The organism is Rhodococcus spongiicola (assembly GCF_004011835.1).
Taxonomy (GTDB): Bacteria; Actinomycetota; Actinomycetes; order Mycobacteriales; family Mycobacteriaceae; genus Prescottella; species Prescottella spongiicola.
Window position 1 is genome coordinate 919623 of the sequence record NZ_RKLN01000001.1, and the last position, 57671, is coordinate 977293.

At 67.0% G+C, this 57671-nt stretch carries 61 protein-coding genes (2 of these 61 cut by a window edge); 19 read left to right on the forward strand and 42 right to left on the reverse strand.

All coding sequences use genetic code 11. The features are described from left to right. The 6 genes in view from EF834_RS04255 to EF834_RS04280 are tightly spaced (at most 49 nt apart) and all read left to right on the forward strand, a layout consistent with a single transcriptional unit that may run on beyond the window. Positions 1-300 carry the end of a metal ABC transporter solute-binding protein, Zn/Mn family gene (locus EF834_RS04255; protein ID WP_127945936.1) on the forward strand. Its footprint begins 714 nt before the window's first position, so the window shows 300 of its 1014 coding nt (coding positions 715-1014); the start codon falls outside the window, past its left edge; it ends in the stop codon at positions 298-300. Between the two features lie 5 nt (positions 301-305). Continuing rightward, positions 306-1178: a metal ABC transporter ATP-binding protein gene (locus EF834_RS04260; RefSeq protein ID WP_127945937.1), complete on the forward strand. Its 873-nt coding sequence runs from the start codon at positions 306-308 to the stop codon at positions 1176-1178. Continuing rightward, positions 1175-2110, forward strand: a complete 936-nt coding sequence (locus EF834_RS04265; protein WP_127945938.1) for a metal ABC transporter permease — start codon at positions 1175-1177, stop codon at positions 2108-2110. The genes EF834_RS04260 and EF834_RS04265 overlap by 4 nt, the downstream gene beginning before the upstream one ends. 32 nt (positions 2111-2142) lie before the next feature. Further along, positions 2143-2904: a LamB/YcsF family protein gene (locus tag EF834_RS04270; RefSeq protein WP_127945939.1), complete on the forward strand. Its 762-nt coding sequence runs from the start codon at positions 2143-2145 to the stop codon at positions 2902-2904. Continuing rightward, on the forward strand, positions 2904-3509 hold the full coding sequence (locus EF834_RS04275) for a 5-oxoprolinase subunit B family protein (protein ID WP_127945940.1): 606 nt from the start codon (positions 2904-2906) through the stop codon (positions 3507-3509). Before EF834_RS04270 ends, EF834_RS04275 begins: the two co-directional genes overlap by 1 nt. A 49-nt stretch (positions 3510-3558) precedes the next feature. Then, positions 3559-4419 (forward strand): 5-oxoprolinase subunit C family protein, encoded by an 861-nt coding sequence (locus EF834_RS04280; RefSeq protein ID WP_164874062.1) that lies wholly within the window; start codon positions 3559-3561, stop codon positions 4417-4419. 16 nt (positions 4420-4435) lie between these two features. On the opposite strand, the gene rlmB is transcribed toward EF834_RS04280, so the two are convergent. Genes rlmB through carD form a run of 5 tightly spaced genes read right to left on the reverse strand, consistent with a single transcriptional unit; the run spans position 4436 to position 8508 of the window. Then, a complete protein-coding gene (rlmB, locus tag EF834_RS04285) occupies positions 4436-5401 on the reverse strand; it encodes a 23S rRNA (guanosine(2251)-2'-O)-methyltransferase RlmB (protein ID WP_127945941.1) in 966 nt (321 codons plus the stop codon). Next, the gene (gene cysS / locus EF834_RS04290; RefSeq protein ID WP_127945942.1) at positions 5401-6810 is read right to left on the reverse strand and encodes a cysteine--tRNA ligase; all 1410 of its coding nucleotides are present in this window, start codon (positions 6808-6810) and stop codon (positions 5401-5403) included. The genes rlmB and cysS overlap by 1 nt, the downstream gene beginning before the upstream one ends. An 11-nt stretch (positions 6811-6821) precedes the next feature. Continuing rightward, on the reverse strand, positions 6822-7298 hold the full coding sequence (gene ispF, locus EF834_RS04295) for a 2-C-methyl-D-erythritol 2,4-cyclodiphosphate synthase (RefSeq protein WP_127945943.1): 477 nt from the start codon (positions 7296-7298) through the stop codon (positions 6822-6824). Positions 7299-7342: 44 nt separating this feature from the next. Beyond that, a complete protein-coding gene (gene ispD, locus EF834_RS04300; protein ID WP_127945944.1) occupies positions 7343-8017 on the reverse strand; it encodes a 2-C-methyl-D-erythritol 4-phosphate cytidylyltransferase in 675 nt (224 codons plus the stop codon). A 2-nt stretch (positions 8018-8019) separates the two neighbouring features. Further along, on the reverse strand, positions 8020-8508 hold the full coding sequence (gene carD, locus EF834_RS04305; protein WP_127945945.1) for an RNA polymerase-binding transcription factor CarD: 489 nt from the start codon (positions 8506-8508) through the stop codon (positions 8020-8022). A 360-nt stretch (positions 8509-8868) separates the two neighbouring features. Here carD and EF834_RS04310 point away from each other — a divergent pair, with 360 nt between their 5' ends. Both EF834_RS04310 and radA read left to right on the forward strand, forming a co-directional pair. Beyond that, positions 8869-9483, forward strand: coding sequence for a copper chaperone PCu(A)C (locus EF834_RS04310; protein WP_127945946.1), 615 nt, complete (start codon positions 8869-8871; stop codon positions 9481-9483). 140 nt (positions 9484-9623) lie between these two features. Next, a complete protein-coding gene (radA, locus tag EF834_RS04315; protein ID WP_127945947.1) occupies positions 9624-11012 on the forward strand; it encodes a DNA repair protein RadA in 1389 nt (462 codons plus the stop codon). Positions 11013-11015: 3 nt separating this feature from the next. Here the strand turns inward: radA and EF834_RS04320 are convergent, their stop codons facing one another. Continuing rightward, entirely contained in the window at positions 11016-11576 is a 561-nt protein-coding gene (locus EF834_RS04320) for a PaaI family thioesterase (protein WP_127945948.1), read from the reverse strand. 137 nt (positions 11577-11713) lie between these two features. On the opposite strand from EF834_RS04320, the gene disA reads away from it, so the two are divergent. Then, positions 11714-12799 (forward strand): DNA integrity scanning diadenylate cyclase DisA, encoded by a 1086-nt coding sequence (disA, locus tag EF834_RS04325; protein ID WP_127945949.1) that lies wholly within the window; start codon positions 11714-11716, stop codon positions 12797-12799. A gap of 46 nt (positions 12800-12845) precedes the next feature. Here disA and EF834_RS04330 read toward each other — a convergent pair whose 3' ends face one another. Further along, positions 12846-13505, reverse strand: a complete 660-nt coding sequence (locus EF834_RS04330; protein WP_127945950.1) for a hypothetical protein — start codon at positions 13503-13505, stop codon at positions 12846-12848. A 126-nt stretch (positions 13506-13631) separates the two neighbouring features. Beyond that, the gene (locus tag EF834_RS04335; protein WP_127945951.1) at positions 13632-14258 is read right to left on the reverse strand and encodes a carbonic anhydrase; all 627 of its coding nucleotides are present in this window, start codon (positions 14256-14258) and stop codon (positions 13632-13634) included. Between the two features lie 98 nt (positions 14259-14356). On the opposite strand from EF834_RS04335, the gene EF834_RS04340 reads away from it, so the two are divergent. Further along, a complete protein-coding gene (locus EF834_RS04340; protein WP_127945952.1) occupies positions 14357-15235 on the forward strand; it encodes an HhH-GPD family protein in 879 nt (292 codons plus the stop codon). Positions 15236-15241: 6 nt separating this feature from the next. Here the strand turns inward: EF834_RS04340 and EF834_RS04345 are convergent, their stop codons facing one another. Beyond that, a complete protein-coding gene (locus tag EF834_RS04345; protein WP_127945953.1) occupies positions 15242-15979 on the reverse strand; it encodes an alpha/beta fold hydrolase in 738 nt (245 codons plus the stop codon). A gap of 65 nt (positions 15980-16044) precedes the next feature. Between EF834_RS04345 and mhuD the strand changes: the two genes are divergently transcribed. The 3 genes from mhuD (at position 16045) to EF834_RS04360 (ending at position 17618) form a co-directional block, all read left to right on the forward strand. Continuing rightward, the gene (gene mhuD / locus EF834_RS04350; RefSeq protein WP_127945954.1) at positions 16045-16356 is read left to right on the forward strand and encodes a mycobilin-forming heme oxygenase MhuD; all 312 of its coding nucleotides are present in this window, start codon (positions 16045-16047) and stop codon (positions 16354-16356) included. Positions 16357-16617: 261 nt separating this feature from the next. After that, on the forward strand, positions 16618-16812 hold the full coding sequence (locus tag EF834_RS04355) for a CbtB domain-containing protein (RefSeq protein WP_127945955.1): 195 nt from the start codon (positions 16618-16620) through the stop codon (positions 16810-16812). Continuing rightward, positions 16803-17618, forward strand: coding sequence for a CbtA family protein (locus EF834_RS04360; RefSeq protein WP_127945956.1), 816 nt, complete (start codon positions 16803-16805; stop codon positions 17616-17618). The genes EF834_RS04355 and EF834_RS04360 overlap by 10 nt, the downstream gene beginning before the upstream one ends. A 28-nt stretch (positions 17619-17646) precedes the next feature. Here EF834_RS04360 and EF834_RS04365 read toward each other — a convergent pair whose 3' ends face one another. Together EF834_RS04365 and EF834_RS04370 are read right to left on the reverse strand one after the other, a co-directional pair. After that, positions 17647-18387 (reverse strand): DsbA family oxidoreductase, encoded by a 741-nt coding sequence (locus EF834_RS04365; protein ID WP_235870980.1) that lies wholly within the window; start codon positions 18385-18387, stop codon positions 17647-17649. A 107-nt stretch (positions 18388-18494) separates the two neighbouring features. Continuing rightward, positions 18495-18929, reverse strand: a complete 435-nt coding sequence (locus EF834_RS04370; protein WP_127945958.1) for an OsmC family protein — start codon at positions 18927-18929, stop codon at positions 18495-18497. A gap of 259 nt (positions 18930-19188) precedes the next feature. Here EF834_RS04370 and EF834_RS04375 point away from each other — a divergent pair, with 259 nt between their 5' ends. After that, positions 19189-19794, forward strand: coding sequence for a TIGR03086 family metal-binding protein (locus tag EF834_RS04375; RefSeq protein WP_127945959.1), 606 nt, complete (start codon positions 19189-19191; stop codon positions 19792-19794). Between the two features lie 114 nt (positions 19795-19908). Here the strand turns inward: EF834_RS04375 and EF834_RS04380 are convergent, their stop codons facing one another. The 20 genes from EF834_RS04380 to EF834_RS04475 all read right to left on the reverse strand — a co-directional run bounded on the left by EF834_RS04380 (position 19909) and on the right by EF834_RS04475 (position 41407). Next, the gene (locus EF834_RS04380) at positions 19909-22455 is read right to left on the reverse strand and encodes an ATP-dependent Clp protease ATP-binding subunit (RefSeq protein WP_127945960.1); all 2547 of its coding nucleotides are present in this window, start codon (positions 22453-22455) and stop codon (positions 19909-19911) included. Between the two features lie 330 nt (positions 22456-22785). After that, complete coding sequence (locus tag EF834_RS04385) at positions 22786-23982, reverse strand: acyltransferase family protein (protein ID WP_268960914.1); 1197 nt, start codon at positions 23980-23982, stop codon at positions 22786-22788. Further along, on the reverse strand, positions 23979-25877 hold the full coding sequence (locus EF834_RS04390) for a hypothetical protein (protein WP_408014460.1): 1899 nt from the start codon (positions 25875-25877) through the stop codon (positions 23979-23981). Before EF834_RS04390 ends, EF834_RS04385 begins: the two co-directional genes overlap by 4 nt. A 95-nt stretch (positions 25878-25972) precedes the next feature. Further along, entirely contained in the window at positions 25973-26911 is a 939-nt protein-coding gene (locus EF834_RS04395) for an esterase/lipase family protein (RefSeq protein ID WP_127946075.1), read from the reverse strand. 71 nt (positions 26912-26982) lie between these two features. Further along, on the reverse strand, positions 26983-27327 hold the full coding sequence (locus tag EF834_RS04400) for a histone-like nucleoid-structuring protein Lsr2 (protein ID WP_127945961.1): 345 nt from the start codon (positions 27325-27327) through the stop codon (positions 26983-26985). A 131-nt stretch (positions 27328-27458) separates the two neighbouring features. Beyond that, positions 27459-28970, reverse strand: a complete 1512-nt coding sequence (lysS, locus tag EF834_RS04405) for a lysine--tRNA ligase (protein WP_127945962.1) — start codon at positions 28968-28970, stop codon at positions 27459-27461. A gap of 84 nt (positions 28971-29054) precedes the next feature. Then, positions 29055-29477 carry a rhodanese-like domain-containing protein gene (locus EF834_RS04410; RefSeq protein WP_127945963.1) on the reverse strand — a complete coding sequence of 141 codons (423 nt, stop codon included), beginning with the start codon at positions 29475-29477 and terminating at the stop codon, positions 29055-29057. Continuing rightward, a complete protein-coding gene (locus EF834_RS18450) occupies positions 29474-29722 on the reverse strand; it encodes a hypothetical protein (RefSeq protein ID WP_235870982.1) in 249 nt (82 codons plus the stop codon). The genes EF834_RS04410 and EF834_RS18450 overlap by 4 nt, the downstream gene beginning before the upstream one ends. 153 nt (positions 29723-29875) lie before the next feature. Continuing rightward, the gene (locus EF834_RS04420) at positions 29876-30688 is read right to left on the reverse strand and encodes a type III pantothenate kinase (protein ID WP_127945964.1); all 813 of its coding nucleotides are present in this window, start codon (positions 30686-30688) and stop codon (positions 29876-29878) included. A gap of 4 nt (positions 30689-30692) precedes the next feature. Then, entirely contained in the window at positions 30693-31115 is a 423-nt protein-coding gene (panD, locus tag EF834_RS04425; protein WP_127945965.1) for an aspartate 1-decarboxylase, read from the reverse strand. A 17-nt stretch (positions 31116-31132) separates the two neighbouring features. Next, positions 31133-32092, reverse strand: a complete 960-nt coding sequence (panC, locus tag EF834_RS04430; RefSeq protein WP_127945966.1) for a pantoate--beta-alanine ligase — start codon at positions 32090-32092, stop codon at positions 31133-31135. Positions 32093-32099: 7 nt separating this feature from the next. Further along, a complete protein-coding gene (locus EF834_RS04435) occupies positions 32100-33026 on the reverse strand; it encodes a Rossmann-like and DUF2520 domain-containing protein (protein ID WP_127945967.1) in 927 nt (308 codons plus the stop codon). A gap of 160 nt (positions 33027-33186) precedes the next feature. Continuing rightward, positions 33187-34317, reverse strand: a complete 1131-nt coding sequence (locus tag EF834_RS04440; RefSeq protein ID WP_127945968.1) for a DUF6779 domain-containing protein — start codon at positions 34315-34317, stop codon at positions 33187-33189. Positions 34318-34398: 81 nt separating this feature from the next. Next, positions 34399-34866: a DUF3180 domain-containing protein gene (locus EF834_RS04445; RefSeq protein WP_127945969.1), complete on the reverse strand. Its 468-nt coding sequence runs from the start codon at positions 34864-34866 to the stop codon at positions 34399-34401. Between the two features lie 5 nt (positions 34867-34871). After that, positions 34872-35378, reverse strand: a complete 507-nt coding sequence (gene folK / locus EF834_RS04450; protein ID WP_127945970.1) for a 2-amino-4-hydroxy-6-hydroxymethyldihydropteridine diphosphokinase — start codon at positions 35376-35378, stop codon at positions 34872-34874. Then, on the reverse strand, positions 35375-35767 hold the full coding sequence (gene folB, locus EF834_RS04455) for a dihydroneopterin aldolase (protein WP_127945971.1): 393 nt from the start codon (positions 35765-35767) through the stop codon (positions 35375-35377). Before folB ends, folK begins: the two co-directional genes overlap by 4 nt. A 3-nt stretch (positions 35768-35770) precedes the next feature. Beyond that, positions 35771-36595 (reverse strand): dihydropteroate synthase, encoded by an 825-nt coding sequence (gene folP, locus EF834_RS04460; RefSeq protein ID WP_127946076.1) that lies wholly within the window; start codon positions 36593-36595, stop codon positions 35771-35773. 32 nt (positions 36596-36627) lie between these two features. Continuing rightward, on the reverse strand, positions 36628-37206 hold the full coding sequence (gene folE, locus EF834_RS04465) for a GTP cyclohydrolase I FolE (protein ID WP_408014461.1): 579 nt from the start codon (positions 37204-37206) through the stop codon (positions 36628-36630). 116 nt (positions 37207-37322) lie between these two features. Beyond that, positions 37323-39758 (reverse strand): ATP-dependent zinc metalloprotease FtsH, encoded by a 2436-nt coding sequence (gene ftsH, locus EF834_RS04470; protein ID WP_127945973.1) that lies wholly within the window; start codon positions 39756-39758, stop codon positions 37323-37325. A 266-nt stretch (positions 39759-40024) separates the two neighbouring features. Beyond that, entirely contained in the window at positions 40025-41407 is a 1383-nt protein-coding gene (locus EF834_RS04475; RefSeq protein WP_127945974.1) for an amidase, read from the reverse strand. A gap of 98 nt (positions 41408-41505) precedes the next feature. Here EF834_RS04475 and EF834_RS04480 point away from each other — a divergent pair, with 98 nt between their 5' ends. Then, entirely contained in the window at positions 41506-43785 is a 2280-nt protein-coding gene (locus tag EF834_RS04480; protein WP_127945975.1) for a serine/threonine-protein kinase, read from the forward strand. Between the two features lie 5 nt (positions 43786-43790). Here the strand turns inward: EF834_RS04480 and EF834_RS04485 are convergent, their stop codons facing one another. Continuing rightward, positions 43791-44393: a TetR/AcrR family transcriptional regulator gene (locus EF834_RS04485; RefSeq protein ID WP_127945976.1), complete on the reverse strand. Its 603-nt coding sequence runs from the start codon at positions 44391-44393 to the stop codon at positions 43791-43793. 102 nt (positions 44394-44495) lie between these two features. On the opposite strand from EF834_RS04485, the gene EF834_RS04490 reads away from it, so the two are divergent. Further along, complete coding sequence (locus tag EF834_RS04490; protein ID WP_127945977.1) at positions 44496-45449, forward strand: aldo/keto reductase; 954 nt, start codon at positions 44496-44498, stop codon at positions 45447-45449. A 75-nt stretch (positions 45450-45524) separates the two neighbouring features. Here EF834_RS04490 and EF834_RS04495 read toward each other — a convergent pair whose 3' ends face one another. From EF834_RS04495 to dacB, 7 genes are all read right to left on the reverse strand, one after another. Further along, positions 45525-46847, reverse strand: coding sequence for a DUF6297 family protein (locus tag EF834_RS04495; RefSeq protein ID WP_164874063.1), 1323 nt, complete (start codon positions 46845-46847; stop codon positions 45525-45527). 44 nt (positions 46848-46891) lie between these two features. Next, positions 46892-47545 carry an ABC transporter ATP-binding protein gene (locus tag EF834_RS04500; RefSeq protein ID WP_127945979.1) on the reverse strand — a complete coding sequence of 218 codons (654 nt, stop codon included), beginning with the start codon at positions 47543-47545 and terminating at the stop codon, positions 46892-46894. Positions 47546-47601: 56 nt separating this feature from the next. After that, entirely contained in the window at positions 47602-47937 is a 336-nt protein-coding gene (locus EF834_RS04505; protein ID WP_127945980.1) for a DUF6412 domain-containing protein, read from the reverse strand. Between the two features lie 137 nt (positions 47938-48074). Further along, the gene (gene hpt / locus EF834_RS04510) at positions 48075-48629 is read right to left on the reverse strand and encodes a hypoxanthine phosphoribosyltransferase (protein WP_127945981.1); all 555 of its coding nucleotides are present in this window, start codon (positions 48627-48629) and stop codon (positions 48075-48077) included. A 12-nt stretch (positions 48630-48641) separates the two neighbouring features. Next, positions 48642-49613, reverse strand: a complete 972-nt coding sequence (gene tilS, locus EF834_RS04515; RefSeq protein ID WP_127945982.1) for a tRNA lysidine(34) synthetase TilS — start codon at positions 49611-49613, stop codon at positions 48642-48644. Next, positions 49610-50665 (reverse strand): zinc-dependent metalloprotease, encoded by a 1056-nt coding sequence (locus tag EF834_RS04520; RefSeq protein ID WP_127945983.1) that lies wholly within the window; start codon positions 50663-50665, stop codon positions 49610-49612. Before EF834_RS04520 ends, tilS begins: the two co-directional genes overlap by 4 nt. Before the next feature lie 63 nt (positions 50666-50728). Then, positions 50729-52132: a D-alanyl-D-alanine carboxypeptidase/D-alanyl-D-alanine endopeptidase gene (dacB, locus tag EF834_RS04525; RefSeq protein WP_127945984.1), complete on the reverse strand. Its 1404-nt coding sequence runs from the start codon at positions 52130-52132 to the stop codon at positions 50729-50731. Positions 52133-52352: 220 nt separating this feature from the next. Here dacB and EF834_RS04530 point away from each other — a divergent pair, with 220 nt between their 5' ends. Together EF834_RS04530 and lexA are read left to right on the forward strand one after the other, a co-directional pair. Next, complete coding sequence (locus EF834_RS04530) at positions 52353-52844, forward strand: inorganic diphosphatase (protein WP_127945985.1); 492 nt, start codon at positions 52353-52355, stop codon at positions 52842-52844. 90 nt (positions 52845-52934) lie between these two features. After that, complete coding sequence (gene lexA / locus EF834_RS04535; protein WP_127945986.1) at positions 52935-53597, forward strand: transcriptional repressor LexA; 663 nt, start codon at positions 52935-52937, stop codon at positions 53595-53597. 67 nt (positions 53598-53664) lie between these two features. Here the strand turns inward: lexA and EF834_RS04540 are convergent, their stop codons facing one another. From EF834_RS04540 to EF834_RS04550, 3 genes are read right to left on the reverse strand one after another with little or no spacing between them, the layout of a single operon-like run. Further along, positions 53665-55377 carry an MDR family MFS transporter gene (locus EF834_RS04540; protein ID WP_127945987.1) on the reverse strand — a complete coding sequence of 571 codons (1713 nt, stop codon included), beginning with the start codon at positions 55375-55377 and terminating at the stop codon, positions 53665-53667. 32 nt (positions 55378-55409) lie between these two features. Then, positions 55410-56240: a crotonase/enoyl-CoA hydratase family protein gene (locus tag EF834_RS04545; protein WP_127945988.1), complete on the reverse strand. Its 831-nt coding sequence runs from the start codon at positions 56238-56240 to the stop codon at positions 55410-55412. 55 nt (positions 56241-56295) lie between these two features. Continuing rightward, positions 56296-56862 carry a TetR/AcrR family transcriptional regulator gene (locus tag EF834_RS04550; protein ID WP_408014469.1) on the reverse strand — a complete coding sequence of 189 codons (567 nt, stop codon included), beginning with the start codon at positions 56860-56862 and terminating at the stop codon, positions 56296-56298. Positions 56863-57310: 448 nt separating this feature from the next. On the opposite strand from EF834_RS04550, the gene EF834_RS04560 reads away from it, so the two are divergent. Continuing rightward, positions 57311-57671 carry the 5' portion of a YbaK/EbsC family protein gene (locus EF834_RS04560; RefSeq protein ID WP_127945991.1) on the forward strand. Its footprint extends 113 nt past the window's final position, so only the first 361 of its 474 coding nucleotides appear in the window; it begins with the start codon at positions 57311-57313; its stop codon lies beyond the right edge, outside the window.

Here is a 57671-nt window from a genome sequence, read left to right on the forward strand (position 1 = left end):
GCCTCGTCACTGAACGACATCACTCCCCCGGACTTCAGCAACGCCATCGAGGACGGCACCGACCCGTCGCCAGCGGCGATCGCCGAGACCCGGGACCTGCTCTCCGACAAGAAGGTCCGCGTCCTGCTCTACAACACGCAGACCGAAGACAGGGTCTCCCAGAGTGTCCGCGAGACGGCTGAGGCCGCCGGTATTCCCGTCGTCGAGGTCACCGAGACCCTGCCCGAGGGGATGGACTTCGTGCAGTGGCAGACGCAGACTGCGCAGTCACTCGCCGACACCCTGAATGCGGCATCCTGACTGTCATGACCACAACGAGCACGCCGACAGCAACGGGTACCACGCCCGCTGTCGAACTGCGTGAGACGTGCCTGTCGTTCGGTGACCGTAGCCTGTGGTCGAACCTGAACCTGGCCGTGCAGCAAGGCGAGTTCCTCGCCGTCCTCGGCCCCAACGGATCGGGCAAGACGTCGCTGCTCAAGGTCCTGCTCGGTCAGCTCGCGCCGACTTCGGGCAGCGTGCGGATCGCCGGCACCCCGGCCCGGGCCGGGAACGCGAACGTCGGGTACGTGCCCCAGCAGAGGTCCCTCGACGACGGTCTTCCCCTGCGCGGACGTGACCTCGTCGGACTCGGCGTCGACGGACACCACCGGGGCATCGGACTGCGCGGGCGCGCCAAGCGTCGGGCGATCGTCGACTCCGCGATCGCCCAGGTCGGCGCGCAGGCGTACGCCGACGGTCCGATCGGGTCGATGTCCGGTGGCGAGCAGCAACGGCTGCGGATCGCGCAGGCACTCGTCGGCGACCCCAAGGTCCTGCTGTGCGACGAGCCGCTGCTCAGCCTCGACATCGCGAACCAGCACCGTGTCTCGGACTTGATCGACCGGCGGCGCCGCGAACACGGCACCGCCGTCCTGTTCGTCACCCACGAGATCAACCCGATCCTCCCTCTCGTCGACCGCGTGCTCTACCTCGTGGACGGTCAGTTCAGGATCGGCACCCCCGACGAGGTCATGACCGCCGAGGTGCTGTCCGAGCTATACCGCACCGAGGTCGAGGTGCTGCACGTGCGCGGCCGGCTCGTCGTCGTAGGCACCGGCGACGCCATCGACGCGCTCGGCAGCGGCGGCGGACCCCGCCCGGGCGAGGGCGTCCATCACACCGAGGACCACGCATGAGCATCGAGTTCGGCAGCAACAAGTTCACCGACGCGATGTCGCGTCTGTTCGATTTCTCCGAGACGGCCGATCTGCTGCAGTACGACTTCGTCCAGCAGGCTCTGATCGCCGGCGCGATCCTCGGCCTGCTCGCGGGCATGATCGGCCCGCTGATCGTGAGTCGGCAGATGTCGTTCGCGGTGCACGGGACGTCGGAGCTGTCACTGACCGGTGCGTCCGCCGCACTGCTGATCGGCATCGGGGTCGGTATCGGTGCCGTCGTCGGATCGGTCGTGGCGGCCGTCCTGTTCGGGCTGTTGGGAACCAAAGCACGGGAACGCGATTCAGTGATCGGTGTGATCATGGCGTTCGGCCTGGGTCTGTCGGTGCTGTTCCTCTGGGCATACGAGGGGCGTACCGGCACCAGCTTCTCACTGCTCGTCGGGCAGATCGTCGCGCCCGGCATCTCCGGCCTGGCGCTGCTGTTGCTGTGCGCGGTCGTGGTGCTCGGCACGCTGTCGGTGATCTACCGCCCGCTACTGTTCGCCAGCACCGACCCCGAGGTCGCTGCCGCGCGTGGCGTGCCCGTGCGGGGCCTGTCGATCGTGTTCGCCGTCCTCGTCGGCATCACCGCCGCACTGGGCGTACAGATCGTCGGTGCCCTGCTCGTGATGGCCCTGCTCATCACCCCGGCGGCCGCCGCCGCGCACGTCACTGCCAGCCCGCTGCGGGCGACAGTACTGTCGGTCGCGTTCGCCGAACTCGCCGCGGTCGGCGGCATCCTGCTTTCGCTGGCCCCTGGCGTCCCGGTATCGACTTTCGTCACCGCCATCTCGTTCGTGATCTACCTGGTGTGCCGGGCAATCGGGTCGGCCCGCCGACGCGGGATCGGGTCGGCCCGTCGCCGATCCTCGGGACGCGTCGTCGTGGCCGATGAGCGAATCGCCGCCTGAGTCCCACCCGGGGTCGGCCTAAGATCAACACCATGGCGGCGGTGATCGATCTCAACAGTGACCTCGGCGAGAGCTTCGGCGCCTGGACCCTCGGCGACGACACGGCGATGCTCGACCTCGTCACGAGCGCGAACGTCGCGTGCGGGTTCCACGCCGGTGACCCCGCCACACTGCTCCGGACCTGCCGCGACGCCGCGCAACGAGGAGTGCGGATCGGCGCGCAGGTCGGCTACCGCGACCTCGCCGGATTCGGACGACGGTTCATCGACGTCTCGTCCGCCGATCTGACCGCCGACGTGATCTACCAGATCGGCGCGCTCGATGCGTTGGCCCGCGCCTCCGGTTCTGCCGTCGCGTACGTCAAGCCTCACGGCGCGCTGTACAACGCGATCGTGCACCATCGTGATCAGGCGCGGGCCGTCGTCGATGCGGTGGGCGCGGTGAATCCATCGCTGCCGGTTCTCGGGCTTCCCGGATCGGTCTTCCTCGAGGAGGCCGAAGCGGGAGGGCTCCGGGCGGTCCCGGAGGCGTTCGCCGATCGTGCCTACACTCCCGAGGGCCGTCTGGTCCCTCGCACCGAGCCGGGCGCGGTCCTGCACGACCCTGCCGAAGTCGCGCAGCGGGTGCTGCAGTTGGTCACCAAGGGAACGGTACGAGCGATCGAAGGGTCGCTGATCGACGTTGCGGCGGAGACGATCTGTGTGCACGGCGATACGCCCGCTGCCGTAGAGATGGCAGCGGCGATCCGCAAGCTCCTCGACGACAAGAAGATCCGAGTGAGACCGTTCGTGTGATGCGCGTCCTCGACATGGGAAGCCGCGCGTTGCTGGTCGAGTTCGACGGGCTCGACGAGACGCTCGCGCACTATCGAGGACTCGTGGCCGAACGCCACTCCGCCGTCACCGATCTCGTGCCCGCAGCCCGCACCGTCCTCGTCCAGTTCCACGGAGCCCGACCCGACAGCATCGCCGCGTGGGTGCGATCGACTGCGCCGGTCGACGCCGTGGATCCGTCCCGGATCGACCACGTCGAGATCCCTGTCCACTACGACGGACCCGATCTCGAAGAAGTCGGGGCGCTCACAGGTCTCGGCGTCGACGGTGTCATCTCCGCCCACACCGGACGGACGTGGACCGTCGCTTTCGTCGGCTTCAGTCCCGGCTTCGGCTACCTCATCGGTGGCGACACCGGTCTGCACGTCCCGCGCCGCTCCTCGCCCCGCATGACGGTCCCCGTAGGCGCTGTCGGGCTCGCCGGCGAGTTCTCCGGGATCTATCCCCGCAGCTCACCCGGTGGTTGGCAACTGATCGGAACTACCACCGAACGGATGTGGGACGTCGGCCGCGACCCGCCGGCGCTGTTGCGGCCGGGCGTGGCGGTCACGTTCGTCGCTGTGTGAGGTTGGTCTTCCGGGCTTGCGCCCCAGCCCGATCGGCAACAATCGAGACATGGCATGGCTCGAAGTCCTGCGCTCCGGCGCGCGTACAACCGTCCAAGACCGTGGGCGGGTCGGCCATGCGTCACTCGGAGTCGGGGTCGCGGGCGCCGCGGACATCACCGCGCACGACTGCGCCAACCGCCTCGTCGGGAACGACCCGTCGGCCGCCACCCTCGAGGTGACACTGGGTGGACTTCAGGTGCGCGCGGTCGGTCCGGCGACGATCGCGGTTACCGGCGCGCCCACCCCCCTCATGATCAACGGCGCGCCTGGCCCGCTCTACTCGACGATCCATCTGCAGGACGGCGACGAGGTGGCGCTCGGCATCGCCGCCGCCGGACTGCGCTCCTACCTCGCGGTACGCGGCGGGATCGACGTCCCCGCCGTCCTCGGCAGCCGCTCCACCGACACCCTCTCCGGGATCGGACCCGAACCGATCCGCGACTCGGACCGACTCCTGATCGGAAACCTGCACAGCGAGTTGCCGATCGAGAACTTCTTTCCCCCTCCCGCGCCAGCCACCGACCCCGTCGAACTCCGCATCCGCATGGGTCCGCGCGACGACTGGTTCACACCCGCCTCCCGTACGGCACTCGTGCGGCAGACGTGGGAGGTCACCGCCGACACCGACCGAGTCGGCACACGCCTGGAGGGTCCGGCTCCCCTGCTCCGAGTAGGCCGCGGTGAACTGCCCAGCGAGGGCATGGTGACGGGGGCGCTGCAGGTGCCACCGAACGGCATGCCGGTGCTGTTTCTGATCGATCACCCGGTGACTGGCGGCTACCCGGTGATCGCGGTCGTCGTGGAAGACGACATACCGGCCGCAGCTCAGCTACGACCGGGGTCTCGCATCAGGTTTCGCCGGGTGTAGCGATCCCGGTGGACCCTCAGCGGCGGCGCTGACGCGCGATCTCGGACAGCACCACACCGGCAGCGACGGACGCGTTGAGCGACTCGACCTCACCGGCCATCGGGATGCTGAGGATCGTGTCGCACGTCTCGCGAACGAGCCGAGACAGGCCCTTGCCCTCGGAGCCGACGACGACCACGACCGGATCGGTGCCTTCGTAGTTGTCGAGGCTCGTGTCGCCGCCCGCGTCGAGGCCCACAACCTGGATGCCCTTGGATTGCCAATCCTTAAGTGTACGAGTCAAGTTCGTGGCTCGCGCGACGGGCATCCGGGCCGCGGCACCGGCGCTGGTGCGCCAGGCGACCGCCGAGACGCTCGCGCTGCGACGCTGCGGGATGACGACGCCGTGACCACCGAAGGCGGCCACCGAACGCACCACGGCACCGAGGTTGCGTGGGTCGGTGATGTTGTCGAGCGCGACCAGCAGCGCCGGTTCCTGAGCGGCGCGGACCCTGGTGAGCAGATCGTCTGGGTGTGCGTACCGGTACGGCGGCACCTGGAGCGCGATGCCCTGGTGCATTCCGTTGGAGCTCATCCGGTCCAGATCGGTTCGGGGTACCTCGAGGATCGAGACCCCGGCATCAGCGGCGCGCTGCACCGCTTCCTTGAGCCGGTCGTCCGTCTCGGCACCGACCGCCACGTACAACGCGGTCGCCGGCACACCCGCGCGCAGACACTCGACGACGGGATTGCGTCCGAGCACCGTTTCCGGGGTGTCCTCGGCACGGCGGATCGCGGCGACGCGCTGGGACTGGCGTTGTTCCGCGGCCCTCGCGGACGCTCGAGCTCGTTTGGCTGCGGGGTGCTTGGTCCGGGCCTCGGCGGGAGGCGTGGCGCCGCGCCCCTCGAGGCCCTTGCGGCGCTTGCCACCGGAGCCGACAACCTGGCCCTTCTTGGTTCCGCCCTTCCGGACCGCACCACGCCTGCTCGAATTACCCGCCATCACGTACCCGATTCATTGGAAGAAGATCGTTCGAGCGACCACTCGGGCCCGCTCGGGGTGTCGGTCACGGCGATGCCCGCCGCCGCCAACCGGTCCCGGACCTCGTCGGCCACCGCCCAGTTCTTCTCGGCCCGGGCCTGCTGACGCCGGTCGAGTTCGGCCTGCACGAGCACGTCGAGCGCGCCCATGGCCACCGAGCTGTCCGCCGCCACGGTCCACTGCGGATCGAGCGGATCCACACCGAGAATCCCGAGCATCGCCCGCACCTGCGCTGCCAGTGTCAGCGCGCCCTCCGAATCGCCCGACTCGAGTGCGATGTTGCCTTCGCGCACCCGTCCGTGGATCTCCGCGAGTGCAGCGGGCACGTTCAGGTCGTCGTCGAGCACGGCCGCGAACTCTTCGGTCCACTTTCCGACATGGACCTCACCTGCGCGTTCGACCGTGCGCATCACGAAAGACTCGCAGCGGCGGTACGCGATCGCGGCCTCCTGCAGTGCCTCCTCGGAGTACTCGAGCATCGACCGGTAGTGGGCACTGCCGAGGTAGTACCGAAGTTCCTGCGGTCGAACAAGTTTCAGCACATTGGGCACCGACAACACGTTGCCGAGCGACTTCGACATCTTCTCGCCGGACTTGGTGACCCAGCCGTTGTGCAGCCAGTACCGCGCGAAACCGTCGCCGGCGCACTTCGCCTGCGCGATCTCGTTCTCATGGTGCGGGAACACCAGATCCATTCCACCGCAATGGATATCGAACTCGTGCCCAAGGTAGAACACGGCCATAGCGGAGCACTCGAGGTGCCATCCCGGCCGTCCCGGTCCCCACGGCGTCGGCCACGACGGCTCCCCCGGCTTCGCGGCCTTCCACAGCGTGAAGTCCCGCGGATCGCGTTTGCCTGCGGCCTCGCTCTCGCCCTGGTGCACGTCGTCGAGCTTGTGCCCCGACAGCTTGCCGTAGTCGGGAAAGCTCGCGACGTCGAAGTACACATCACCCGCCGCCGCGTACGCATGACCGTTGTCGATCAGGCGCTGCATCATGTCGACCATCTGCGTGATGTGGCCGGTCGCGCGTGGTTCCGCCGACGGCGGCAGCACCCCGAGTTGTTGGTAGGCCCAGTCGAACGAACGCTCGTAGGTCGCGGCCCACTCCCACCAGGGGCGACCGGCCTCGGCGGCCTTGTTCAGGATCTTGTCGTCGATGTCGGTGACATTGCGCACGAACGCGACGTCGTAGTCGTGCGCGAGCAGCCAGCGCCGCAGGACGTCGAACGCGACACCGCTGCGGACGTGTCCGATGTGGGGCTCACCCTGAACGGTGGCGCCACACAGGTACACCGAAGCATGCCCGGGGGTCAGCGGAACGAAGTCACGCAAAGCCCGTGTCACGGTGTCGTATAGGCGCAGGGTCACGACGAGCGATTCTACCGGGCGCTATCGGTGGGGATGACCAGCGCGGTCGCCACCGCGGCAACGCCCTCACCGCGACCGGTGAGCCCGAGTCCATCGGTGGTCGTCGCAGATACCGACACCGGTGCGCCCACGACGTCACCCAGAACCCGCTGAGCTTCCTCGCGACGCGGGCCAATCTTGGGACGGTTACCGATGATCTGCACCGCCGCGTTGCCGACGACGTAGCCGGCGTCCTCGAGCAGCCGTCGGACCTCGGCGAGCATCCGCGCGCCGCTGACGCCGTCCCATTCGGGTCGGCCGGTGCCGAACACCGAGCCGAGGTCACCGAGCCCCGCCGCCGACAGCAGGGCGTCGCACAGCGCGTGCGCCGCGACATCGCCGTCGGAGTGTCCCGCGCAGCCGTCCGCGTCCTCGAACAGCAGACCCGCCATCCAGCACGGACGGCCGGGTTCTATGGGATGGACGTCGGTGCCGATTCCCACTCGCACGCGTGAAGCTCCCTTGCTTGGAGGACTGCCCGAAGTTTCGCGGTTCAGGTCTGCCCGAGCAGAGTCCGGGCCAGGGCGAGATCCCACGGCGTCGTGATCTTGAATGCCTCGGGTTCCCCGACGATGGTGCGTACCCGCTCGCCCAACCGCTCGACAAGTCCCGCGTCGTCGGTCGCGTCACCGTCGATGTCCCGGTAGGCGCGACGGAGCAGGTTCGCGTCGAAGCCCTGCGGTGTCTGGACCGCACGCAGCTCCGAACGCGGCGGTGTGCCCGTGACGGCGCCGAGCACGTCGACGGTCTTGATGGTGTCGATGACCGGCACCACCGGTATCACCGCAGTGCGGCCCGCGTGCAGTTCCGCGACGACCCTCGCGATCAGCGACGGTGGCGTGAGCGCCCGAGCCGCGTCGTGCACCAGCACAAGCTCGGCGTCGGTCGCCGCAGCGAGACCGGCACGAACCGAATCGGTCCGCTCCTTCCCGCCGACAACGATCACAACGCTGTCGGGCAGATCCGCCCGCGCACGATCGACCAGTTCCTCAGGCACGATCACCACAACCGTGTCCACGACCCCGGACTCGAACAGACCGTCGACAGCCCAGCACAGCATGCTTCTTCCGGCCAGTTCGACGAAGGCTTTCGGAATCGATTCACCCAGCCGAACTCCGCGTCCAGCGGCCGGGACCAGCGCGACGACCGGTCCTCGATTCTTACTCACCGTCAGGAGGCTGCGGCCAGAACCTCGTCGAGAATGGTCTCTGCCTTGGCGTCGTCGGTTCCTTCCGCCAACGCGAGCTCACCCACGAGGATCTGCCGGGCCTTAGCCAGCATCCGCTTCTCGCCCGCGGACAACCCACGGTCCTGCTCACGCCGCCACAGATCACGCACGACCTCGGCGACCTTGTTCACATCACCCGACGCGAGCTTCTCCAGGTTCGCCTTGTAGCGGCGAGACCAGTTCGTCGGCTCCTCGGTGTGCGGCGCACGAAGCACCTGGAACACCCTGTCGAGACCCTCTTGGCCGACCACGTCACGCACGCCGACGTACTCGGCGTTGTCCGCGGGAACGCGGACGGTGAGATCGCCTTGAGCGACTTTGAGAACGAGGTATTCCTTCTGTTCACCCTTGATGGTGCGGGTTTCGATCGCCTCGATCAGCGCCGCTCCGTGATGGGGGTATACGACGGTGTCTCCGACCTTAAAAATCATCTGTCCCGTGCCCCTTTCGATCTTCCGAGTTTAACACGTGACCAACGGATCGGCCCATCAACGGTGCAGGTCAGGGGCTTCCTTGCCTGATCTTAGGGCTTGACAGGCGGCGCCAATCGTGCATTTCCGACCGCCCGAAGTGCCGGATCGGGAACACAATGGCGCCTTCGGGCAGGGACGCAGGCTGTGTTGTGCGCCCTGCGCGAGGTCGTTGTGCGCCCTGCGCGAGGTCGTTGTGCGCCCTGCGCGAGGTCGTTGTGCGCCCTGCACGAGGGCGCTACGAGCACCCACCGAAGGACCGATCGAGGCTGACTACTACTCTGCCTAGTGGATGTGAACCTGACCCATGGAGGACAACCCGTGACTGCTCTCAAGGCGTCGCCTACTCGTCGAGTCGCCACCGCCGTCGCTCTCGCTGCCGGCGCGACGCTCGTGCTGTCCGCGTGCGGCGCAGGTCAGATCTCGCAGACGGCTACTCAGGTCGCTGCCGTGAACGGCAACAAGGCCGACGTCAACGACATCGCGATGCGCAACGTGCACGTCGTCTACCCGAACTCCGAGGAGTACAGCCTCGAGCCCGGCGGCGATGTCCAGCTCGCGTTCACCGCAATCAACCTCAGCGAGCACCAGACGGACGAGCTGACGAGCATCGCGACCGACTTTGCCGGCTCCGTCACCATCGACGACCTTGACGGCACCCTCGAGATCAGGCCCCAGCAGGCCCTCGGTGCGGGCAACCCGGACGTCACGGTTCCCGAAGAGGCCCCCGAGACCCTCAGCCTGATCGACGTCACCCTCGAAGACATCACCGAGGACGTCCGCCCGGGCCTGACATTCCCGGTTGTCTTCACGTTCGAGAACGCCGGCGACGTCGTCGTGCAGGTTCCGGTCGACGCCGGCCCCACCACCGAGCGTCACGAGTCGGAGTTGTCCCCCGACGTGGCAACCGAAGGCGGCGCCGAAAGCGGTCACTGATCCACCGGATTCTCCGCAGCGCTTTCCAGATGAGCCCAGGTGACTCGTTCACCTGGGCTCATCTTCTTCTTCGGGTCGTCTTCGGAACCGAACGGGCGCGGATACCGGTTGGTGTCGGCTACTCCCACTAGGCTGCCGGCGTGGCAAGAGCGAAGTCGAGCTTCCGGTGTTCGTCGTGTCAGCACACGGTGGCGAAGTGGGTGGGCCGCTGCCCCGAGTGCGGCACCTGGGGCTCGATGGACGAGGCGCCCGCGCTCACTGCGGTGGCGGCTCGTCCCGGCGTCTCGCTGGCCCGCAGCGGCGCCGCAGCGCTCCTGCCGACCACACCAGCGGCGCCGATCACCGACATCGACGGGACGGCCACCCGCGCCAAGCCCACCGGTGTCGACGAACTCGATCGTGTGCTCGGCGGCGGCGTCGTGCCCGGGTCGGTGGTCCTGCTTGCCGGCGAGCCCGGCGTCGGGAAGTCGACGTTGCTGCTCGAGGTCGTCCGCCGGTGGGCCTCACGTGGGCCCGACGACCGAGCGCTGTATGTGACTGGCGAGGAGTCGGCCGGTCAGGTACGACTGCGAGCGGACCGGACCGGCGCGGTCCATGAGCGGGTGTACCTCGCGGCCGAATCAGACCTCGCGACGGTACTGGGCCACATCGAGCAGGTCCGCCCCACGCTGCTGATCGTCGACTCGGTGCAGACGATGCTCGCCGCCGACGTCGAGGGTGTCGTCGGCGGCGTGACCCAGGTGCGGGCCATCACCAGCGCACTGACGTCGCTCGCGAAGGCCAGCGGCGTTCCCGTGTTGCTGATCGGTCACGTCACCAAGGACGGAGCGGTGGCCGGTCCACGCTCGCTCGAACACCTCGTGGACGTCGTCCTGCACTTCGAGGGCGACCGGCACTCGACGCTTCGGATGATCCGCGGCATCAAGAACCGATTCGGCGCGGCCGACGAGGTGGGCTGCTTCGAACTACGCGAGGACGGCATCGCCGGAGTCAGCGACCCGTCCGGACTGTTTCTGCATCATCAAGCCGACGAGGTGTCCGGCACCGCGGTCACCGTGACGATGGACGGGAAGCGCCCGCTGCTCGGCGAGGTACAGGCGCTGGTCGCCCCCACGCACAACCCTTCGCCCCGTCGCGCAGTGAGTGGACTCGACTCGGCCCGGGTGTCGATGGTGCTGGCGGTCCTCGAACGTCGTCACGGCATCAAGCTGTCCGACCGGGAGGTCTATGCCGCGACCGTCGGCGGGATGCGGATGACCGATCCGTCATGCGACCTCGCGCTGGCCGTCGCCGTCGCGTCGGCGGGTAAGGACCGGCCGATCCCAGCGGGGACGATCGTGCTCGGCGAGGTGGGACTGGCCGGCGAGGTCCGCCGAGTCACCGGCGTCGGCCGCAGGCTCGGCGAGGCAGCGCGGATGGGGTTCACCCGAGCGGTGGTACCGGTCGATCCCGGAGACCTCCCGAAGGGCATACGCCCCGTCGAGGTCTCGAACGTGGGTGACGCCCTGCGAGCGTTGCATCTTCGCTGAATGTCAGACCGCGGAGGTGCCGAACGGCGACGTCGGGACCCCGTCGACGAAAGCGGCCGTCGGTTCGAAGTGCTCGGACGTGACCGTCAGGAACAGGCCCCGCGACGTCGCGACCGGGGTGTCGGGGTCTGCGCCCGGACCCTCGACGATGTACGCCTCCGAGGAGGTGTACACCTTGCGTCGGACCGTGCCTTCCAGACGGGCCCGGAACTCGAGCACCGTGCCGAGTGGGATGGGACGCGCGAAGTCGATCTCGAGGTGCGCGGTCACGACCGGGACGCCGAGAATCATGCACGCCGTGCCCTGCACCTCGTCGAACGCAGACGAGAGAATGCCGCCGTGGATCACGCCCGGACCGCCCTGGTATCGCTTGGCGACCTCCAGTCGACCTGTCACGGAGCAGTTCTCGCCGGCGGTGAAGCTCATCGCCATGCCCCCGGGCTGGTCGTCACCACAACCGAAACACTTCGACCAGTGCTGGGGTAGCGGGTCGCCGGGAGCCGGGAAAAAGTCCGGCACCTTCGGCATGACGAGGTCATCGGGCAAGGTCCAAGTACTGCTCACAACTAGGTAATGTAGAGCCGTCCAGACCGCGGCCCGAATACGGCTCGGCCAGATGTGACGTCGAACTCAGTCGGATCACGCGGATCGAATTCGAAGTGCAGACTGCCACGCACCAACCGCACCAGGGGGATCCCGCGATGAACGATGCCACGCCAGAGGCTGTGCTCCGCGGCACCATCGCCCGCCTAGCCCCCGGAACCAGCCTCCGTGACGCGCTCGAACGCATTCTCCGCGGCCGCACCGGTGCACTGATCGTCCTCGGGCACGACGAACAGGTAGAGGCCCTGTGCGACGGCGGATTCGAGCTCGACGTCGAATTCGCGCCCACCCGCCTGCGCGAGCTGTCCAAGATGGACGGTGCCGTCGTGCTGTCTACCGATGGCACCCGCATCCTGCGCGCCAATGTGCAGTTGGTACCCGACCACAAGATCCCCACCGTCGAGTCCGGCACCCGGCACCGTGCCGCCGAGCGCACCGCGATCCAGACCGGCTACCCGGTCGTGTCGGTGAGTCAATCGATGAGCATCGTGAGCGTGTACGTCCGGGGGATCCGACACGTCATCAAACCGTCGGAAACCATCTTGTCGCGGGCGAACCAGGCCGTCGCGACGCTCGAGCGGTACACGTCCCGGCTCGACGAGGAGACGCGACGGCTCTCGGTAGTCGAGATCGAGGATTTCGTGACGCTGCGTGACGCGCTCACCGTCGTACAGCGGCTCGAGATGGTGCGACGCACGTCCGCCGAGATCGAGCAGGACGTGCTCGAGCTCGGCACCGACGGACGGCAGCTCGCGTTGCAGCGCGAAGAACTGGTCGGCGACAACCACGCTGTCCGCAACCTCATGGTTCGCGACTACCTGGCAGGGTCCGAGCCGGCGGCGACGGCGGCGGTCGAACGCACTCTCACCGCGCTCGACGAGCTCACCGACGTCGACCTGTTGAACCTGACGATCCTGGCCCGCACGTTCGGATACCCCGACACCATCGAGGCGCTGGACGAACCGATGAGTCCCCGTGGCTACCGGATCCTGACCCGGGTTCCACGACTGCAGTTCATGCAGATCAACCGGCTGGTTAGCTCGTTCGGCACGCTGCAGGCGCTGCTCGCCGCGACCTCCGCGGACCTGCAGTCGGTGGACGGCATCGGGGGTCTTTGGGCGCGGCACATCCGCGAGGGACTCTCCCGTCTTGCGGAGGCTTCGATCACCGGCCCCTACGACTGAGAAGACCTGAGCCTGAGAAGGCGTGAGTGGGAACCAGGGCGGATCGTCAGGCGAGGTTGAAGGGCTCAGGCGAACTACGCAGCTCGCCAAGCTGGGCGACCAGCGTGTAGGCGCCGGCCGGAACCTGGTTGCGTACGGTTAGGCAGCCCGGGTCCGACGTCGTGCCGGACCATCTGATCGTGAAGAACCTCTGCCCACCTGGCTCGAGCACCTCCACGGCCGGATCGCCGTACGGGTAGCAGTCGATGTTCGACCACAACCGCCGGTTCCCATCGAGGGTGTACACGAGCACCTGTTGCAGACCAGAACCGAGGTCGCGTTCACACGTCACGGTGCCGATGTTGGTGATCGCGATCGTGAAGCTGGGCTCCTCGCCGACCCGGTACTGAGGCTGGTCGGGCGTCGCCTTGATCGCCAAGGACTGGTCGGTGCAGTAGGCGGGCTCGGCATCTGACGTCGCCGCGGCCGGTTCGGCAGCGTCGTCCTCCGAAGCCTCGGCCGTCGCATCCGACGGCTCGGAGGGCGGGGCGTTGGTCTCGGTGGTTTCGGAGGTGTCAGCTGCAGCCGCCGGTTCCGAGGCGCCCCCGCCGGTGACTGCCGTGATGATCCAAACGATCAGCGCGATCACGACGACGAGCACGCCGAGAGCGACCAGGCGCCGACGCCAGTAGACCTCGGGGGGCAGCGGGCCGGTCGGTTGAAACACGAATCAACGGTAGTTGCAAGCGACTGGCGCTTGCCTCAGGGGTCCCGGCGTGTCGCCCGGCGCGCACGGTCGGCTTCGCCACCGTGCGCCCGGGCGACCCGGTTCGACCGGGGCAGCCGGGAGGTCTCAGGCGACGGAGTCTCCGACGTCGCCGACGACGCTCTGCAGCTTGATGTCCCCGTCAGACAGGCTGTAGGTGACGCCCACGATCGCGCACCTGCCGGCCTCGACCGCCTCGGAGATGATCCGCGACCGCTGCATCAACTGCGAACCGGTCTCGACGACGTGCCGTCCTTCGAGCTCGTCGACGGTGGTCAGGCCCTCGCGACGGCCCGCCAGGATCGACGGCGAGACGCGCTCGACGACATCACGGATGAAACCGGGGGGGATGGTTCCGTTGTCGAGGGCATCGATCGTTGCCTTGACCGCGCCGCAGCTGTTGTGTCCGAACACGACGACGAGTGGGACGCCAAGGACACCGACGGCGTACTCGAGGGAGCCGAGTACTGCGCTGTCGATCACCTGACCGGCGGTACGGACGACGAACATGTCGCCGAGACCCTGGTCGAAGATGATCTCGGCGGCGGTTCGGGAGTCGCCGCAGCCGAAGATCGCGGCGGTTGGGTGCTGGCCGTCGACCAGCTTCGCGCGGTCAGCTATACCCTGGCTCGGGTGCATAGGGGTACCACTGACGAAACGCTCGTTACCCTGCTTGAGGGCTTTCCAAGCGGAGATCGGGTTGGAGTTGGGCATGGGGCAATTGTGCACGCCCGAACCTCCACCGTCTCGTCGGACGCGACAAATCCGGCAGTGGATGCCCGTGCAGGATGCGGGGAAGGGTGAGGGTGTCGATGTCGGTGGACAGCTCGACGCTACTGCGGTGGTACGGCGAGACGGCCCGGGATCTACCGTGGCGCCGCGAGGGCGTGACGGCCTGGCAGATCCTGATGAGCGAAGTCATGCTGCAACAGACCCCAGTCACCCGCGTCGTCCCAGTCTGGGCGGATTGGGTTCGCCGCTGGCCGGTGCCGTCACTGATGGCAACATCGAGCCAGGCCGACGTCCTACGGGCTTGGGGCAAGCTGGGGTACCCGCGACGCGCCCTGCGGCTACACGAGTGCGCGGGCGTGCTGGCCACCGAGCACGGTGACGAAGTCCCCTCCGACATCGACGTGCTACTCCGCCTGCCCGGCATCGGCGACTACACCGCTCGCGCGGTCGCATGCTTCGCGTATGGACAGCGAGTCCCGGTGGTGGATACCAATGTTCGACGTGTCGTAGCCCGCGCCGTGCACGGCCGGGCCGATCAGGGCAACCCTTCGGCCAGGCGTGACATGGCCGACGTCTACGCGCTGCTTCCTCGCACCCGGGAGCGGGCGGCCCGATTCTCGGCGGCGCTCATGGAACTCGGCGCGACCGTCTGTACCGCCCGAACGCCCGACTGCGACGGTTGCCCCCTGACTCGCTGCGCCTGGGTGGAGGCGGGTCGGCCCGCGTTCGAGGGCGAGCCGCGCAAGGTGCAGAAATTCGCCGGAACAGATCGTCAAGTCCGCGGAAAGCTCCTGGACGTCCTGCGGGGCAGCCCGCACCCCGTCGAGCGCGCGCGGCTCGACCTCGTGTGGCTCAGCGACCCCGGCCAGCGGGACCGCGCGCTGGACTCACTATTGGTGGACGGGTTGATCGAGCAGACCGAAGACGGTCTGTTTGCACTGGCCGGAGAAGGCGGATAACGCCAGTCATTCGAGGGATTCGAGGAACTCCTCGACAGCGTCGCGGTATCGCTCGGGCTGGTCGTCGTGGACGAGATGCCCGGCCTGGGCCACCCACACGTAGCGGGCGTCGTGGCCTTCTAGCATGCGGCGCATCTGCCCCTCGGGGGTGATCGTGTACTCACCTTCGATGAGCAGCGCGGGCGCGCGTACGGCGTCCCACTGTGCCCAGAAGTCGCGGGTTCCCCACTCCTCCGAGATGTCGCGGAACGTCTCGACGTCGCCGTGCAGGTACCAGCCGTCGGCGCGCCGTTCGAACGAGTCGAGGAAATAGCGGCCGGCGACCTCACCGAAGTATTCGAGAACCGACTCCTCGGTGGGGAACGGCTGCGGCCAAGCGGAAATCATTGTCGCCCAGTCCTGTGCGGTGCGACCGCGGAAGTCGGGTGCCATGTCCTCGAGTACGAGTGCCCGGACCCGGTCCGGATAGGCTGCCGCGAAACACCACGCGTGCAGGGCACCCATCGAGTGCCCGATCACGGCGAGCGGCTCGTCGAGTCCGTCCAGGGCCGCAGCGAGGTCTTCGACGAACAGCTCGGTCGTCGGAAGGCTGGCGATCGGCCGCCCATGCCCCGCCGCGTCGAACGTGTAGACGCGGCCGTGCTCGCGCAGCCACGACACGTGCCGCGACCACGTCCGTGCGCTCCCCATCAGCCCGTGCAGCAGCAGTATCGGTCGTCCGGTCCCACCCTCGTCGTGCAACACGGAATCGACGGTAGCCGAACGCACGCACCCCGGAGAACACGCATCCCGGGAGTACTCTCACACCCATGGCAGTCGTGAAGATAAACGCAATCGAGGTTCCCGAGGGCGCGGGCCCCGAACTCGAGAAGCGGTTCGCCAATCGCGCGCACGCCGTCGGAAACTCCCCCGGATTCCTCGGGTTCCAGCTGCTGCGTCCGGTGAAGGGCGATGACCGCTACTTCGTTGTGACGCAGTGGGAATCCGAAGAGGCGTTCCAGGCGTGGGCGAGCGGCCCGGCCCGTGAGGCCCACGCCGGCGGGAACAAGCCCGTCGCTACCGGCGCGTCGCTGCTCGAGTTCGAGGTGGTGCTCGACGTCAACGCGGCGGGCGAATCCTGACTTCCGACCTGTGCGGGAGACCCGAAAGGGAACGGAAACGTCCGATATTTCGTGGCGATGTTTGACTGCTCAATTGACACCGCGACCTGAAGGGTGCCAAAGTTCGCTCGACAGAGCGATGGATCGACGGTAATCCGGTGCCATTCCGGAGCGGTCGCGCCACTGTGTTCGAGGTCCCACTGTGTTCGGGGCTGCCCTCGAGAGCCAGACACCCCGGCCATCGCATGGACCTAGCGGGACGCGAAATCCCAGGAGGCACCGATGGCATTCGTCTATTCGCCCGACAAGTCGACCGAGTCGGCCGCTGTCGCACTCATCGCCGCGGCAGTGGTACTGCTTGCAATGGTCGCCCTGTACTTGGTCGGATTCGACCAGGGCGCAATCTCCCGTAGTGGCGTGTTCATGCACGAGCTCATGCATGACGGTCGCCATCTGCTGGGCCTGCCGTGCCACTAGCAACAGTCACCGAAAGCCTGAAGACCCTACTCGTCCGCGGCCTGCTCGCCGGCCTGATCGCCGGCCTTCTGGGCGGCGTCGTCGCGTTCACGCTCGGCGAGCCGCACGTACAGGCGGCCATCGAGATCGAGGAATCGATGGCGGCAGCACCGGATCATCACGCCGGCGAGAGCTCGACTGCGGCGCACGACCACACCGCGGTGGCCACGGACGACACGGAAGCATCCGGGGGCCATTCGCACGGCGACGACGCCCTTGTCAGCCGCACCGGACAACGGATCGGACTGTTCCTCGCAACCGGCTTTGCCGGGGTGGCACTCGGCGCGATCTTCGCCGTCGTCGTGCACTACGCACGCCGTTCGACCACGTTGCCCATGTCGCTGCTCGCCGTGGCGGTGGCCGGATGCGGTTGGCTTGCAATCCAAGCCGTGCCGTTCTTCAAGTATCCGGCCAACCCTCCGGCGGTCGGCGATCCGGACACGGTGAACGAGCGGACCCTGCTCTGGCTCGCGTCGGTGATCGTCGGCCTCGCAGCGGTCGCGGCCGCGGTATACGTCGGCCGACGGCTCGCCGGCCAGCAGATGGTGTCCGTCCGGGTCATCGGGCCGATCGCAGCCTTCCTCCTCGTTGTCGCGATCGGCTACATTGCGCTGCCCGGCGTCAACGAGGTCGGCGAGGACTTCCCCGCCACGCTGCTTTGGGAGTTCCGCATCTCGTCGTTCGCGACTCAGACAGCGCTGTGGCTCGGACTGGGGTTGGCCTTCGCCTTCCTCACCGAACGTGCCCGGCGGCGCGCGATCCGGTAGGCCGGATCGCGCGCCATCGTCAGGGCGGTCAGTTGCAGGTCTCGGCATCCACGCCGAGACCTGCACTGCTTTCCCGGGTTTCGCCCTGGACCTGCTCGACCGCCTGACGGAGCAGCTCCGTGAAGACCTCCTTCGGCTGCGCGCCCGAGACCGCAAGGCTCCGATTCGCGACGAAGAACGGCACGCCCGAGATTCGCAGCTGCCGGGCCGCTTCGAGATCGGCGCGCACCAGATCCGCGCCGGCATTGCCGTCCAGCGCCGCGGCCGCCTCCTCGGCGTCCATTCCGACGCTCGCCGCAATCTCGACCAGCACCGCGCGGTCGTCGAGCACCTTCCTTTCCGTGAAGTGTGCCCGGAACAGCGCCTCGAGCAGCGCTTCCTGCCGCTCCCCTGCCACATGCAGCAGGCGGTGCGCGTCGAACGTGTTCGCCGCGAACGCGTTCTCGAAGTCCATGACCAACCCGTCCGCGGCGGCGATGCCCGCAACGTGCCGGAACATCTGACGGACCTGATCGCCCGACATGCCCTTGTGCTCGACGAGAGCCTCGAGTTCGGTGCGACGCGCTCCCACGGGGGTGTCCGGCGCGATCTGGTACGAACGCCACACCACAGCGACCCGATCCCGCTGCGGGAACTCGTCGAGTGCCGCCGCGAACCGGTGCTTGCCGATGTAGCACCACGGGCAGCCAACGTCCGACCACACTTCGATCGGGACCGTCCCAGGCGGAAGTTCAGTAGACGGTGCTTCGGTGTTTCTCTCGATGGTCACGAGACATTCGAACACACACCCCTCCGGCGTTGTTCCGGACCCGGCGCTGACTCAGCTACGGCAGAGCAAGCGTCTCAGCCGCGGGCCTCGGGTCCCCGTCGGACGAGTTACTCGAGTGCGGCGTCGAGCGTAATGGCGACACCGGTGAGGGCCTTGCTCACCGGGCAGGACTCCTTGGCCGCTTGAGCGGCGCGGACGAACCCGTCGGCGTCCAGTCCGTCAACCTCCGCCCGAACGGTAAGGGCGATACCCGTGAGCTTGAAGCCCGGCTTGTCCGGGCCGAGGGATACATCGGCACGGACGTCGAGGCTCTGCGGCGTTCCCCCCGCCTCCCCGATCAGGGCCGACAACTGCATCGCGTAGCAGGACGAGTGGGCTGCCGCGATCAACTCCTCTGGGCTGGTCGTTCCGCCGGCGTCCTCGGCGGCCCGCTTGGGAAACGACACCTCGTACGTTCCGACCCCCGAGCTGGTGAGTTCGACCTGCCCGGAACCCTTCTCGAGGGTTCCATTCCAAGCGGTGCGCGCGGTGCGTGTGGGCATTGCACGTCCTCTCGTGGTTGTTCGGGTTACGCCTCGAACCTACTCGTAGAGATCGGCCACCCGCCGCGCCCGAGACTCCATCGCGACCCGCAGGTGTTCCGGCGCCAACACTTTGGCGTTCTCCCCCCCCATAGCCCACAACACTTCAGCCCACAACACTTCGCCGGCGTGGGGGTCCCCGCCGAACGCCACCTCGATGCGCACCATTCGCTGTCGAACGGCGACTCGGACAGCACCCCAATGCGCGACACGAAATGTTATGAATTTCGCCGATAGTTTCCTCATGCCCCAAGCGACACCGGATCCGCGTCCCCTCTACCGCGAAGCGCTGGCCTGGACCACCGGGCTCATCGCCGGTGTTCGCCGGGACCAGTTGGCGGCGCCGACCCCCTGCCCCGAATTCGACGTCCGCACCCTTCTCGGTCACCTCGTGGCCGGCGTGGAACGTGTCCGGATCATCGGGGAAGGCGGCGACCCGTCCACCAGCCCAACAGTTGTCACCGGCATCTCCGACGACGGCTATGGGGCCGCATATCGGTCCGCCACCGATCGCGTGTGGCCCGCTTGGACCGACGGCCGGCTGGACGCCGACGTGACCGCGCCGTGGGGCACCGTCCCCGGCCGGGTCGCGATCTGGGTCTACTCGATGGAGACTCTGGTGCACGGCTGGGACCTCGCGACCGCCACGGGCCAGCCCGCCGAGACCCGTCCCGAACTGGCCGAGTCGGTGCTCGCTGCCGTCCGCCATGCGATCCCGCCGGAACGGCGCGGCGAGAAGATGCCATTCGGCCCCGTCATCACCCCCTCGGCGCATGCCGGCCCCACCGAAAAGCTGGCCAACTGGTCCGGACGAGCCAGCTCCTGACCGAAACGCCGGCACCCCACAACACGGCGGCACCCCACAACACGACGACGCCCCGGACGCGATTGCGTCCGGGGCGTCGCTGCGCTGGAACCGGCTACCCTGCGCTGGAACCGGCTACTCCTGGGGGCCGCTCTCGGGCTCACCGGCGCTCGCGAGCGCCTCGGCGGGCGAATCCGGGACCGTGACCGGCTTGGGGGTACCGCGGAACGTGAACTTCGCGTTCTCGCCGGCGCCCTCCCCGTCCCAGCCCTCGACATCGACGAGCACGATCTGGCCCGGCTCCAGCTCGTTGAAGAGGATCTTCTCCGACAACTGGTCCTCGATCTCGCGCTGGATGGTGCGACGCAACGGGCGCGCGCCCAGCACCGGATCGAAGCCGCGCTTTGCGAGCAGAGCCTTTGCCTGCTCGGTCAGCTCGATGTCCATGTCCTTGTTCTTCAGCTGTGCCTCGACCCGGCTGATCATCAGGTCCACCATCTCGATGATCTCGTCCTGCGTCAGCTGGTGGAAGACGATGATGTCGTCGATACGGTTGAGGAACTCGGGCCGGAAGTGCTTCTTCAGCTCGTCGTGAACCTTGAGCTTCATGCGCTCGTAGTTCGACTCGCTGCCACTGCCCTGGGTGAAGCCGAGACCAACAGCCTTCGAGATGTCCGAGGTGCCCAGGTTCGAGGTGAAGATCAGCACGGTGTTCTTGAAGTCGACCGTACGACCCTGACCGTCGGTGAGACGACCGTCCTCGAGGACCTGCAGGAGAGTGTTGTAGATCTCCTGGTGCGCCTTCTCGATCTCGTCGAACAGGACCACCGAGAACGGCTTGCGGCGCACCTTCTCGGTGAGCTGGCCGCCCTCTTCGTAGCCGACGTAGCCGGGAGGGGCACCGAACAAGCGCGACGCGGTGAACCGGTCGTGGAACTCGCCCATGTCGATCTGAATGAGCGCATCATCGTCACCGAACAGGAAGTTTGCGAGCGCCTTGGACAGTTCGGTCTTACCGACACCGGACGGTCCGGCGAAGATGAACGAGCCGGACGGACGCTTCGGATCCTTCAAGCCGGCGCGGGTGCGGCGGATCGCCTTCGAGACGGCCTTGACGGCGTCTTCCTGGCCGATGATCCGCTTGTGGAGCTCCTCCTCCATGCGGAGCAGACGCGTGGTCTCCTCCTCGGTGAGCTTGAAGACCGGGATGCCGGTCCAGTTGCCCAACACCTCGGCGATCTGCTCGTCGTCGACCTCGGCGATGACGTCCAGGTCCCCGGACCGCCACTGCTTCTCCCGCTCGGCGCGCTGCGCGACGAGCTGCTTTTCCTTGTCACGCAGGTTCGCGGCCTTCTCGAAGTCCTGCGCGTCGATCGCGGACTCTTTCTCGCGGCGGGCGTCGGCGATCTTGTCGTCGAACTCGCGGAGGTCCGGCGGCGCGGTCATCCGGCGAATGCGCATCCGGGCGCCCGCCTCGTCGATGAGGTCGATGGCCTTGTCCGGCAGGAAACGGTCGTTGATGTAGCGGTCGGCCAGGGTGGCCGCCGCGACCAGCGCGCTGTCGGTGATCGAAACGCGGTGGTGTGCCTCGTAGCGGTCCCGCAGACCCTTGAGGATCTCGATGGTGTGCTCGACGGTCGGCTCACCCACCTGCACCGGCTGGAAGCGGCGCTCGAGAGCGGCGTCCTTCTCGATGTACTTGCGGTACTCGTCGAGGGTGGTGGCACCGATGGTCTGCAGCTCACCGCGGGCCAACTTCGGCTTCAAGATCGAAGCGGCGTCGATCGCGCCCTCGGCCGCGCCCGCACCGACCAGGGTGTGCAGCTCGTCGATGAACAGGATGATGTCGCCGCGGGTGTTGATCTCCTTGAGGACCTTCTTGAGGCGTTCCTCGAAGTCGCCCCGGTACCGGCTGCCGGCGACCAGGGAACCCAGGTCCAGCGTGTAGAGCTGCTTGTCCTTGAGGGTCTCCGGCACCTCGCCGTTGACGATGGCCTGTGCGAGGCCCTCGACTACGGCGGTCTTACCGACACCGGGCTCGCCGATGAGAACCGGGTTGTTCTTGGTGCGGCGGCTCAGGACCTGCATCACGCGCTCGATCTCCTTCGAGCGACCGATGACCGGGTCGAGCTTGCCTTCGAGAGCTGCCTGGGTGAGGTTGCGGCCGAACTGGTCGAGGACCAGCGACGTCGACGGGGTGCCCGCCTCGCCACGGCTGCCGCCGGCCTCCGCCGGCTCCTTGCCCTGGTAACCCGACAGCAGCTGGATGACCTGCTGGCGCACGCGGTTGAGGTCGGCACCCAGCTTGACGAGGACCTGGGCGGCGACGCCCTCACCCTCGCGGATCAGACCGAGCAGAATGTGCTCGGTGCCGATGTAGTTGTGTCCGAGCTGCAGCGCCTCTCGCAGGCTGAGCTCGAGGACCTTCTTGGCACGGGGAGTGAAAGGGATATGGCCGGACGGTGCCTGCTGGCCCTGCCCGATGATCTCCTCGACCTGGCTGCGGACACCTTCGAGGGAAATACCCAACGACTCCAACGACTTGGCCGCTACGCCCTCACCCTCGTGGATGAGACCCAGCAGGATGTGCTCCGTGCCGATGTAGTTGTGGTTGAGCATCCTCGCTTCTTCTTGAGCCAGGACGACGACGCGCCGCGCGCGATCGGTGAACCTCTCGAACATCGCTCTCCCTCACATTTTCCGGTGGTCCAGGTACGAGGCCCCGCCTCTCTCGGTGTCTCGCACCTTCCCGCCGAGTTTCGCTCCGGCACAACAGGCTGACGGCCTCCGGAACCGAAGGTTCCACGACCCCACTTCACACTCTAGTGGGCCACTCTTCGGCCTGCCGCTCCTCCGCCCGTCGAGCGAGTGGAGCGAACCTGCATGAACTCCTCAACGTCGCAGGTCGCGGAATCGTTTCCCGCCGCCTGTACGCCTGAAGCGAACACGGCGTCGAGCGGCCGGGATGCCGACGATCTTGCGACCGATTTCTGAGCTTGTCGACGCTCTCTGTCAGTCAGCTCGGGTGGGAGTAAGCGCGGCCTTCTCGTCGACGGCACTGGTCTCGCGCCAGGACACCTTCATCGGTCGACGCTCTTGCCGGGGACCGCTGTCGATGAAACGCAACAGGGTTCGGTGCAGCGCCCAGGCAATCGGGACGGAGAACGCGACCGTGACGACGAAGACACCGACCGTCGAGCCCTGGAACGTCTGGTAGCCGAGCATGTCGACGACGAATTCCAGCACCACGAGGTGCACGAGGAAGATCTCGTAGGAGATCTCGCCGAGCCACACCATCGGGGCCGACGAGGACAGGCGACCGAGCGGTCCCGGCCGGTCACCGATGACGAGCGGCGCTATCAATGCCGTCGCGAACAGCAGGTACAGCATCGACTTGGTGACCGCCTCGGTGGCGTCCATGGGCACGATGGTCGCTTCCCCCGCCAGGGGTGTGCACACGAGTAGCAGGAAGTAGATCGCCAGCAGACCCATCCCGTACGGGTTGCAGCGCTTCAGCGTTACGGAGGCCAGCGCGAGCAACATGCCGCCGGCGAACCAGGCGATGAACCCCGGCAGCCAAAGCCGGGCCGTGAAGTCGATGTCGGTGTTGTGGGTGATCAGCGTCCACAGCGGCGTGATCGCAACGAGAACGAGCAGGGCGACCGCGAGGCGGACGGGATGCCACCGCCGGCGGCAGACGACCACCACCAGGAACCACCCGATCACCGGCAGCAAGAGGTAGAAGGCCACCTCGACCGCGAGGCTCCACATCTGGGTCAGCCCGGTGTGCATGTGCCCGGCCCCGTAGATCTGGGTGAAGGTCATGTTCCGCAGGAACCCGGACCAGCCCTTCCCCGTTTCTCCAGGGTCCTCCCGGAACAGGAAGATCGCGTAGGTCGCGATGATGGTGATCCAGTACGCCGGCAGGATTCGTCGCACCCGGCGCCACGCGTAGATCCGCGTCGACGGCAACTCCCCCTGCCCCGCGGCAGCCTTCAGCCAAGGTCGCGCCAGCAGGAATCCCGACAGCACCATGAACATCGTGACGCCGACCTCGAGCCGGGAGAACGCGGCACCGGCGAGATCGGGCGTGTACCGACCGGTCCAGAACCCGGCGTGCGCAAAGATCACCATCAGCGCCGCGATCGCGCGCAGGCCGGTCAGCGACTTCACGTATCCGGCCGTCGCCTCACCGGTGGGGGCCGTCACGATCCCGCCTCCGGCGCCGGCGCAACGGCCCCGACGGGGCCGGCACCGATGCACATCTCCAGCCCCGGAGTCACCGGGCTGATCCGAATTCCGTCACCCGCCCCCAACAGTCTCACGAACGCCTGGTTGAGCCCGGCCTGTACCGGAACCGTCACCGTGTCCCCGCTCCGATTCAAGCTGACTTCGATGGTGCCGTCGGTGCTCGCGAAATAGTTGAGCTGGGCCGTCCACTCCCAGTCGATGAGCGGGCCGTCGAGCGGCAGATCTACCATGTCGTTCTCGATGCGATAGCCGCATTCGGGGACGGGACCCTGCCCGATGCTGCGGATCCGCACGACGGCGCCCGGGATCAAATGCCCGGAGTCATCGAAAACCTGCAGATCGTCCGTCGACCGCCCGAACTCGGGGCGATCGTGCAGCGGGCCGAAGATGCGGCTCGCCAGGTTGTGCGGGTACGCGACGGGAAGCAGGACATAGATCGACGCGGGCTGATCCAGCAACGGGGTCTCCTGATTCGCAGCGAGTGCGGCGCGGCCGTTCGCAAGGTAGTCCACGGTCGGGTTGTCGCGCCAGCGCTGCACGAAGGTCGCCGTCGACCACAGGCTGCTCGCGATGAACAGGGCCACCAAGCCGACGACGAGAACGGGCCGAGGCCGCGGGAGCGGACGCACCGCTCGTTTGCGAGGCGCCCGCACGATCAGCGCCCAGCCGATCGCGATCACGACCGCACTGTCGGCGACGTAGCGCAGTGTCTGGGCCAACTCGTACGCGGTGTCGGGGCCGGAGCGGGTCAGGATCATCGCCGCCTCGGACACCGCGACGTACGCCGCCATCGACACCCAGACGCCGACCGTGCGCTGCCGATACCGCAGCGACCACACGAGCGCCGCCGCCACCGCCGTCCAGCCGAGGACGACGAGAACCGTAGGCGGCGTGGCCCACGGCGGGCTCGGAGGCCAGCGATCCCAGCTCCATGGCCCGCCGAGCAACGTCGGCACCAGGCCCAGCGAGGTGCCGTGGTGAGCAAGCCCCGCAGTCTGGGAGGCGCTGGGCACCACGAACCGAGAGTCCGTGAAGTACAAGTACGCCGCCGCCCACAGCGCGACCACCACCGCGAGGGGGATCCACAGCGACTTCCCTCGGTTCAGTGCTGTGTGGATCGGACGCTCGATACCGTCGACTCGGTATGCGAGCGTGACCGCCACGAAAGCGACCACCGGTACCAGAATCGACTTCTCGAAGAACGCCAACGACAGCGCCGTCACGACAGCGCCCGACACCGCGAACCGGGCACGTCCGGTCCGGCACAGCCGGATCGCGTCACCCGCCACCCAGGCCAGCGCGATCTGCATCGGCAAGGAGTTGAGTCCTGCCGCCCACCACGCGAACGACGGCAGCGTGAGCGGGGAGAACAGGTAGAACGCCAACGGCAGCAGCAGCACCGGCCGGGTGCCCAGCAGCAGGCGCAGGATCCGCAGCACCGCAAGCGACGCGAGCGCCTGCCCCACGACCAGCGTCACCGCCGGCACCGTCCAGCTCAGCGGTGCCGCCGCCGTCGACAGCCACGCGACCAGGAAGGCCGCCGGCATGAAATGACCGTCGTGGTCGTAGAAGAGTAAGTCAGCCGACAGCGCAGGAAACTCGCCTGAGCGGCTGATCAGGATGAGGTCGTCCCAGTAGAAGTCGCCCGAGAACGCTACGGCGGATCGAACCACGATCTGCAGGGCGATGAGTGCCAGCGCCGCGACGAGCACCTTCCGGGTGGTCAGTGACCACTGCCGACTTCTAGTCAGTGACGGCCATCGACTCCTAGTCGGTGACGACTGCCGACTCCCAGGCGAACGGGGGTCGGACTCGACGACCTCGTTCGCGCCGACGTCCGGAACCGCTCGCACGCACACACTCCTTCCACAGAACGCGGCGCCGGGACGGAACCCCGTCCGCGCAGATCATTCCAAGCGGACGGTCCGAGTGAGACAGCGGGTGAAGCTCAGCCGCCCACGATCGGCACCACGAACTGGCACGGTACCGAACGTTGGTTGTCCGGATCCAGAGCGTTCAGAACGTGCGCGGCTGCGACGGAATCCGCGGCAACAGCAAGATGCTCACCGAAGTTCGTGCTGCAGTCGTCCTGCAAGACGATGTTGGTCGCGTTGGGCCCCTCGAGATACCCGCTGGTGTAGGGGACGATCACTTGGTCGTAGCGAGTCAGGATGTTGGTGTAGGTCACCTCGGGCGCGTAGATTCCGTTCGCCTGCAGCGCCTGCAAGAACTCCGAGCCTGTCGCCATCTGCGGGCACGCCAGGCAGAACTCGCCGCTTCCGTCATCGATCAGGGCGCTCATGGCATCCATCAGAGTGTCCATCGAACTGTCTCCACCGGACCCGTCTGTGCCGTCCCACAGCGGCGCCAGCGACACGTACTTGTCGATCTTGTCGGCACCGCCGAGTTGCTGGACGTAGTAGGTCGGCATCAGGGTGCCCTGGGAATGGCCGATCAGATCGACCTTCTCCGCGCCGGTCTCCTGCAGGACGCGGTCGACGAACTCACGGAGTTGCTCGGCGCTCTCTTCGATGGGCTTCAATCCGCCGATCGCTGAAATCGGCCACGGCTGATCCTCGAGTGCGCCGTAAGTGAGCGCGAAGACGCAATACCCCTCGTTCGCGAGAAGCGGAGCAAACGAACCCCAATTGTCTTGGCGGTTGCCAAAGGTTCCGTGCACCAACACCACGGGATTCGGGCGCTCATCGGACGGTTTGCATGACCAGTCGTTCGAGCCGGGCGCGGACCCGCCCGGATTACTCAATTCCAGCGAAATTCCTGCAAGGAAGTTGTAGGGCACCGGGTAGGCCTCCTGGGCCGTTGCCGGCACCGCCACACCAAGCAGTGTCAACGCAGAAAGAAGTACGCCCGCAATGAATCGTCTCAGCTGCACGGGGCGTGATGTTAGCAGACCCCTTTACAGAGGGAGCGATCCCCGAGCCGTGTTGCGACCGTGATTCAGTGAGCCTGGTTGTACGCCTCGGTAATTTCGGCGGAGATCCGACCGCGCGTGGAGACGTTGAGCCCCTGGTTCTTGGCCCATTCGCGAACCTTTGCACTGTGCTCTCGGTCGGCGCCGCCGCGGGACCCCGCACGAGTCCCCCCTCTGCCACCACGGCGACGACTCGTCACCTTGCGTGCATGCGAAACCCACATGTCGAGTTCCTCGCGCAACCTTGCTGCGTTCTCGGAGGACAGATCGATCTCGTACGCAACCCCGTCCAGGCCGAACTCGACTGTTTCATCGGCGGTGGTATCCGGATCGACGTCATCGATGAGCGTTTCAATGACCTTCTTTGCCATGGGGCCGATTCCTTCCGAATGACGCGTCGTCGCTCGGACGCAAAGCGTCCCAGCCGGGGCAACTCGAAAGCAATAGTACCCTGAATCCTCGAAAATGATGGCTCATCATTAACCAGGGTTTTGAACTCAGGTCAACGAGTCGATGGTCGGACAATTGGGAACAAGATGGTTTCCCTGATTCCCAATCCAGTAAGTGCCATCAGAAGGCGATCGATTCCCATACCGGTTCCGGTGGTAGGCGGCATACCCTGCTCCATCGCAGCGAGGAACTCCTCGTCGAGAATCATCGCCTCGTCGTCGCCGGCCGCGGCGAGGCGCGCCTGATCCATGAAACGCTCACGTTGAATGATCGGGTCGACCAACTCCGAATACCCCGTCGCGAGTTCGAATCCGCGGATGTAGAGATCCCACTTCTCCGTCACACCCGGCAGGCTCCGGTGCTGACGGGTGAGTGGCGACGTCTCGACCGGGTAGTTCCGCACGAAGGTGGGCTCGTACAGCTGGTCGCCGCACTGGTGTTCCCACAGTTCCTCGACGAGCTTGCCGTGCCCGTATCCCTTGTCCTTGGGGATCTCGAGGCCGACCTTCGCAGCCAGTGCCAACAGGTCCTCGACGGGGGTGTCCGGGGTGACCTCGACGCTGATCGCCTCGGACAGCGACGGATACATCTCCATCGTTTTCCATTCGCCGCTGAGGTCGTATTCGGAGCCGTCGGCGAGCGTGACGACCTGGGAGCCGAACGCGCCCTGCGCAACCTCCTGGACGAGTTCGCGGATCATCTTCGCGGAATCGTCGTAAGTGCCGTACGCCTCGTACGTCTCGAGCATCGCGAACTCCGGTGAGTGCGTCGAGTCCACACCCTCGTTGCGGAAGTTTCGGTTGACCTCGAAGACCTTTTCGATACCGCCGACGACGCAGCGCTTGAGGAACAATTCCGGCGCGATTCGCAGATACAAATCGATGTCGAGGGCGTTCGAGTGAGTCACAAACGGCCGCGCCGCCGCACCGCCGTGCAGTGTCTGCAGCATCGGCGTCTCGACCTCGAGGAAGCCGCGACGCTCGAGCGCGTTGCGCAACTCCCGAACGACCTCGACCCGCTTGCGCGCCATCTCGCGGGCTTGTGGACGGACGATGAGATCCGCGTAGCGCTGCCGCACCCGGGACTCCTCGTTCATCTCCTTGTGCGCGACCGGCAGCGGACGCAGTGCCTTGGCCGCGATCTGCCACGCGTCGGCCATCACGCTCAGCTCTCCGCGCCGCGAGCTGATGACCTCGCCGTGGATGAACACGAAATCGCCGAGATCGACGTCGGACTTCCACGCCGCAAGGGCGTCCTCGCCGATCTTCGCGAGGCTCAACATCGCCTGCAGCTGAGTTCCGTCCCCCTCTTGCAGGGTCGCGAAGCACAGCTTGCCGGTGTTACGGAGGAAGATGACACGGCCGACCACGCCGACCATGTCGCCGGTGCTCGAGTCCGCCTCCAGTTCGGGGTACTTGGCGCGGATCTCCGAGAGCGAATGAGTGCGCGGAACCGATACCGGGTACGGCTCCTGGCCTTGGGCGAGCAGACGCTCCCGCTTCTCGCGGCGGATCCGGAGCTGCTCGGGGGTGTCGTCGACTGGCTGGGAAGGTGCATCACTCACGGGGTACAAGACTATAGGGCCGCATTCGCCGAGCGTGTGAGCCGGTAGCACGGCGGCCCCGAAGGGCGTCGAACGGGGATCCGGTCAGTGCGCCGAAACCGTGGCCAAGTCCCGGACGCAGTGCCGCTGCCCGAGCAGGGCACCCTGCAGGCCGGCCGCCTTGATGGCCTTGTAGCCGCCGACAAGGTCGGTGGCCTTGTGCAGCCCGAGCTGCCGAAGGGCAGCGGCCGCGAGGCTCGAGGTGTACCCCTCGGAGCACACGATCACCCACTCCACGTCGTGGTCGACAGCGAGCGCAAGGTGGGCGCTGCTGGTCGGGTCCAGGCGCCACTCGAGCACGTTTCGCTCGACCGCGAGCGCGCCCGGCAGCGTGCCCTCGAGCGCCCGCTGGGCCTGGGGTCGGATGTCCACGAAGATCGCGCCGCGTCGGACGGCCTCGGCGATCTCGAAGACGTACATGCGATCGATGTGGGTGCGGGCGTCGTCGAGCATTTGGTCGATGGTCACTTCAGGCTTCCTTCGAGCAGATCGGTCAGCTCGGCGCGAGCGCGACGCAACGCCCCGTGCCCGGCGACCTCGTAGTAGTTCATGGCTGCGTAGTAGGACACAGCGGCGAGCGGCAGTGAATGCGCATGCGCGTCCGAGGCGCCGTGATCGGTCATCCGCCGCAGATCAGCGGGAAGCAGTGGCGTGGGCAGCGAGGCCGCAACGTGTGCAGACGTGCGGACGCCTAAAGAATATGCAGAATGCACGAGTAGAGCTCCAGGAGAGTGAAAACGATCGAGGCAGCGTTCAGCCTCGACAACACTCCTGGGCACTCATGCAACGGAACACGTCGAGCATTCTGACACAACATCGACGTCGGGGGAACCCCCTCGTTCGAGTGACGCCGGCTACTCGGGTGGTCAGAGCTCGCTGCGGCGCGACTTCCTCCGTGCGAGATTTCGCTCGTAGACCAGGCGAAGACCTTCGAGCGTGAGGTCGGGCTCGTGATGCTCGATGGTCTCGCACTCGGGCATGATCAGCGGCGCACTGTCCCCCGTCGCGATCACCGCGACGTCCGGACCGCTGAAGGCTCCGAGTTCGCGCCGAACTCGGCACACCAAACCGTCTACCAGACCAGCGAATCCGAAGACGGCGCCCGACTGCATGCACTCGACCGTGTTCTTGCCGACCACCGACCGGGGCCGGAGCAGTTCGACCTTGCGCAATGCCGCGGACTGCGACGCCAATGCGTCCGTAGAGATCTCGAGGCCGGGCGCGATGGCGCCGCCGAGGAATTCACCCTTCGCGGATACCACGTCGACACACGTCGACGTGCCGAAATCTACTACGATGCAGGCACTCTCGTACATGTGGTGTACTGCAAGGGCGTTGACGATGCGGTCGGCGCCCACTTCCTTGGGATTGTCCACCAGCAGTGGGACCCCGGTGCGCACGCCGGGTTCCACGACCACATGCGGGACGTGATCCCAGTACCGGCCGAGCATTACGCGTATCTCGCGCAGCACCGACGGCACCGTCGAGAGTGCGGAGACACCGGTGATCTGATCGACGTGCCGGCCGAGCAGTCCGCGGAACTTGAGCGCCAACTCGTCGGCGGTCAGCCGCGCATCGGTCCGCATTCGCCAGTCCTGCACCAACTTCGAGTTGGAGCCGGTGCCGGTGAAGAGTCCAAGAACGATGTTGGTGTTCCGGACATCGACGGTGAGAAGCACCGCCCTACACCAGACTGGAGAGCATCCGCGGCGTGACCAGACCGGAGCCCTCGGGCGCGTGCGCCGGGTCCGATCCGAGGTCGACCGGCTTGTTGTCGCCGTCGACGAACACGACTCGTGGCGAGTACTCGCGGATCTCTTGTTCGTCCATCACGCCGTATGCGATGAGGATGACCAGATCACCCGGGTTGACCAGATGTGCTGCAGCACCATTGATCCCGATGACACCCGAGCCCCGCTGACCAGTGATCACGTAGGTCTCGAGGCGGGCGCCGTTGTCGATGTCGACGATCGTGACCTGCTCACCCTCGAGCAGGTCGGCGGCCTCCATCAGGTCCTGGTCGACGGTCACCGAGCCGACGTAGTGCAGGTCGGCGTGCGTGACCGTGGCACGGTGGATCTTCGACTTCATCATGGTGCGCAGCATGTTCGGCCCTTCGGTATTCAGTGGGAGAGGAGGTCGTCGACTGGGTAGGAGGACGTGGCGGGGTCGGTGGTGTCTCGCTCGAGGAACCCGGTACCGACCGCTACACCGACGTTGTCGATCAGTCGGGTGTCGCCGAACCGCGCCGCGACGAGGAGCCGGCCGTCGCCGCGCTCGGGCGCCGGACCGAGATCCACACCGCGGACCTCGAGGTAGTCCACCTCGACCTCGGGCGCGGAGGCGAGCACCTCGCGTGCGGCGGCGAGGATCCCCTCCGCCCCGCCGGACGCGGCGTGTGCGCCGGCGACCAGCGCAGCCGACAGCGTGGTGGCCAGCTGCCTCTGCTCCGGGTCGAGGTAGCGATTCCTCGAGGACAGTGCCAGACCGTCCTGCTCACGGACCGTGGGAACGCCGACGATCCGCACGTCGAAGTTGAGATCGCGCACCATCTGCCTGATCAGTGCGAGCTGCTGGTAATCCTTCTCGCCGAAGAACGCGGCGTTGGGCGCCGCGATCTGGAGCAGCTTGGCGACGACCGTGAGCATGCCCGCGAAGTGCGTCGGTCGGCTCTTGCCCTCGAGGTCGGCACCGAGCGGTCCCGGGAGGACGGTGGCACGGGGGCCGTCGGGGTACATCGTGGAGGCCGTCGGAGCGAAGACCAGCTCGACCCCGACCTCGCGCAGCAGTTCCAGATCCGCCTCGAGGGTGCGCGGGTAGGCGTCCAGATCCTCGCCCGCACCGAACTGCAGCGGATTGACGAAGATCGACACGATCACGACGGCGCCGGTCAGCTTCGCCTGTCGCACCAGCTCGAGGTGACCGGCATGCAGGGCACCCATGGTGGGGACCAGCGCCACCTGGCGCCCGACACCGCGCAGCGCCTTCGACACCCGCGTCATGACCTCGGGGTCGTGGTGCACGGTCAGTTCGCCGCGCTTGAATCCGCCCTGCACTGCAGGAGCATCGTTCCCAGTGCTCATCCTCGGCTCATCCTCCATCTTCGAGCATGTCCATCAGTTCCGGCTTCGCCCCCGCGCGCTGCGCAGTCCGCAGTGCAAAGGCCCGGTATCCCGCGGCCAGCCTCGGGTCGACGTCCTCGAGCACCTCGAGGTGCTTCGCAACGGCGTCCGCGTCACCGCGCGCCACGGGTCCGGTCAGCGCAGACTGCCCGCGCCGCAGGGCGTTGTCGAGGGCCGCCGACAGCAGCGGACCCAGCACCCGTTCCGGCAGCCCGTTCGGGTCGTCACCGACGAGTTCCTGGCCCAGCAGTTCCTGCCCCTCGAGCGCGACCCGCAGCGCCGCGACCGCGTCGACGACGAGCGTCACGAGGTGGTTGCTGCCGTGCGCGAGGGCTGCGTGATAGAGCGGGCGGACGTCCTCGCGGACCCGTACCGGCTCGCCACCGATCTCCAGGACGAGCGACTGCCCGATCGCATAGCCGATGTCGTCGGCCGCTGTGATCCCGAAACACGCGTCGGACAGCCGGACGGTGTCCTCGATGTGGCCGGTGAAGGTCATCGCGGGATGGATCGCCAGCGGCACGATGCCCTGCTCGGAGAGCGGTGCGAGAATGCCGATGCCGTTAGCGCCGGAAGTGTGGACGACGATCGTGCCGCGGCGAACCGACTCGGTTGCCGCCAGTCCGCCCACCAGTCCGGCGAGTTCGTCGTCGGGAACCGCGAGGATCAGCAGCTCTGCGCGGGCCGCGACCTCGGGAACGGGCAGGATCTCAGTGTCAGGGAGTCGTGTCTGCGCACGATGAACGGAGGCGCCGGAAACGGCTGAGCAGGCGACAACGACGTGCCCGACTCGCTCCAGCGCGGCGCCGATTGCTGTCCCGACCCGTCCCGCCGAGACGATACCGATCGTCAGTCGTGCAGGCGCGGGACCGTTGGCGATCCCAAAGGAGGCCACTTTCGTCCTCTCGTTCGTTCCAGTCCCGCACGGCGGGTACCAGACGTCCTGCGGAGAGAATAGCGCGTGGGAAGACGCGGACCACTGGCCACCGACGTGATCTACGGCTCACTTGGCGGCGAGAGCGAGTTCGATCTCGCCGGCGCTACCCTGCGGTGGGCTACTCGGCGCGATGACGTGTGTGCGGGGGCACCGCGCCCTCCCCCGTGTCGTCGGATTTGAGGTTCGCCATGATCTCGGCAACCGAAAGGCCGTTCGTGTGCGCGCCACCGGAGTCCTCGGCCAGCCGGCGCGCGCGACGCGACACCGGCCGCGGCGTCTCGGAGTGAGAAACCCTGAACTGTCCCTGTTCGTCCCGTTCCGGTGTGTGTGACGGGGCGGCGGGCGTGGGCGGCTCGGCCTTCGGCTCAGCGGTCTCGCCCATCGGACCAAGGCCGTACTCGGGCGCCAGTCTCGCAACAAGAGGCTCTTCCAGCGGAGTCTCCGGGCCGCCGAGGACAATGTCCGCGGCGGTGCTCTCGGCGGCCGCACCGGCTCTGTGGTTGGCCATAGGGCTGTCGAGGTGGTTGACGGCGGATCTGTCGAAGTCGTTGACGACAAGACCGTCAACGGCCTCGACGTCTATCGCCGGAATCACGGCAGTCGTCTCCGCCGTGACCGGGTCGTCGTACGGGGTTGCGAAACCGGGACCCTGGGGCGTCGGGTGCCGCGTCAGATCGGGGCTGGGAACCTGAGCATCGGGGCCGGACAGGTGAGCATTGGGGCCGGGAGGCTGAGCGCCCGGAACGAATAGGCCGGACGCGGCGGGGTGGTAGCTACCCGCCAACTCCTGGACTCGTGTCGACTCCGCGCGCAACGCCACGCGGTCCTCCGGTAGCCGACCGTCGAAGAGCATCTCGAGGTTCCGGCGAAGTGCAGAGAGCTCGTCGCGAAGCGCCTTGATGGTCTCGGCTTCGGCAGCCATCTCGCCCCGAACCCGGACCTCTACCCCGAGCTCGTACTCGCGGCGTGCGCTGATCTCGCGCTCCAGCTGTAGTTCGTACACCTTCTGCAGGTCACGAACCTTCGCCTTTTCCCGAGCGGACTCGCGCCGGTACTTGGTCATCGCTATCGCACCCAACGTTGCGGCCCACAACGCGACGACCAGGCCTACCCGAAGCAGTTTGACGCTGTCGCTGAAGATCATGAACAGTGACGCCGCAACGGCGAGCGACACAAGCCCGGCACTTATCATCTGGCTCGTAGTGCGTCGATTGCGGCGTACCGACTTGGCGCGACCCGAAACCGTCATGCAAATCAGGGTAGCCGCACGCGCCCGTAACCCAATCCGGATACAATAGTAGGTACAATCTGTCTGGGCCGCCCGGAGAGATCAGGGAGCTGGCTCGTCGGGCGGCACGTCGGGCGTCCGGCAACAGCGCTCGAGCCAAAGGGCCGCCAGCACCAGCAGGACCGCCGCGACCAGACCGACGATCGCACCCGGACTGTCGGACACCGCGGCCCGCAGCTGTGAGCGCTGCGGCCACAGATAGACGAGCAATCCCGCCCATACGCCCGCACTGGCGGCACCGACCAGCGCCGACGCCTTCGCCAGCGCTGCTGTGCGCGCGGCCGTGATCGGATGCAACTGTCGGGGACCAGGACCGATCGCGTGGTCGCGAATCCTCGCCCGGATCACGAACGCCAGCACCGCCTCGATGAGGGCAACCGGGTACAGCGACGCCCCGGCGTAGACGGGAATCGGGGGAATGGACCCGTACGCGACACGGACCAGCAACCAGGTCGCCACCGCGGCGAGCAGTGCCAGCGATAACAAGTCCCAGATCCGGGTCGGTTTCATCACAGCTACCGTAGTTCCAGTTGCCGCGTCGTCCGTCGAACTCCGGCCCTTTCGGCCACGTCGAGACGTCCGAGCAAGTCGTCGACCCGCACTTCGGTCCCATCGACGTCGAGGGTCGCATCCGGTTCGACATCGAGCCACGGAACCAACACGAACGCCCGCTCGAGGGCGCGTGGATGAGGCAGCGTCAGCTCGGGATCATCGCTGCAGATCCCGTCGCACGTCACGACGTCCACATCCAATGTGCGTGGGCCCCAACGTTGCTCCCGCACCCGCTCCGCCGCGGCCTCGAGTTGCTGTCCGCGCCGCAACCAGTTCCGACAGTCGGCGCCGGGATCGTCCACGATCAGGATGGCATTGAGGAAGTCCTGCTGTTCGACGCCACCCCACGGCGCCGTCGCATAAACGGGTGAGATCGCGACGATCCACTCACGCAGGCCGTCCACCACCGTCTGCAGATACGCGAGGCTGTCCCCGATGTTGGAACCGATGGACAGCACCGCCCGGCTCAACAGGTGGCCTCGGCAGCGGTGCGCGACCGTGTAGCAACCACAGCGACGTCCGCGAACGTCAACGGAATCGGTGCGGACGGCTTGTGCAGCACCACCTCGACACGCTGGACGCGCGCATCACGCATGACGTCGTCGGCGACCTCCCCGGCGACGGTCTCGATGAGATCCCGCGACGGTCCCGCGACGATCGCGGCCGCGCGCCGGGCGAGATCACCGTAGTCGAAGGTGTCCTCGAGGTTGTCGGACGCCGCGGCCGGCGCGAGATCCATCCACAGAGTCACGTCGACGAAAAACTCCTGCCCGTCCCGCTTCTCATGATCGAAGACGCCATGGTTGCCGCGGACCTTCAGTCCCCGCAACTCGATTCGATCGCCACAGATGTCATTCATCCGTCACCTCCCGGCTCCCGAACGTTGACTACCCCGCTCCCAGGCACCCGCGACGGCTATCGCGTCGAGCGACGCCTGGGCGTCGTGGACCCGCACACCCCAGGCGCCGTTCGTGACCGCCAGGGCCGAGATCACTGCGGTCGCGACTTCGCGGCCGGACGGCGGCCGGTCGGTTCCGTCCGCACTTGCCAGCAGCGACCCGAGGAACCGCTTGCGGGACGCCCCGATGAGGACCGGGAACCCCAGTTCGGCCAGTTCGGGAAGTCGGTGCAGAAGCTGCCAGTTGTGGTCGGCGGCCTTGACGAAACCGAGGCCCGGATCGAGCACGAGCGCTCTCGGGTCCACGCCGGCCGCCACCGCGGCGTCCACCTGAACCATCAACTCGTCGCGCACCTCACGGACCACGTCGTCGTAATGCGACGATCCACCGGCGTGAACGAACTCGCCCGCGGGACGCCAGTGCATCAGTATCCAGGGCACGTGGGCCTCCGCGACGACGCGTGCCATGTCGACATCCGCGCGGCCACCGGAGACGTCGTTGACTATCGATACTCCGGCTTCGATCGCCGCTCGAGCCACCGACGCCCGCATCGTGTCGACGCTGACGGTTACACCCTCGGCAGCGAGTGCGGCGATTACCGGTACAACCCGTCCCGCCTCGACCTCGGGATCGACACGGGTAGCACCCGGGCGAGTCGACTCGCCACCGACGTCGACGACGTCGACCCCGAGTCGCTGCAGGTGCAGGCCGTGCTCGACAGCGGCGTCGCGGTCGAGGAATTTGCCGCCGTCGGAAAACGAATCGACAGTCACGTTGAGGACTCCCATGACGATGGGACGTCCGAGGTCAGGTAGGGCGATCACCTGCGGAGGATCAGATCGAGAGCCTCGGCGCGGGAGGCGGAGCTCGTCTGAAACTGCCCACGCACCGCTGACGTCGTGGTGCTCGCGCCCGGCTTACGGATGCCGCGCATCGCCATGCACAGATGCTCGGCCTCGACCACGACGATCACACCACGCGGATCGAGTTTGCTCATGAGGGCGTCCGCGATCTGGCTGGTGAGCCGTTCCTGCACCTGCGGGCGCTTGGCGTACAGATCCACCAGCCGCGCCAGCTTCGACAGTCCCGTCAGCCGGCCCGTCGGCCCGGGAATGTAGCCGATGTGCGCGACCCCGTGGAACGAGACGAGGTGATGCTCGCATGTCGAGTACAACGGGATGTCTCGGACCAGCACGAGTTCTTGATGGCCCTCGTCGAACGTCGTGTCGAGGACGTCGTCAGGATCGGTATAGAGGCCGGCGAATACTTCGCGGTAGGCGCGGGCCACCCGAGCCGGAGTGTCGAGGAGCCCCGGACGATCGGGATCCTCGCCTACCGCGATCAGCAGCTCGCGCACGGCCGCCTCGGCGCGCGCCTGATCGAACGGCCTCCCAGTCATGAGCGCTACCGACTCACTCCCCAGCTGATTCACCGACAACCGACGTACCTCCAGTATTGGGGCTCAGCGCCCCGGACCATACGGGTGTGCCGAGTCTGAGCCTAGCTGTGGGCCGATTACTGCGGGCCGGTCGGCCCCTCCCAGACCTGCGTCGGAGTATCACTGTCGGACCGTCCGCTCCCCCTATCGCCAGGTGGACGGCCCGAGCCGTCCTCGGGCCCGGCAGGGCGCTGGTGGGACGGATCCCACTGCGGGTGCTGGTGCCGTCCACCTTGCTGACCGTGGCCACTGTCAGCCCGCTGACCATGACCGCCGTCAGCCCGCTGACCATGACCACTGTCAGCCCGCTGACCATGACCGCCGTCGGCCGGTTCGCGGGGCGGCCAACCCGGAGCGGACCAGCCCGCCGGAGCGCCGTAGTCGGGACGGGTCCCCTGAACCGGCGGCACGGGAGGCTGCGCAGGACCCTGTTGCGCAGGACCCGGTTGTGCTGGTCCCGGTTGTGACGGAGGCCGGCCGTAGGAAGGCTCTGCGGTGGCGTTCCCGTTGAACGGAGGCGCCGTTTGGCGCTGCGCGAACGTCGGCTGTGCCTCCCGCACCGGCTCGGGCGCCGGCGGCCACGTATCGCCCCGCTCGATCGCAAGCTCTCGCGGCGTCTTGATCGGCGGCTTGTCGGACGGCGTGCGGTCACCGAAAACGTCGAACTCAGTGATCCGTGGGCGCTTCTCCACCGTCGTGAAGATCTTCTCGAGGTCCTTGCGCGTCAGGGTCTCATGCTCGAGCAGCTGGCCGGCCAGCTCGTCCAGGACGTCGCGGTACTCGTTCAGGATCGACCACGCTTCCGTGTGCGCGGCCTCGATGAGCTTGCGTACTTCCTCGTCGATCTCCCGAGCGATCTCGTGCGAGTAGTCGGAGTTCATGCCCATCGTGCGGCCCAGGAACGGGTCGCCCTGTTCTTGCCCGTAGCGGACCGCACCGAGCTTGGCGCTCATGCCGTACTCGGTCACCATGGCCCGGGCGATCTTGGTGGCTTGGTCGATGTCGGACGAGGCACCGGTCGTCGGCTCGTGGAATACGAGTTCCTCGGCGGCGCGACCACCCATCGCCATGACCAGGCGCGCAATCATCTCCGACCGCGTCATCAGGCCCTTGTCGTCCTCGGGAACGGTCATCGCGTGACCCCCGGTGCGTCCTCGCGCAAGGATCGTGACCTTGTAGATCGGCTCGATGTCGGGCATCGCCCACGCCGCGAGCGTGTGACCACCTTCGTGGTACGCGGTGATCTTCTTCTCGTGCTCGGAGATGATCCGGCTCTTGCGGCGCGGACCGCCGATCACCCGGTCGACGGACTCCTCGAGCGAGGTCTCCGTGATCACGGTCCCATTCTCGCGAGCCGTTAGCAGCGCGGCCTCGTTGATCACGTTCGCCAGGTCGGCACCCGACATACCGACGGTGCGCTTGGCGAGGCCCTCGAGATCGGCATTGGGGTCGAGCGGCTTGCCCTGCGAGTGCACCGCGAGGATCGCCCGTCGCCCTGCCAGGTCGGGGGCGCTGACCGGGATCTGACGGTCGAAGCGCCCAGGGCGCAGTAGTGCCGGGTCGAGGATGTCGGGGCGGTTCGTCGCGGCGATCAGGATGATGCCGGTGCGGTCACCGAAGCCGTCCATCTCGACGAGCAGCTGGTTGAGGGTCTGCTCACGCTCGTCGTGTCCGCCGCCCAGGCCCGCGCCGCGCTGCCGACCGACGGCGTCGATCTCGTCGACGAAGATGATGCACGGGCTGTTCTGCTTCGCCTGTTCGAACAGGTCACGCACACGCGAGGCGCCGACACCGACGAACATTTCGACGAAGTCCGAACCCGAAATCGTGAAGAAGGGGACACCGGCCTCGCCTGCGACGGCCCGCGCGAGCAGCGTCTTACCCGTGCCGGGCGGGCCATAGAGCAGCACACCCTTCGGAATCTTGGCGCCCAGTGCCTGGTAGCGCGCGGGATGCTGCAGGAAGTCCTTTATCTCGTAGAGTTCCTCGACCGCCTCGTCGGCGCCCGCGACGTCCGCGAAGGTGGTGCTGGGCAGATCCTTCGACAGTTGCTTGGCCTTGGACTTGCCGAAGCCCATCATTCCGCCGCGGCCACCGCCCTGCATGCGGTTCATCACGAACAAGAAGATGCCCAGCAGGATGATCATCGGCAGCACGAAGAGCAGCATCGAGGTCAGCCAGCTCTCCTGCGTGACGCTGGTGTTGAACTCCTGCAGTCCCGAACCCGAGACCTTGTCGAAGATCTGCTCGGACGCCGCTTCCGGATACTTGGCGATGATCTCGGTGCTGCCCTCGGTGGCGTCGTTACCGCTCTTGAGCCACAGGCGGACCTGCTGTTCGCGGTCGTCGATCTGCGCCTTGTCGACATTGTTGGCGTCGAGTTGCGCGATCGCCACCGAGGTGTCGACCGACTTGAACCCCCGCGTGTCGTTGCCGAAGAAGCTGAAGGCGTAAATGACCAACAGGACACCGGCGACTATCGCCAGGTTGCGGAACACAGTCTTGCGGTTCATACAGGTTCGGCCACCGCGGCCGGTCCTTTCGATAGTGCGGGCGGTCGTGCAGGTACGTGATCACCGTTCCGGCTGGCCAGACGAGCGGATGTCCCACTGTCCGGACACCTCAGATTACCGCGGACGAAGATGCTCGATGCCTGGTAGCAGCCAGCTGTCCCGGTTACGTCCCCTGGAAGTATCGTCATCAGTTTCAACGCGCTTCACCCCCGTCTCGGTTCCCGGTCTGGGACGTACGCCACCCGCCCGGGACGAACGTGCGCATCTCACACAGGCGAGTGACGCAACCAGCCCTGCCGATGTTCGATCTCGGCCGCCACCGCGAGCACAGTCCGCTCCCCGCCGGGCGGCGCGACGATCTGCACCGCCAGCGGTGTCCGGGACGCGGAGTGCATACCGACCGGAACGCTTGCTGCCGGCCAGCCGAGAACGTTCCACATCGCACTGAACGGCGCATACCGGACGTTTGCGACAACGTTGGACAGCCAGGACTTCTCGCTCCACGAAAGTGCCGCGACCGGGGGCTGCGCGAGAGACGGCGTCACCACGACGTCGTAGGCCGAGAAGAACGACCGCATCTTGGCCTCGATGCGGTCCACCTGCGACTGCCGCACCAGCCCTGCCCGTTTGATCATCCGACCGACCGCGGCGTGCCTGCGGGTGCGTCGTTGCAGCAGGGCCGGATCGAGTTCGGCAGCGTCGTCTGCGGTCCCGGCCATCCAGCGCGCGAACGCCGCCGTCATGTTGGGCGGATACGGCACCCGCGTCTGCGACGTACGGTGCCCGGCCTCGGCGAGCAGCGCCGCAGTTTTCTCGACGCCGCTCGCCCACTGGCCGTCGACCCGCAAGATCGGCGACGGCGCGTTGACAGCCACGCCGACCCGCAGCGGCCGCGACTGAGGGATCCGACCGAGGTCGGGCTCGTCGGCCAGCACCGAGAGCATCAGGGCCGCGTCCTCGACGGTCGACGCGATCGGCCCGTTCTCCGACATCCCGAACCACGAGTGCTCGCCCAGCTCGGACGGCACAACACCGCGCCCGGGCTTGATGCCGAAGACACCACATGCGGCCGACGGAATCCTGATCGAACCCATGCCGTCAGCGGCCAACGCGATCGGCACCATGCCGGCAGCGACGGCGGCGGCGGAACCACCGGACGATCCTCCGGGCACACGGTCCGGGTTCCACGGATTGCGGGTGATCACACCCGGCGAGTCGACGGCACCCCACACGCAGAGTTCCGGGACTGCGGTCAAACCGACCGGGATGGCGCCGGCCGCCCGCAACCTGGCGACGGTCGGATGGTCGCTCGCGGACGGGTTCGGATCCGTCGCAACCGAACCGTCACGCATGGGTTCGCCCTGAACCTGAACATTGTCCTTGATCGCGACGGGAACCCCGGCGAGGGGCAGGCTCGAGAGGTCGGGGCGGCCGGCGAGCGCCTCGGCTTCAGCCCGGGCCCGCTCCCTCAGCACGCGCACGAACGCGTGGATCCTCGAATCACGCTGTTCGATGCGGGCGAGGGCATCGTCGACGGCAGCGACCGGAGACAGCGCCCCGGCACGCACTCGACTGGCGATGGAAACGGCAGTGAACTCGTCGACTGTGGACTTCTCAGCAGTAGGCCCCTCGGCACCCGGATCTCGCACCTGCCGAGTATGACGCCAACGGCGATATCATTTCGAGTACCCCTAGGGGTGAGTTGGCCCCACCTTGCCGCACTCCCCATCTTCGGACGTGACGTGTGATGGACGGCACAACCGCATCGACCCCGACCGCCGCCTCGACGATCGACGGCGGGCCGCCGCCGGATCTCGGCGCGCGAACGGTGTCCTTCCTCGCCGACGTCGTCGCCCGGTTCGCCGACCGGTGGGCGGCGGCCGACGACCCCCCGCAGATCGAATCGTTCCTGCCAGGTGGGATGCCCGTCCGCGATGCGCTGCGCCGTGCCGCAATCGTCGAGCTGATCAAGGTGGATCTCGAGTACCGACTACTGCATGCGAACCGACCGAAACCGCTCTCGGAGTACCGCGCCGAGTTCCCCGAACTGCGGTCGAAGCCGCTTCCGGTAGACCTCATCTACGAGGACTTCCACCTACGCCGTCGCGGCGGTCACGCCGTCGACGCCGAAGCGTACGTGCGGGAGTTCCCCGAGAACGCGGAGCAGGTGACGGCCCTGCTCGCGCCCGACGACTACCGCAGCACCCTGGTTGCACAACCGGGCGCACAGCGGGCCCTCGAGCAGGTCAACGTCGGCGACCGGGTCGACGACTTCGACCTGCTCACCGAGCTGGGCCGCGGATCGTTCGCACGGGTGTTCCTCGCCAGGCAGCGGTCGATGCAGCGGATTGTCGCCGTGAAGGTCTCGCACGACCACGGCACCGAACCGCAGACCCTGGCCCAACTCGACCACGACTACATCGTCCGGGTGTTCGACCAGCGACTACTGCCCGATCGCGAACTGAAGCTGCTGTACATGCAGTACGTGCCGGGTGGCACCCTGCTCGACGTCCTGCGCCGCGTTCGCGAGCATCCCGCCGATCCGGAGCATCCCCGAACCGGTCAGCTTCTGCTCGACTCGATCGACGCTGTCCTGGAACGTAAGGGCGAGATCCGGCCGAGCGATTCGAGTGTGCGCGCCGAGATAGCGGGGCTCAGCTGGCCCGAAACGGTCGCGTGGCTGGGCCGTCGTCTCGCCGACGCCCTCGAGTACGCCGACCAGCACGGCGTCCTGCATCGCGACATCAAACCCGCGAACGTCCTGTTGACGTCGGAGGGCGTTCCCAAGCTGGCGGACTTCAACATCAGCTTCAGCGACCGTGTCACAGGGACCAGTCCAGTCGCGTACTTCGGTGGATCCCTGGCTTACATGTCGCCCGAGCAACTCGAGGCCTGCCACCCGGATCTGTCCGGCACGGCCACCGACCTCGACGCCCGGAGCGACATCTACGCGCTCGGGGTGATGTTGTGGGAACTGCTGACCGGGCGGCGTCCGTTCGCGGACGAACGCGACGCCGGCGAATCAGCGACATCGCTCGAACGCATGCTGGCGCTGCGACGACACGAGATCGATACGCGGTTCCAGGAGGATCTGCCCGACGACTGCCCTGCTGCGCTGCGCCGCGTTCTACTGACGTGCCTGGCACCGAATCCCGAGGATCGCTGGTCGACGGGTGCGGAACTGGCGCAGCAGTTGGATCTGTGCCTCGATGCTCGGGCCCGTGACCTCGTCGACCCACCACCGCACAGCTGGCGACACCGTCTGTTGCCGTGGATGATTCCGATCGTCGCACTCGGTGTGGGTGTTCCGAACACCCTCGCGGCGATCTACAACTACAACCACAACCAGACGCTGATCATCAATGAGCTGTCTGCCGATGCACAGCAGCGATTCGTCGAGATCTCGCAGGTGATCAACAGCATCGTGTTCCCGCTCGGGTTCGTGTTGATCGTGTACTTCTGCCGTTACGTCATCTACGTGCCCTTGGGTCTCCGGAGGGGAAGAAGCTACGACGCTGCCACCCTCTCTCGTGCCCGCGCCGACACCCTGCTGATGGGTGACCGGATCGTCGCAGTGGTGTTCGCGCTGTGGCTCATCGCGGGAATCGCCTTTCCGGTCATGCTGCAGATCGCCGCCGGGGCCCTTCCACAGGGCGTCTATTTGCACTTCCTGGGTTCGCAGATCGTGTGTGGGGCGATCGCGGTCGCATACCCGTTCTTCCTGGTCACGTTCTACGCTGTGCGGTGCCTGTATCCATCGCTGTTGCCTCACGGCATCACCAGCAGCAGCGACGAGCGCCGGCTACGAGGTCTCGACCGCCGCAGCACCATGTACCTCGCGGTGGCCGCGTCGGTGCCGTTGGTCGGGGTCGCCGGGGCGACGTTCCTGCCTCCCGACGAGATCTCTTCCGTCATAGTCGCGGTGCGAGTGCTGTGCGTCGGCGGCGTGGTCGCGTTCGTGTTCGTGTACTGGCTCTTCCGCCTGCTCGAGGAGGACCTCCGGGCGCTCGAGCGCGTCGTGTCGTAGGGGCTTCAGCTGTTCCCGAAGAGAGAACTCGGCGCTGCGGGAAACAGCCGCTCGACCGCGGTGACGATAGCTGCTCGACGGTCTGCCAGGAACTGCTCACGCGCACCGCTTTCGACGGACGTCAGGCCTGGTTGGTCGGCCCAGGCCATCGCCAGCTGGTTGACGAACACGAGGATGTCGAGCGGGTCCCACGAAGGATCGAGCAGTCCTTCCCGCTGCGCGCGGCGAAGCTTTTCCGCCTTGCGGCTGACCGTGTCTCGAGCGGCGCCATCAGAGCCGGTGTCGGCGAATTCGAGCTGCCCCCAACGCATCAGACGTAGGTTGTCGGGGTTGGCGACGAAGTAGTCGTGGACTCGTCCGGCGTAGCCGGGCAGATCAGCGGGATCCATCTGCGTTGCTTCGGCGACCGCGTCGAGTTCACGGGCGGCGACGAACCCATAGAGCTCTTCTTTGCTGCGAAAGTACGCGTAGACCCGCTCCTTACTGGTCCTGGCAGACTTCGCGATCCGATCGATGCGCGCACCGGCAACCCCGTGTCGCGCGAATTCGGCGGTGGCCGCTTCGACGATGCGGCCACGGGTCGAATCGGTACGAGGCGAAGGCGACACCCGGCCACCCTACCAAGCCAAACTAGTTGGTTTGACCGAGTCAGCAAGCGCGTGTAGCGTCGAACCAAACAGTTTGGTTTGACTCTGAGAGAGGGCTTGTTCATGCAGCACAGGGCATTGGGAACGCAAGGACTGACCGTCTCGGCGATAGGTTACGGATCGATGGGCACCGTGGTCGGATACGGAGCCAGCGACGACACCGAATCGGTCGCCGCGATCCGCCGTGCACACGACCTTGGCGTGACCTTCTTCGACACCGCCGAGATGTACGGCTGGGGAGAAGGCGAGAAACTACTCGGCCGCGCGGTGGCACCGTTTCGCCATGAGGTGGTGATCGCCACCAAGTTCGGATTCACCCCCCGCTTCGGCACCGACTCGCGCCCCGAGCACATCCGCGAGGTGGTCGACGCCAGCCTGCGCAACCTGGGAGTCGACAACATCGACCTGCTCTATCAGCACAGAGTCGACCCCGCCGTGCCGATCGAGGACGTCGTCGCGACCATGGCCGAGTTCGTCGACGTCGGCAAGGTGAAGTACCTCGGCCTTTCCGAGGCGACACCCGAGGTCATCCGCAAAGCCCATGCCGTGCACCCGATCTCAGCGCTGCAAACCGAGTATTCGATCTTTGCCCCGGACGCCGAACCACTGTTCCCACTATTGGAAGAGCTCGGAATCGGGTTCGTCGCCTACTCCCCGCTGGCGCGCGGATTCCTCACCGACACAGCGAAGCCGGCCCACGACTACGATCCGACCGACTTCCGTACCCTCATGCCCTGGTGGAACGCCGACAACTACGACGCCAACGCGCACATCATCGGTCAGCTCACCGAACTCGCCCACGCCAAAGGCATCACTGTCTCGCAGCTGGCGCTGGCCTGGACTCTCGCGCAACGCGACAACATCGTCCCGATTCCAGGCTCACGCAACCCCGACCGCGTCGCTCGAAATGTCGCAGCCAGCGACATCGCGCTCACCACCGAGGATCTCGAGCGCATCGCCGCCATCGCTCCCGCCGGCGGCCAGGGGGGCCGCGGCACCCCCTCGCCATGGCTATAGGGGGCAGCCGCCGTGTGCAGACCGATGCACTGAGATGCCGCGACCCGCGCTTTCTCCTTACTCCCACCACCTGAATCAGACCACGATGGCCAGAAGCATCGCCGATGCGATCAGCATGTCCGGCCCGCGTAGCTTCTGCCGGATCAGGTCGACAGGAAGTTGTCCTACTCCTGTTTCGAGGATGAGCCCGTCGTAGGCGGTCGGTAGCCGGGTGCGCAGACGGTACGCCGCAAGGCACGCACCGCCCGCGGCGATCAATGTAGGGGCGGCAGTCCAACCCACGAACGGTGCCGTCGTCGCAGTCACCGCCGCTGCTGCACACGCCGGGACCACCATCATCGGACGGTGCAGTGCCCGGTCGGCCATGCCGAGCATCCCCAACAGCTCTCGGCTGTTGGACATCTCTCGAAACCCGGTGCTGAACACCACCGCGGTAATGAACACCGCCGCGAGTTGCGTCCACGCCGCTGCAATTGGCGAGACCGCGCCGCCGACCGTCCAGGTGGCAGCAACAACCACGCCGACAATGGCGAAGGTTGACGGTCGGCGCAGGTGCCGAAGGAGATCCGAGCGGATCAGCGCGCGCGTACGTCTGCGAGGCAGCGATCGAGAGGGACAGCGAGCGACCCGTCGCCACGCATTGTCGTCGGCTACGCCCGTCAGAATCGATAGATCCAAGCCGATGATCGAGACCCGCATCGCCACTGCGATGTCGGCTCCCTCGTTCAGATCGGCGGCTGTGATCCGCCTGCATACACACAGCGCTGCGATCACGAGCGGGGCCGTCAGGGCCGAGAGGACAACGACTGGAGTCCATGTCGTGAAAACCGGGACCACGGCGCCGGCAACCGCAGCCACCACCGCAGCAACGCCTACCGCCGAGAACAGGATCCGCACGCTCGAGACTATCGGGGCTGGAAGCACTTTGCCCTGTTCGAGTACGGCGACGGCGGCAACGCCCGCACAGCCGGCGGCGGCACCAGCTGTCAGGGGTGCCCACTGCTCGACAGCCCCAGCGAACGCTGCCAACCGACCGCCGGCCGCCCCTGCCACGGCGGCACCCATGAGCGTTACGAGAAGTCTCGGCCGTAGCAGCGTGGCGCGGTCGATTGGTGTCGACAACACCCAAAAGGTGCATTCGGGGCTGGCGGTCAGGGGTCCGATGGCACGTGCCGTAGACCCAACCACCACCATCGCGGCGGCGGCAACCGCCCACGCCCACGTGGGGTTCCACCCCTGGACGGTCGGCAACAGCCCCGAGTCCAACAGCGCGGTCGCAGGTCTGGTCGCCAGCCACCACACGGTTCCGACGACGACATACGTTCCGAGTGCCGCGACAACAATTGCGCCGACTCGGTCAGCGCCGGGGGCGTTGGAGCGAGCCAACCGACGCTGCATCGCTCGGATGGTACGCGCGGACGGAACGGTCGAGGCGGGGCTGATCAACGCCATGAGTCACCGTCCACCGTGTCGTCGGCGACCGCCGAGACCAGGGTCGAGTCGTGCGAGACGACCAGGACCGCGGTCCCGAGCTCCTTCTCGGCGTTGATGCGGGTAACGAGCCACGCTCGCCCGGCCGCATCGAGGTGTTGTTCGGGCTCGTCGAGCACCAGCAGCCGCCGAGGCCTGACAAAGGCCGATGCCACCGCGAGGCGGCGGCGTTGGCCGCTGGACAGTGTCACCGGGAGTTGGTCCGCGGCCCCTGAGAGCCCGACGTCGGCCAGTGTCTGCGTCGCCAGTTCGTACGGTTCAGGCATGCCGTGGGCGGTCGCGACGAGTTGCAGGTGCTCGTGCGCGGTCAAGTGAGCGAATGTGGCCACGTCTCCGACTACAGCAGCCACCGCGGACCGGAATGCGGGTGAGGATTCGTCGACAACGTCACCGTCGACACTGATTGTGCCGCCGTCGAGTCGGTCGACGCCGATCACGCAGCGGAGCAACGTGGACTTGCCGACACCGTTCGCGCCGACGATCGCGCAACACCGGCCGGCCGTGACATCGAAGGTGACGGCGGAGAACACGAGCTGATCGCCGAAATGGCGCTCGGCATCGCGTACGGACAAGACACGGCCGTCCGGCTGAGAAGGGCTGAGCATGGGGTACCCCCGTGGTTCCTCGGAGAGATCGTTTGTCGCGAGGAAGCAGGGACCGGTCAGATTGATGCAGGAAGAGCGGCCCCTGCGAAGAGGCCCGGTGCTCGAGGTTGCGGACGGCCGGGAGTATCAGGGTGGGAATGGCGGCGGAAGGCGCCTCGCAGGCGCTGCTCCTCGCTCGTCGGGCCGCGGGTGGTCCGGCACAGCCCGAACATCAGGTCCTCGGAGCGCCAGACGAGAACCAGCACAGCAACAGCGACGACCGCTGCGAACAGGCCAGCGAACAACGATGTTGTGTCGCCGGCGAAGGTGAGATCGACCGTGAGTAGCCAGACGGCGGCCCACGACAGCAGGAAGACCAGCACATCAGCGCCTCGCCGCCAGCCGTGTCTCATGCCACGCAGCATATCCGGACCGAAACACCGATCATGGTCGGCACACCCACGAAGATGAACGATTACAGGCGCTGCAGCCAGGAATGGCCGAAGGGAGGACCTGCGGGCCCTCGAGCGCGGGTCGTGTCGCGGGGAAGCTATCCGCCGTACACCTTGGGGTCGAGGGTGCCGATATAGGGCAGATCCCGATAGCGCTCGGCGTAGTCGAGGCCATAGCCGACGACGAACTCGTCGGGGATGTCGAAGCCGACGTGCGCGACCTCGACGTCGACCTTGATCGCCTCCGGCTTCCGTAGCAACGTGACGACCTCGAGTGACGCCGGGTTGCGCGTCCTCAGGTTGCGCATCAGCCATGACAGCGTCAGACCCGAGTCGATGATGTCCTCGACGATCAGCACGTGGCGACCGGCAATGTCCTTGTCGAGGTCCTTGAGGATCCGCACGACGCCCGACGACGACGTCGATGATCCGTACGAACTGACAGCCATGAACTCCATTTGCGTGGGGATCGGCAGCGCCCGTGCGAAGTCGGTCATGAAGAAGATCGCGCCCTTGAGGACACCGACCAGCAGCAAGTCGCCCTCAGGGGCGCCGGTCGGATATCGCTCGGCAACTTTCGCGGCGAGTTCCGCCGTCCGCTGCTTGATCTGCTCCTCGGAGATCAGTACCGATGCGATGTCGCCCTCGTACACGAAGCATTCCCTTCAATCGTTCACGAAGTCCGCCGACAGCCTGCCACGGCTTCGGGACGCGACCAACCTGACACCTGGACCGCCGCCACCGACAGCGACTCCGCCTTGCCCGCGCCAGTGGCCGATCAGGTCGTCGACTGCCCGTAACTGCTTGTCGGTCAGGGCTTTCGCGCCACGGTCGAGGAGCCAGGCCCGCAAGACCCGGCGGCGCACCGCGACGGGAATCTCGCGCAGGCTCTCGACGAGGAGATCGTCTCCGTCCCGCGCCGACGCGAGTGCCTGGCGGGCGAGGGTGTCGAGCACCTCACCATCCTCACGGAGCTGTCCCGCGGTGCGGGCCAGTGCAGCCGCCACCCCGCCACCGAGGGTGTCCTCGAGCAGCGGCAGCACCTCGGTGCGCAGCCGTACCCGAGCGAAACCCGGATCGGAGTTGTGGGGGTCCTCGTACGGCTCGAGCGCGAGTTCGGCGCAGGCGCGGCGGGTCGTCTCACGCCGGACTGTGAGCAGGGGCCGGCCCCAGGGCGCGTCGTATTCGGCCATGCCTCGGATCGACCGCCCACCGGAGCCGCGGGCCAGACCCAGTAGCACCGTCTCGGCTTGGTCGTCGAGGGTGTGTCCGAGCAGGACAGGGTGCCCACCGCGGCCCGCATCGAGGGCCGCGTACCGGGCGCTGCGCGCGGCAGCCTCGAGTCCACCGGACGCGGCGACGTCTACCGGCACGACGTCCGCCCGGGCACATCCGAGGTCCAGTGCCCGCGTGGCCGCGGTGGCGGCGACGAGGCCCGAGCCGTCCTGGAGTTGGTGGTCGACGACCAGCGCACGCACCGAGGGCGCCTCGACGACCGCGGCCGCCGTGAGTGCGAGGGAGTCGGCGCCACCAGAAAGCGCGACGACGACCGTTCCGGCCGGCTCGTATTGCGCCAGCCACGCCCGAACCGCATGCCGCACCTCGAGGATCGCGGGTGCTTCCGGGAGGCGCCTCACCCCAGCACCCGCGCTATCCAGGCGTCGGGATGCTCGATCTCGTCGAGGGTCGGCATCGTTTCGGGGCCGGTCCAGATCGTGTTGAACCGATCCATCCCGACTCGGCCGACGACGGCGTCCACGAAGCGCTTGCCGCGCACGTACTGCGCCATCTTGGCGTCCACACCGAGCAGCGCACGCAGGATTCGCTGCACGGGGGTGGTCCGGCGACGACGGCGCGCATCGAATGCCCGCCGAATGCGCACCACCGACGGCACCACGTCGGGTCCGACGGCATCCATCACGTGGTCGGCGTGGCCCTCGAGCACGGTGCCGAGCACGAGCATCCGGTCGAGCGCCGCACGCTGGGGTTCGGCCTGGGTGGCGCGCACCAGTCCGATGATGCCCCGCTGGTCGACGGGTAGGTCCTCGCCGCGGCGCCGATCTCGCAATGCCGAAGAGAGTCGTGAGACGAACTCAGCCATCGTCTCCTTCGACGACTCGCCGAGTGTGGCGACGGAGCTGCGCATGTAGTCACCCATCCAGGGCGCCGACGAGAACTGTACTCGGTGGGTGACCTCGTGCAGACATACCCACAACCGGAAGTCTCTGGCCGGCACCGCCAGCGTCCGCTCCACCTGCAGCACATTGGGCGCGACGAGCAGCAGCGTTCCGTGCTCACCGGTGAACGGGTCGTACTGGCCGAGAATCGCCGACGAAAGGTACGCGAGCATCGCACCCGCCTGCACACCACCCGTCTTTCCTGCCAACGCTGAACGCTGCGGATCGACGTCCGATCCCGTGAGGTGTGCCATGGACTGCGCCGCGGCGCGGACCCAACCGGCCCGGTCGACGACCCGCGCGGAAGGGGTCGGCAGCCCGTCGGCCAGCCCGGTGACACCGCGGACTGGCGCTTCCGCGCGGAACGAGGCGCTCTCGAGGTCGGCGACCACGGCCTCTGCGGTGTACCGCGACGTGACAGGTCCGGCGGGCGCCAGACGCACGCCCGTCCGAGCAGCCAGGCCCCAATCCACCGCGCCGCCGAATCGGCTGTCCGAGTCTGCCGTAGTCACCCTCACTACCTCATCTCGCCGCAACTCACCTGCACCCACACTGCTCACCTGCGCCCACACTGCTCACCTACACCCACACTGCCGCAGCGCTCCGGCGACCGCGTCGAGCGCGGGCCGGCTCACCATCGGCAGACGATCGTTGGACATCAGTGTGAACGTCAGCACGCGCCCATCCGCATCTACGACATATCCGGTCAACACGCTAGCGATCGAGAGCGTTCCCGTCTTGGCCCGAACCCACCCGGCGCCCGTCCGGTCGCCGGACACGTACCGGTCGGCCAGGGTGCCGGTGGCACCAGCGACGGGCAGGTCGTCGAGCATTGGACGCAGTTGCGGCTTCGAGTCACCGGCCGCCGCGTTCAGGACGTTGTCGAGTAGAAGGGCCGAGACCCGGTTGTCGACGGACAGGCCGCTGCCGTCGTGCAGGATTAGCCCGTCCATCTTGAACCCGGCGTCGTAGAGGACCTGCGCGACGGACGCGGTGGCGCCCGCGAACGATCTATCGACGTTCTTCGCGCCGGCGACCTCGCGTGCGATTGTCTCGGCGAGCACGTTGTCGGACATGCGCATCATCTGGCCCAATCGATCACGCAGCGGCGCCGACTGCACGCTCGCGACGGTGGCCGCGTCTGGCTCGGCCTTACCGAGCGCCACCCGGGCCGGGTCGATGCCGAGTGCCTGCGCCAGGGTGCGGCCGGCGTCGAGCGCCGGCGTGGCGCTGCGTGGCGACTCGTCGATGAGCGGTTCGATCCGCGCGCCGTCGATCATGACTGGCTCGACTGGCGCGATGAAACCGGCGGCGATGTCGTCGGGCACCCACCCCGGCGCCATCGCGGGGCCGATGTATGCACTGGTGTCGACGACAATCCTGTCCACCTCGACGCCCGCACGCCGGATCTGTTCGACGAGGTCCGCGACGTGCGGCGCACCCGGGTAGTAGTTCGGTTGCCCGGGCGGCTGCGCGGTGAGCGTCGGATCGCCCTCGCCGACGAGCACCAGTTCACCCGCGCTCGAGCCCTGCACCACCCGTGTTTCGACGCGATGGTCCGGGGGCAGGGTCAGCATTGCTGCGGCCGCAGTGAGGATCTTGGTCGCCGACGCGGGCGTCATCAGAGTGTCGGGGTCCTTGGCCCACAACACGGTGCCGGTTTGCGCGTCGGACACCACACCGGTGAAGACGCCCAGGTCGGGGTTCGACACGACCGGGGCGAGGGCCGCCTCGAGAGCCTGACGAGTTGGCATGGGGGCATCGTCGGGCAGCGGCGCGACCTGGGGGGTGGCGGTGATCAGCTGCGGCGAGGTTGCGGCCACGTCCTGGGCCGCGGTCGCGCTCCCGCGTTGCACCAGCACGACGGCGGCGCCGCCGACGACGAGTGCGAGAACGGCGACGAGCGAGAGCAGGATCCGAACATTTCGACGTCGACGCTCGGCCAGGATGCCGACCTTCTTCTTTCCGTCGCTCCCCAACTTCCCTCCGAATCGCCCAAATTTCCCACCGAAGCGCCCAGCGCTCCGACCGCGGATTCCGCGGACCGCTCAGATCGTTCCGAACGAGGGCCGGAGGCGTTCCAGCACCTGCACCACCCGCATCACACAGTATCGCCGACCCGCTACTCTTTTCCCGAACCGTCTACTCGGGCGGCAGTCGCAGATGCAGACAGTCAGACGCAGACAGTGAGGACAAGACGTGGAGTTCGACGTCACCATCGAAATCCCCAAGGGCCAGCGCAATAAGTACGAGGTCGATCACGAGACCGGCCGCGTGAAGTTGGACCGCTACCTCTACACCTCGTTCGGCTATCCGGCCGACTACGGCTACATCGACAACACCCTCGGTGAGGACGGCGACCCGCTGGACGCGATGGTGCTGCTGCCCGAACCGGTGTTTCCCGGCGTCATCGTCGAGGCTCGCCCGGTCGGCATGTTCAACATGGTCGACGAGGCCGGCGGCGACGACAAGGTACTGTGCGTACCCGCGGGCGACCCGCGCTGGGATCACATCCAGGACATCGCGGACGTCCCCCAGTTCGAGCTCGATGCGATCAAGCACTTCTTCGTGCATTACAAGGATCTCGAGCCGAACAAGTACGTCACCGGAGCCGACTGGGTCGGCCGCGCGGAGGCCGAGAAGGTCATCTCGGAGGCCATCGAACGCCTGAAGGCGAACGGCGGACACTGAAGTAGTTGCCGGTGAAGGTGTGGGAGCGCATGTGCTGCTCCCACACCTTCACCGTTTCCAGGGCCCACCTACCCCACTACGATTCGCCGGGTGACCGGTTACGACGATCTCGACATGTTCGGTGGCCTCGACCCCTCCACCCTGCCGCCAACCCAGCAGCGGATCCTGGTAGCGATCCACGACTGGGTGTCGGCGCACGGGTGCCCGCCGAGTACTCGAGAGATCGCGCATGCAGTGGGCCTACGGTCGACGTCGTCGGTGTCGAAGCACCTGAAGAGCCTGGAACACAAGGGGTTTCTCCGTCGCGGCGGATCGATGACCCGGCAACTCGATGTGCGTCCATTCCTCACCGGGTCGGCGCCGGAGCAGTCGCCGGAGAACGCAGTGACGGTGCCCGTGGTCGGTGACATCGCGGCCGGCACGCCAATCCTTGCCGATGAGCACACCGACGAGGTGCTGGCGCTGCCGCGTGAGATCGTCGGCTCGGGCACCGTATTCGCGCTGCGGGTTCGCGGCGACTCGATGGTCGACGCTGCGATCTGCGACGGCGACCTCGTCGTGGTGCGGCAACAGCAGGAAGCGCACTCGGGACAGATCGTCGCCGCGATGATCGACGGCGAAGCCACCGTCAAAGTGTTCCGGCGCCGCGGCGGGCACGTCTACCTGGAGCCCCGCAACGACTCCTATCCGGTCATCGACGGCGACGAAGCCGTGGTCCTCGGCCGGGTGGTGTCGGTGATGCGGCGAATCTGACCGGGCTCCCCCAACCGCCGTTCACACGGCGCCTTACGTTCACCGCCTTACGTTCACCGCCTTACGTTCACACTGTGTCGGCTGCTGCGCCGTCGGTGTCGTCGGTGACGGTGTCTTCGGCGTTTTCGGCGAGGCCCGACTTCTTCCGCAGCGGCACCTCCCGCCAGATCAGGATCAGCACCAGCGCGGCGACGGCCAGTACCACGATCGGTGGGTAGATGGCCTCGAACGCGACCGCGAAGCCGTTCTTGAACGGTTCCGCGAGGGTCGCGTTGAGGTGCTCGATGAACGAGGTGTCCTGCATCGCGGCATGCGTGGCACTGGGGTCTCCGGTCGCCAGCGCGCGGGCGATTCCCGCCTCCGCTGGGTCCGGGCTCTGCAACCCGGCCGCAACCGCCTGCCGGAACTCCGGTGACTGCGCCGCGTCCTCCAGCTGGGTTGTGATCGCGGGCGTCAGCTTCGCGAAGAGAATCGACAGAAACAGCGCCACACCCATCGTGCCGCCGATCTGCCGGAAGAACGTCGCGGCAGCGGTCGAGACACCCATGTTCTTCGGCGGCAGCGCGTTCTGGATCGCGAGGGTCAGCGGCTGCAACAGATTTCCCAGGCCCAGGCCGAGCACGAAGATGAACACCATGAAGACCGGCAGGCTGGTGTCGGCTGTCACCGAGTGCAGCAGCACCGCCGCGACCGCGGTCAGCACAGCGCCGAGGATGGTGAAGATCCGGTAGCGGCCCGTCCTGGAAATCAGCTGTCCCGACAGAATCGACCCGATCGCGATACCGAGCACCGCGGGCAGCATCTGGAAGCCGGACATCGTCGGACTCGACCCCTTCACCACCTGCAGGTACTGCGGGACGATGATGATCGCACCGAACATGACTGCGCCGACGAGGAAGCTGATCACCACGCCCAGCGCGAACGTCTGGTTCCGGAAGAAGCGCAGCGGGAACAGTGCCGAGTCCCCCATGAAGTACTCCACCACGACGAAGGCGGAGATTCCCACGACACCAATGGCGTAGCAGGTCAGCGATCGGGGGCTGCCCCATCCCCAGGACTGCCCCTGCTCGGCGACCACCAGCAGCGGAACCAGACCGATGGTCAGGGTCAGCGCACCCCACCAGTCGATCCGCACGAGACGGTGCACCGGGGGCAGGTGCAGCACGCGCCACACGACGGCGAGCGCGAGCAGTCCGATCGGGGCGTTCACCAGGAACACCCACCGCCAACCAGCGATTCCGAAGATCGATTCCTGTCCGGCCAGCAGGCCACCGATCACGGGACCGAGCACACTCGACGTGCCGAACACCGCCATGAAGTAGCCCTGATAGCGGGCGCGCTCGCGGGGCGGGACGATGTCTCCGATGATCGCGAGCGCCAGTGAGAACAGGCCACCGGCACCGAGACCCTGGATCGCGCGGAACACCGCGAGCATGGGCATCGACTGCGCGAAAGTACACAGGACCGAACCGAACACGAACAGCGCGATCGCCGCCATGAAGAACGACTTGCGGCCGTAGATGTCGGAGAGCTTGCCGTAGAGCGGGGTGACGATCGTCGCGGTGATCAGGTACGCAGTCGTCACCCACGCCTGCAGGGAGTAGCCGTTGAGGTCGTCGGCGATCGTGCGCATGGCCGTCGCCACGATGGTCTGGTCGAGCGCGGCGAGGAACATCCCGAGCAGCAGGCCTGTCAGGATCGCCAAAATCTGGCGATGCGTGAACGTGGCCTGCTGCTCAGGCGCGACGGTGGACTCGGTGTCCTTGTAATCCTGTGCCATTTCGGCTCCTCACCGTCGCCATCACATGGCGGTCAGCGCCCCTTGAACTCGGGAGGACGCTTCTGGAACACCGCCGTGATGGCCTCGGTGAGGTCCTGTGACGGCAGGAAGGCCGCGTTCCACGCGGCCACGTAACGCAGGCTGTCGTTCACCGCCGCGGAACGGCTGTGGTCGAGCACATCCTTGATGCCATGCACCACGAGCGGCGGGTTCGCCGCAATCTCGGCGGCGGTCGCGTGGGCCGCGGCAAGCACCGCGTCCGCATCGTCGAACACCTCATTGACAAGCCCGATCTTCTCGGCGCGGGCCGCATCGATGTCCTTGCCGGTCAGCGCGAGTTCACGCAGATGCCCATCGCCGATGATTGCGGGCAGACGAGCGAAACTGCCCATGTCGGCGACGATGGCAACCTTGACCTCGCGGATGCTGAACTTGGCGTCGGCGCTCGCGTAGCGGACGTCGGCGGCCGAGATCAGGTCGACGCCACCGCCGATGCACCAACCCTGGATCGCCGCAACGACGGGCTTTCGGCAGTCGGCGACGGCATTGATGCCGGACTGCATGCGTTTGATCATTTCGTGGAAGTCCGTGCGAGGGCCGGCCTGCGCGTTCTCCGCGAGCACTTCGCCCAACCTTCCGCTCATCGCCGGTAGGTCGAGCCCGAAGGAGAAATGCTTGCCGGACCCGGCGAGCACCACGGCGCGGACCTCGGGGTCGGCGTCGAGGTCGGCGAAGACGCCTGGGAGTTCGTCCCAGAAGTCCGGCCCCATCGCATTGCCCCTGCCCGGGCCTATCAAGGTGACCTGGGCGACGTGGTCCTTGCGTTCGACCGTGAACGCATTCCAACTCTGCTGTTCCGTCATTACTGGAGAGTAACCTTTCGATCCGACCTCGCCCTTACCGAGCGTCGGTCGCCTTCTAACCGGCGCGAGCGACAGCGCCGGCGAACAATGCGGTGACGGCAGCCCCTATCGCCTGCTCGTCCACTTCCTCGGGATCGACGGCGTGCTCGAGCACCAGACCCGAGATCAAGGCGGTCAGCGACAGGGCGGTGGTGTGCACGTCCATGTCCACGCCCCACTCGCGGGCGCGGTCGGCAATCAGTTCGATGAGCTTGCCGCGCAGGAGACGCCGCTCACGTTGATACGCCTGTCTGACCTGGGGATCGCGTACGGCCTGGACTCCGAACTCGAGGACCAGAAGCGACCACTCGGGGTCGGCGACGAGGGCCGATGCGATGGCTGCCCCACCCTTGCCCACGGCGTCGGCGAGACCGAGGCCTGCGATCTCACCGGCCACACGGCCCATGAGGTCGAGCCAACGTTGCTCGAACAGTTCGACGAACAGGTCCTGCTTCGACTCGAAGTTCGAGTACACCGCACCCTTGGTGAAGCCCGCCCGGCGTGCGATCTCCGCAAGACGCGCGCCTTGGAATCCCCTGTCGACGAACTCCTCGGCGGCCGCGGCCAGAATGCGCGCCCGCACAACGTCTCGCCCCGGACGCACGGTCGAGGGCACCCCGTCTTGGCGGACTTCGGACACGATACCTACGGTATTCACCACCTGCCGTGTTGACAACCCGTTCGGGTCCCGCGAGATCGAGCGCGGGGATGTGATCGACCCGAGCAGCACGGACATGCTGACGACGGCCCGTGCGGGCGGCAGTTCGTACGGGCCGATCTCCCGAGTCGGATCGGGCGCAGTCTGCCCACTTGTCACGATCCACGTTCTGGGAACCTTTGCCGGACATTGGCTCCCGCTGTCGCTGCTGGGTACGGGCGTTGCGCTCGGTCCGGTCGGCTCCAGCCCTCCCGCTGTACGCCGCCGTAGCGCCGGTCTACTGATCGGTTTCATCGCGGGGCCAGTCGGTTACTCCCGCAGATCGAGCGCGAATATCCCTGCCCCCGCCACGATCTAGATTTACTCTGAGTTCATGCCCAGGCTGCTGCACCCCAATGCGGCGCACGTCGCCGACACGTTGATCGCTCGCGGCCACCACGGGGTGATCGTCAGCCAGCCCGCTCCGACACGCAGCTCGACCGAGGCCGCGACCGCGCTGGGCGCCGATCTCGGTTCCATCGTCAAGTCACTGGTGTTCCTCCTCGACGACGAACCGGTGCTGCTGCTGGTCTCCGGAGCGCACGAGGTGAACGTGGTTGCCACCGGCGCGCGCCTCCAAGGCACGCTCACGCGGGCACCGCTAGACGTCGTCCGTGAGGTGACCGGACAGCCGATCGGCGGGGTTGCGCCGCTGGGTCACCCCACCAACCTGCCCACCTACCTCGACAGCGCTC

Bases quoted from the DNA above. Each gene is read 5' to 3' on its own strand.
- EF834_RS04375 (WP_127945959.1), top strand. From the start codon at position 19,189: ATGAATTTCGCCGATAGTTTCCTCATGCCCCAAGCGACACCGGATCCG.
- EF834_RS04445 (WP_127945969.1), bottom strand. From the start codon at position 34,866: ATGAAACCGACCCGGATCTGGGACTTGTTATCGCTGGCACTGCTCGCC.
- ftsH (WP_127945973.1), bottom strand. From the start codon at position 39,758: ATGAACCGCAAGACTGTGTTCCGCAACCTGGCGATAGTCGCCGGTGTC.
- rlmB (WP_127945941.1), bottom strand. From the start codon at position 5,401: ATGGCGGGTAATTCGAGCAGGCGTGGTGCGGTCCGGAAGGGCGGAACC.
- EF834_RS04340 (WP_127945952.1), top strand. From the start codon at position 14,357: ATGTCGGTGGACAGCTCGACGCTACTGCGGTGGTACGGCGAGACGGCC.
- EF834_RS04260 (WP_127945937.1), top strand. From the start codon at position 306: ATGACCACAACGAGCACGCCGACAGCAACGGGTACCACGCCCGCTGTC.
- folP (WP_127946076.1), bottom strand. From the start codon at position 36,595: ATGGGAGTCCTCAACGTGACTGTCGATTCGTTTTCCGACGGCGGCAAA.
- panC (WP_127945966.1), bottom strand. From the start codon at position 32,092: ATGAGCACTGGGAACGATGCTCCTGCAGTGCAGGGCGGATTCAAGCGC.
- EF834_RS04335 (WP_127945951.1), bottom strand. From the start codon at position 14,258: ATGCCCAACTCCAACCCGATCTCCGCTTGGAAAGCCCTCAAGCAGGGT.
- mhuD (WP_127945954.1), top strand. From the start codon at position 16,045: ATGGCAGTCGTGAAGATAAACGCAATCGAGGTTCCCGAGGGCGCGGGC.
- EF834_RS04275 (WP_127945940.1), top strand. From the start codon at position 2,904: ATGCGCGTCCTCGACATGGGAAGCCGCGCGTTGCTGGTCGAGTTCGAC.
- folB (WP_127945971.1), bottom strand. From the start codon at position 35,767: ATGAATGACATCTGTGGCGATCGAATCGAGTTGCGGGGACTGAAGGTC.
- EF834_RS04280 (WP_164874062.1), top strand. From the start codon at position 3,559: ATGGCATGGCTCGAAGTCCTGCGCTCCGGCGCGCGTACAACCGTCCAA.
- EF834_RS04480 (WP_127945975.1), top strand. From the start codon at position 41,506: ATGGACGGCACAACCGCATCGACCCCGACCGCCGCCTCGACGATCGAC.
- panD (WP_127945965.1), bottom strand. From the start codon at position 31,115: ATGCTGCGCACCATGATGAAGTCGAAGATCCACCGTGCCACGGTCACG.
- EF834_RS04545 (WP_127945988.1), bottom strand. From the start codon at position 56,240: ATGACGGAACAGCAGAGTTGGAATGCGTTCACGGTCGAACGCAAGGAC.
- disA (WP_127945949.1), top strand. From the start codon at position 11,714: ATGAACGATGCCACGCCAGAGGCTGTGCTCCGCGGCACCATCGCCCGC.
- folE (WP_408014461.1), bottom strand. From the start codon at position 37,206: ATGACTGGGAGGCCGTTCGATCAGGCGCGCGCCGAGGCGGCCGTGCGC.
- EF834_RS04500 (WP_127945979.1), bottom strand. From the start codon at position 47,545: ATGCTCAGCCCTTCTCAGCCGGACGGCCGTGTCTTGTCCGTACGCGAT.
- EF834_RS04400 (WP_127945961.1), bottom strand. From the start codon at position 27,327: ATGGCAAAGAAGGTCATTGAAACGCTCATCGATGACGTCGATCCGGAT.
- EF834_RS04440 (WP_127945968.1), bottom strand. From the start codon at position 34,317: ATGACGGTTTCGGGTCGCGCCAAGTCGGTACGCCGCAATCGACGCACT.
- EF834_RS04490 (WP_127945977.1), top strand. From the start codon at position 44,496: ATGCAGCACAGGGCATTGGGAACGCAAGGACTGACCGTCTCGGCGATA.
- EF834_RS04540 (WP_127945987.1), bottom strand. From the start codon at position 55,377: ATGGCACAGGATTACAAGGACACCGAGTCCACCGTCGCGCCTGAGCAG.
- EF834_RS04265 (WP_127945938.1), top strand. From the start codon at position 1,175: ATGAGCATCGAGTTCGGCAGCAACAAGTTCACCGACGCGATGTCGCGT.
- carD (WP_127945945.1), bottom strand. From the start codon at position 8,508: ATGATTTTTAAGGTCGGAGACACCGTCGTATACCCCCATCACGGAGCG.
- EF834_RS04270 (WP_127945939.1), top strand. From the start codon at position 2,143: ATGGCGGCGGTGATCGATCTCAACAGTGACCTCGGCGAGAGCTTCGGC.
- EF834_RS04355 (WP_127945955.1), top strand. From the start codon at position 16,618: ATGGCATTCGTCTATTCGCCCGACAAGTCGACCGAGTCGGCCGCTGTC.
- EF834_RS04505 (WP_127945980.1), bottom strand. From the start codon at position 47,937: ATGAGACACGGCTGGCGGCGAGGCGCTGATGTGCTGGTCTTCCTGCTG.
- EF834_RS04370 (WP_127945958.1), bottom strand. From the start codon at position 18,929: ATGCCCACACGCACCGCGCGCACCGCTTGGAATGGAACCCTCGAGAAG.
- EF834_RS04495 (WP_164874063.1), bottom strand. From the start codon at position 46,847: ATGCAGCGTCGGTTGGCTCGCTCCAACGCCCCCGGCGCTGACCGAGTC.
- EF834_RS04380 (WP_127945960.1), bottom strand. From the start codon at position 22,455: ATGTTCGAGAGGTTCACCGATCGCGCGCGGCGCGTCGTCGTCCTGGCT.